We start from the raw sequence: 57,671 nt of genomic DNA, 5'->3' as shown, positions 1-57,671 counted from the left end.
GCGCAGCGACGCAGAAGCCCTCTCCAACCCCACTGCACGTTCAAGGGGTGCGACCGCGCTACCGCGCCGCACGTTTTTTAGTTTAGCATTTTTGGGGTACAGGTCTCGGCGAGCAAAATTTGACTTCAAATTTGAACATAAAAAGTTAAGGCGAAGTATCGTGAGGTGATTTTAAATGTTTTGAAGTAAATTTCGTCCCAAGACTAGACAATGTAGTCTGTCGCAGGGCGAAATTTACGAAATCATTTAAAAGCACTCGCGAGACAAGCCGCAAAAGGCTAAATTTTAACAGCTAAACTCACGCTAAATATCCCATCCCCATCTATCCACTCTCTTACTTTTTTAAATCCCGCATTTGCTACGAGCTGATCCATCTCGGCCTGGCTGCGGCGGCGCATGATCCACGCAGCGCCCTGCCTGTGGCTAGATAGAGCGCGCGCGATCATCTCAAGCTGCGGATGCCACGGCTGATTGGTATAGATGAGGTAGCCGCCGCTTCTTACGCTGCTTGAAAAGCCTTGTAGCGCGGTGCGCACGACCGAGTTATCCGGGAAGAGCTCAAACAGCCCTGACACGACGCCAAGCGTATATGCGTCCTGCAGACCCTCGTAGCTAGCGGCGTCAAAGGCGTTTGCCTGCGTGAAGCTCGCGACGTCCTGCAGCCCGCGCTCCTTTATCATTTCGCTACCGGCTTTTACGTTTATGTCGCTGTAGTCGCGCAGCGTTATGCGCTCAAATTTATGCCCCTGCGCGGCGTCCAGTATGTATCTGCCGTGTCCCGAGGCGATATCGAGCAGTCGTAGCGGCTCGCCTCGCTCCTGCAGATTTGCCACGGCTTGATCGATAGCTAGCTTGATATTTCGTTTGCGCTCTCTGATACCGCGCCAGCCGATGGCGTTTAGGTAAAATTTGTCGATAAATTTAAAAAATTTATTCGCCCCTTGCGGTTCGTTTCGGTAAACGTAATCAAGCGTACTGCCGCTATCGTAGCCGGTATTTTCGCCGATCTTTAGCCCGCCGACCCACGGCGAAACCGCCTGCATAAATATCCGCTGAAATTTAAATCGCAAATTTTTCAGGCTAAATCTCGGTAGCGGCGTAGCTAGCCTATCGGCCTCCTCGCGGCTAAAGCCGTATTCGTCCGCATGCGTGCAGTCTACTTCGCTAAAAGGCGCTCTAAAGCGCTCGCCGACAAACTCGCGCACTATCTCAAACGCCCTCTCCCGCTCGCTTTCGCCCAGCGTATCGTGGTAAAATCCCTCTAAAATCTCGCGCCTTTTTACGCGCGCGCCAAGAGCGTTGTAAAACTCGTGCTGCGGGGCATGCTCTACGACCCAATCATCGCCTGAAACCAGCAGTAGCGTAGGCGTCGTGATAGCGGCGGCGTCCGAAACCACGCGCTGCGCCGCCTCGTAAAGCCCAAGCAGTATGCGCACCGAGATCGCGCGAGTGATGAGCGCATCGGCGTCGTAGCTAGCCTGGCGCTGTTTGTCGTGCGTGAGATAGTGCGCCTTGACGTAGCTGTTTACGAAAAAATTTCCGCGGGCGCAGTAGAGCGCTTTTAGTCCCGCTCTAGCAAACGGCACGTAAAGCTTCACGCTAAACGCAGGACTAGCCAGCACCGCGCAGCGAACGCGCGGAGCGTAGTCGTGCAGCCACGCCGAGACCAGCACGGCGCCCACGCTCTGGGCTATCACGGCTAGATTTTGCGTCTCAAAGCCAAATCTCTGCTCGATGTGCGCCACAAACTCGTCCACGTCGGCGATGAGGCGGCCGATACTCGGCGCGTCGCCCCGCTCGCCCTCGCTCCTGCCGTGTCCGCGCTGATCCCAGGCAAAATAGCTCAAACTCTCGTCCGCTAGCCCGTCCGCTACGTGCGTCGTCCTGCCAGAGTGCTCGTGTCCGCGGTGAAATATCGCTACGGCTTTGGCGTTTGGCGCGGCTTTAAATTTGAGATTTTGCTCGGCGTTTTCAGCCAGCTCTTTCTCGCTCAAATTTGACGCGCCGCATTTGCTAGCTTCATTTAAATTTGAGTCCAAGTTTTCGCCGCCGTTTGGTAAATTTTGCTCCTCAAATTTACCCTCGCCGCCAAAATTTGGCTCCGCATTTTCATCCGCACCGCCTGCTTGCTCGATAGTCAAATTTGACGTTTCGTTTGCGGCCCCGGCGCTTAAATTTGACTCGTCAAATTTGCCGTCCTCGCTCAAATTTACTTCATTTGCGCCCTGGTTTTCGCACGCTACGTCCGCAGCCAGGCGGTATCTGTAAAATATCTTCGCGCCGTCGCTTGTTATAAAATAGCTCTCTTTAAACTCCATTTTTCGCCTTTCTCGCTTAAATTTATTGATTTTTCTACTTATTTTATCCTAAAGTGTCCCGTTATCTCGTAAACATTTAGCACATCCTCCTCCTGCGCGCCAAGCCCGATGTTGTGGATCACGAGCGGGGTTTTGCCGGCGACAAATTTATCCGAAACTATGCCGATATGCGGCCTGCCGTTATCCAGCCGCCACGTCACGATATCACCGGCTTTAAACTCGCCCTTCGCCTCGTAACCCTTGCGTTTTAGGTAGGTGGCGATGTTTGGTACGCGGCGATGATCGATATTTTTGTCGGTCTTTTTCGCGCCCCAGTTTTTTGGATAGGCGCTAAAATTTGCGCTCATATCCTCGTGAATGAGCCGCTGCAGATCGATATCCTGCCCGCGCAGCGCCCTAACTACGACGCCGGTGCAAACGCCTCTTATCATATCCACGTCGCCCATCGGATAGGCTAGCCTCTCGTACGAAGGATCGTAAAACAGCGTCTGTCCGACCTGCGCTCTAGCGTCTTGCACGAGCTTTTCGGCCGAAAATGCAAAGGCAAAATTCGCCGCGAGCGCTAAAAGTAAAATTTTGCTCCAAATTTTCATCAAAACCTCACGCGTAAAAATATCTAACTATGTGAAAAAATATCGGCGCCGCAAAGCACAGCGAGTCCATGCGGTCAAGCATCCCGCCGTGCCCGCTGATCATGTAGCCCCAGTCCTTGACGCCCAGATCGCGCTTGATCGCAGACATAACAAGCCCTCCTAAAAAGCCCATCATACAAACGGCAAGCCCGATAAAAAACGCCCCCGCAGCGCCAAAAGGCGTGAGATGATGTAGGCACGCGGCCAGCGCGCTAGCGCTAAGAACCCCTCCCGCAAAACCGACCACGGTCTTAGACGGACTGATGCTAGGCGCGATCTTGCGCTTACCAAAAAGCTTGCCCCAGACGTACTGCAGTACGTCGCTAGATTGCACGACTATGATCAAAAACAGCATCAGCTCCATGCCGTTACCGCGCTCAAGATCCAGCAAAAGAAGTGCGGGGATGTGCGAGATACAAAACACGCAGATCATCAGCGCCCACTGGATCTTCGTCGAGCGCTCTAAAAAGTATGCCGCATCGCCGCAAATAGCCGCCAAAATCGGCAAAAATAAAAATCCGTAAACCGGGATAAATATCATCGCCATCGCGTACCAATCGGCATAGATAAAAATATACTGCACGGGCAAAATCACGTAAAAACACGCCACTAGCGCGATGTGATCGCCCCTGCGGATGTAGATGAGCGACAAAAACTCGCGCAATGCGGCAAAAGACACGAGCAAAAACAAAAATATCACGGCGTTTTTGCCCATATACGTAAACGCAAAAATGACCAAAATCATCGCCCACCAGGCGTTTATGCGCGAGGTCAAATTTGAGATGGTTTTGTTTTCGGCGCCGAATTTCGCCTTTAGGATAAAGGCAATGGCGCTAGAGACGACTAGCACCGCGATGAGTCCTAAAAATAGATTTAATATATGATTTTGTGGGTTCATTTTAGTGCCTTTCGGTTAAATTTGAAGCTAAATTTGACATCTGTTTCGGAGCTCTCCGAGCGAGTCAAATTTGCGCGGCTTGTTTTTGCGTGCGTTTGGCGTTTGGGTAAATTTAGGACATTTGTTTTTGCATATTTGAGTAAATTTGCAAAGGCCGCTTTTGAGGGCCCGACGCTTGGAGTTTGGACTATTTTGAAGGCTTTATCCGTGCTTTGATTTGATTTGGCGTTTTGGTTTTCGTCCGCTTTGGCTGCGGTTAGACTAGGTTTGGCGCTCAAAAAAAGCCGAATTTGGCGCGCCGAGTTTTGCCGAAATTTGACAAGCGAGTGGGACGGAGCCGTAAAAGCTAAAAACAAAAAGCCGTTAGCGGCATTTTTCGTGAAAAAGCGCGCCGATTTTTTGTTTTGAAATTTGGGGCTCCGAAGGCTCGCTTTTTCGTCCGTGCATTTGGGTAAATTTGCAACATTCGCCCTTGCAAGTTTTTGATTTCGGCTCTTTTTGGCATTGCGAGCTTTGGCTCCGAGGTATAGCTTGCTACTTGGAAAAAGCCGAATTTGGCGCGCCGAGCTTTTTACAAATTTACAAAACTCTACGCAAATGTCGGTCGCCGATTTTTTAAAAATTTCGTCAAATTTTGACAAAATCAAACGCCGCGCTTGCCTGTTTTGTAATAAGTTTGCGTTAAATTTAGCAAGCATGCCGCTATTTTTTGCTGCGCGTGCCGCAATTTTAGAGCTCGCTGAGCCCGAAAATTTCACTTCTTGAAGCGCTTGTTTTGCGGTTCGGACGGCTTGCTTCGTTAATTTTTTTAGCAAGAAAGGCTCGCGCTTTAAACTTGCGATTAGGCTAAATTTAGCTTGCAATGCGCCAAGTATTTTAGCCGACGATTCGTTTTTAAATTTGATGTTTTTAGCCGCCGACTTAAAGAGCTCGCCGTCAAATTTACCGTAAAAATCGGTCGCAAATTCACCTCGCTCGTTTGACCGCTTTATCTCACGCCCGAATTCTTTGCGATGAGTGCTACAAATTTTATCTCCAAGCCCCAAGCTGTCGCAAAAAATATCGGCCGAATTTTCTCGCACGCTTGACGGGTTTGCCCGGCTCAAATTTACCCCCGCAGCCAAAGCCGCCGCGCTAGGCTTTCGTCTTGTCATTTTGCGTCTCGCTCATCGCTAGCAGCGCGTCTTGCGCCTTTTGTAAAAACTCGCCCTTGCCCTCGCCGCCGTAAAATATCTCCTCGCCCACGATCAGCTCACAAAGCAGCGGGATAGGCACGAAAAAGCCCTTAGGCAGGACGTTGCGCGCATTTTTGATCCATACGGGCACTAGCGGGACGTCAGGACACTGCTGCGCCAGACGAAATATCCCGCTTTTAAAAGGCTGCAGCGCGAGGTCGTCGTTCATCTTGCGCGTGCCTTCGGGAAAGATAATGAGAGAGTGCGTCCGTAGCGCCTCGCTCATTTGCGTCAGTGCCTCCAGCGGGTCTTTACGGCGGCTGATTAGCACCATGTTAAACACGTTTTTAGCAAGAAACCTACGCACGGGCCCGCCCTGCCAATACTCCGCCGCCGCGACGGGACGCACGCGCTTTCTCACGCGATATGGCAGCGAGACGAAAATCAGCAAAAAATCGCCGTGACTAGCGTGATTCGCGTAGTAAATTTTAGTTCCGTCGCCGATGTTTAAAAGCTCCTGCGGCGGCCGTACGCCCGTGATAAATATCGTGATACGGCAAAGGATAAAATCAAGCGCCGCGGCTAAAAACTCTTTCATATTTTTCCTTTTTGCTTTTATTAAATTTGTCTTGTTTGGAGCGTCAAATTTGACCTGCATTCGTTAAATTCGACGCTTTTACCTTTTAGTTTGCTCGGCCCTAGCAAGGCCGCTTTATATCTCTTGCGCTATCACTCTTACCAAAACATCTTGCCTCAATCGGAGCAAGAGCGCATTTGTTTGCCTTAAACTTGCCGCTTTCTAGCGCTTATTTGATTATTCGTCTGCCGGCTGCTTTCTAAATTTAAGACCGGGCAAATTTGATGCTTACGGTAAATTTAAAACTTGCGCGAGACTTAGGCTAAATTTCGTTCGCACTTGCCGTTTCTTTAAATTTATTTACTGAGGCTTGCCTAAATTTAACAACCTTGCAACGCCTTACGCTAAAGCAAACGCATGCCTTGAAATTATATCAAATTTAAACAGATTTAGCCCGTGTCGCTTAGTATCGGCCGCGGGATTATTTGCGTAGCTATGAGCAAATGCGCAAACCAACGCGTAAATTTCGTTTTATAGCGCAGGCATTGCGTGTTCTTTGCTCAATGAAAACGCAATATCAATCAACTCGCGCCATAATAAAAATGCTTAACGATAGATTTACAGATTTGACCCGTTCGTCAAATTTAGTTATTTTTTGTGTAGCTACCGCGAGTCGCGATTTTAAATTTGACTAGTTTTTACAGCCTATGAATTTGGCTATATTTATACCAAAATTTTGCCGCATCCGCCGCTTTTTCAGCTATTTTTATTAAAGATTTTATTTGTATATGGATTGAAATTTGTTGTTTATCGCCTAAATATAATTGGTGTTTTAAAAGCCGCTTAAACTCAAATTTGGACGCTGCAAACTACGCTAAATTTAATATCCTTGTAATCGTTTGATTATTTATTTTTGGCGCACCTATACATAAATTTACACTTGCGTGGCACAAATGCTTCGCTCTAAGTCTTGCACTATTTAATTCATTTCTAAAATTTATCTTTCGCGCATCGCGCACTTCACCAACCTACCCCCTTAAACCCATCCTTACTCGGTTTATGCAGGTAAGCGCAAGTAAAAACGCCACTATGTAAAGCGCCCAGCTAAACCATATAGGCAGCTGACCTAATACCGCATATATAGTAGCGATGAACCCGAATACGAATGCGCGGTCGCTCTTACCCATAGGCCCGTCATATCGCCTGCTACTACCGTGTACCTGACCTAGGACACCTAAAAACTCGCTCATAAAAGATAGAAAAATAACGAGCGCGATAATACCCCACCCAAATGGAGCTACAAAAGCAAACGGCAAATAAAGCGCAGTGTCCGAGATGACGTCGGTAGCTTCGTTCAGATAGCCTCCAAGCGGTGTTTTTTGATTAAACTCACGAGCCAGCATACCGTCGATAGCATTTAGCGCCATACGTAAAAACATCCAAATAGGCAGTAGAAAAAATAGAGTGGAAACTTCGGCGAATTTAGCAAGTAGCATACCTAATAAAATAGAGAGAATGCAAGCTATGAGCGTGACTTGATTTGCCGTAACGCCGGCGCTATAAAGACGTCTTGCTAGCGGACGAAGCAGGTTTTGGAATTTGGGTTTTAACTCGTAGATGCTCATAACACTCCAAACAGTTTTATTTTTAGCATTTTCCTCTAAAAATACTTGAATAAAGTTTAATAATAGCTTGAGCGCATCTTAAAAACACTAAAAACAAGTAAAAATAGTATTTTACGTTTCGAGACATCGTTATTTGCCGGATATCTGTATTTTTAAGTAAAATTTGCCATTTTACCCCATCCATACTTCTTAAATTTGACTAATATAAAGGCAAAAAATATTGCGCTTGCATCCGCATTTTCAAATTTGATTCTTAAATTTTACTTTTATCTTTTTTGCTCTATTTTTTGCCGACGATGAGATATGATATATCAAGCCGCACTACTTATATTTTGAGTTATTATGGTTGGACCCGGGTTTGTTTATTTCTTGCAGGTAGGACACTTATACCAGGCGCCCTTTGTCTCTTGTTTTTACCGCGCTAATACCACGAGCGGTAGTTCGGACTCTTTGCTGTAACATAGCCTTTTTTGCTTGTTTGATACGGCTTTTATCTGCATTTAACTTGATTCTTTCGGGATCAAATTTAGCGGCTCTGCGATCAAATTCTAATCCTTATCTTAGACTCGTTATTTAAATTTGGCTTTATTTTAAATATCTCCGGCGTTAAGATTTAACCCTAAAATTTCTTTCTCATAAAATTTGCTTCATTTAAAAGAATAGGCTCTCTTTAACTTAAGCTCGCACAAAGGAGCAGTAAGTTACTATGAGAACTATGTTTTTGAAAAGTAACGAGCGTGGCAAAGTTAAAAAACAAGCATATAGTCCGTTCCCGAATTTCAGAGAAGAAATTTAGGGAAATTCTCAAGTATTTTGCAGAAGATATAGAGGCTACTAAAATAGCAAATTTAACCGGAATTTCTAGAATTTCCATTAATAAGATTTTAAAAAGCATTAGAGTTTTAATGTCTAAAGAGTGTGAAAAGATAAGTAAATTTAGTGGTGAGATTTCCAAACCCGCCTAGAAGCTTCGCTTTGAAATTGATGAAAGTTACTTCAGATCTAAAAGAGTAAGAGAAAAAAGAGGTAGAGGCGCAGCAAATAAAACACCGGTGCTTAACTTCGCTTAGCGTCGCTTCGCTAGCTACCGTCGCCTAATGGCTAGGGACCGCTCGTTACTACGTCTTGAAAAGCTACGAGTGTAGCGAAGTAGAGTTTAGATATAATAACAGTAAAGATACAAAAACTTTCTATCATATTTTACTAAAGATGATAAGAGAAAATCCGCTTAAGTTCCGTTGAGCCAATAAAAAACAGATAAGCAAATAAACTAAGAGATGTAAAGCAAAGCATAGATAGAATAAAAGCGTAAATAAACAAAGCCCGCAACGACCTACTTTTCCTTTCATCCCAGTAAGGGAGAGTATCATCAGCCAGGACGAGCTTAGCTTCTTGGTTCGAGATGGAGCAAGGCGTTTCCTCGTCTGTATAGTCACGGGCAGTGTTAAAGAAACCAACTTTATATTTTTATATTTCAAATTTAAAGCTAAAGTTTTATTTGCTTACTTATAAGCTTGTTAGCTTCTTTAACACTGCTATTTAATTGTTAAAAGTCAAATCTTGTTTTAATTAAAAACAAGGTCTTGGTAAGGATCATAGTAAATTTTACTATTTTATTAAATTGAGAACTAGTTTTTCGCTAAGCAAGACAAACGAGCAAAGACGAGGGAGCATACATACAGTATGTGACCGAAGTCTGTAGCGAAGTTTAACGAAGCATAGTAGAAAAATAGGAATCAATTTTACCCTTAACAAGGAAGTGATGCTTATTAAAAGATAAGCAGACGAGCTATTAGTACCGGTCAGCTAAAGGACTTTCATCCATTACACACCCGGCCTATCAAACTTATAGTCTATAAGAGCTCTTAAAAGAAGATTCATCTTGGAGTTGGCTTCCTGCTTAGATGCTTTCAGCGGTTATCTCATCCCGACATAGCTACCCAGCGCTACCCTTGGCAGGATAACTGGTACACCAGTGGTCGGTTCAACCCGGTCCTCTCGTACTAGGGTCAACTCTCCTCAATCTTCTTGCGCCCACGGCAGATAGGGACCGAACTGTCTCACGACGTTCTGAACCCAGCTCGCGTACCGCTTTAAATGGCGAACAGCCATACCCTTGGGACCTGCTCCAGCCCCAGGATGCGATGAGCCGACATCGAGGTGCCAAACCTCCCCGTCGATGTGAGCTCTTGGGGGAGATCAGCCTGTTATCCCCGGGGTACCTTTTATCCTTTGAGCGATGGCCCTTCCACACAGAACCACCGGATCACTAAGACCGACTTTCGTCTCTGCTCGACGTGTATGTCTCGCAGTTAAGCTGGCTTTTGCCTTTATACTCTACAAGCGATTTCCAACCGCTTTGAGCCAACCTTTGTAAGCCTCCGTTACATTTTGGGAGGCGACCGCCCCAGTCAAACTACCCACCAGACATTGTCCTACCTAAGGATAACTTAGGCTAGTTAGCTACCCGAATAAAGAAGGGTGGTATCTCAACAATGGCTCATCGTAAACCGAGATCTACGAATCAAAGCCTCCCACCTATCCTGCGCATCTTTATCCAAGTAGCAGTGTCAAGCTGTAGTAAAGGTCCACGGGGTCTTTCCGTCTTGCCGCGGGTAGGAGGAATTTTCACCTCCACTACAATTTCACTGGATCCCTCTTCGAGACAGCTCCCATCTCGTTACGCCATTCATGCAGGTCGATATTTAATCGACAAGGAATTTCGCTACCTTAGGACCGTTATAGTTACGGCCGCCGTTTACTCGGGCTTCGATCAAACGCTTCGCAGAGCTAACGTCATCAATTAACCTTCGAGCACCGGGCAGGCGTCACACCCTATACATCCTCTTACGAGTTAGCAGAGTGCTGTGTTTTTGGTAAACAGTCGGGAGGGACTCTTTGTTGTAACCTTCTTCGCTTACGAAGTAAATTCTTAACGAAGCTAGGCACACCTTATACCGAAGATACGGTGCTATTTTGCAGAGTTCCTTGAAGAGAGTTCTTCCACGCGCCTTAGAATACTCATCCCACCCACCTGTGTCGGTTTACGGTACGGGCAACTATAACTAAACTTAGAAACTTTTCTTGGCTCGACAGTATCAAGGATTCACACGCTGTTCCGAAGAACTTTGTGTGCCTGTGGGGTCTGGGCTTAAAAAGATCCGGATTTGCCTGGATCTTAACCTACACCTTTCGACCAGCACTACCATCCGCTGGCTCCTCTAACTCTAAGCGTCCTTCCATCGCACATTATAGTTGGCATTGGAATATTAACCAATTTTCCATCGCATACCCCTTTCGGACTTTGCTTAGGACCCGGCTAACCCTACGATGACGAGCATCGCGTAGGAAACCTTGGGTTTACGGCGTTGGGGATTCTCACCCCAATTATCGCTACTCATGCCTGCATGCTCACTTGCATTCGCTCCAGCGCTCCTTATCGGTACACCTTCGACGCTGAATGCAACGCTCTCCTACCACAGTGTCTATGAGTATTTATACTTTACTTAGGCTTGTCTTTTTGCTTTTGTTGCTAAATTTTAAAATTCTAAGAAATTTGAAATTTCTAAATTTAGATTAAGACGTTGCATTCAAATTTGAATGCAAAAAGCGAAGTATCTTTGAGCAGATTTAAATGTTGTGAAGTATTTTTCGATTGAGACTAGCCATATAGGCTGTCGATTGAGAAAAATACAAACTCATTTAAAGATGCCAAAGAGACAAGCTAGTATAAATAATCATAGACACTATCTAAAGCTTCGGTACTCATTTTAGCCCCGTTATATTTTCCGCGCAAAATCACTAGACCAGTGAGCTATTACGCTTTCTTTAAAGGATGGCTGCTTCTAAGCCAACCTCCTGGTTGTTTAAGTAACTTCACATCGTTTTCCACTTAAATGAGATTTAGGGACCTTAGCTGTTAGTCTGGGTTGTTCCCCTCTCGACGACGGATTTTATCACTCGCCGCCTGACTGCCATGATTACGCACTAGGTATTCGGAGTTTGATAGGGTTTGGTACATTGGTGTATGCCCTAGCCCATTCAGTGCTCTACCCCCTAGTGTTACTACATGACGCTATACCTAAATATATTTCGGAGAGAACCAGCTATCACGATGTTTGATTGACCTTTCACCCCTATCCACAAGTCATCCCATGGCTTTTCAACGCCAGCGGGTTGGGTCCTCCACCGGCTCTTACACCGGCTTCAACCTGCTCATGGATAGATCACATCGTTTCGGGTCTGCAGCATCTGACTAAACGCCCTATTAAGACTCGCTTTCGCTACGGCTCCGGGTTTCCTTAACCTCGCCAGACACCACAACTCGCAGGCTCATTATGCAAAAGGCAGTCCATCACACTGTGGATCTGTTTCAATACTAATCTTGGATTGTCTTATCTTGTTCGTTTTAAATTTTAAATTTAATCTATTTATTAAATTTAATCTACGGTTTGAAATTTTAATTTTAGGAGTTTTATTTCTCTTTACTTTTAAAATTTTAAATTTAATTCGATAATTTATAAAAATTATAAAAACAAGATAGATACCGCCCTAAAGGCGCGGTATTTTGAGACGGATTTAAATGTTGTGAAGTATTTTTCGATTGAGACTAGCCATATAGGCTGTCGATTGAGAAAAATACGAACTCATTTAAAAACGCTCAAAAGACAAGCCGTCTTTAATATTCAAACAGACCCACATAGTGCTCTGAATGATTGTAAGTAAATGGTTTCAGGTTCTATTTCACTCTGATCACCTCAGTTCTTTTCACCTTTCCCTCACGGTACTTGTGCGCTATCGGTCTAGTAGTAGTATTTAGGGTTGGATCGTGGTCGACCCGGCTTCAGACAGAATATCACGTGTTCCGCCCTACTCAGGATACCGCTAAGTAAAACAAAGCTTTCATATACGGGAGTATCACCCTCTATGCTTAATCTTTCCAGATTATTCTATTAGCTAAGTTTAGTCTATATCGCAGTCCTACAACCCCGTTAGTAAACTAACGGTTTGCCCTCTTACGCGTTCGCTCGCCGCTACTGGCGTAATCTCTTTTGATTTCTTTTCCTGAGGGTACTAAGATGTTTCAATTCCCCTCGTTCGCTCCATATTAGGTAGTTAAGCTCGCGCTTAACTGGGTTGCCCCATTCAGAAATTCCCGGATCAAAGCCCCTTGACGGCTCCCCGAGACTTATCGCAGCCTGGCACGTCTTTCATCGCCTCTACTAGCCAAGGCATCCACCACTTACTCTTAGTAGCTTACCTTTTTTAGTACTTCTCGCAAGAGCAAAGCTCTTGCTCCGACGGGAAGCGCAAGCGCTCCCTCGACCCACCTAAAGCACAGCGCTTCTTTCGGAAGCGCCGTATAGCTTAAATATTAGATTGCTCTAAAATTTAAACTTAAGCGGTAATCGGATAGAGAAGTTATTAGATTAATATATTCTAATTCGCATCACTTCCTTGTTAAAGGTAACTATTAAATTTAAGATTTCATAACGAAGTCTCAAATTCAGATCTATTACGAAATTTAAATCTCTTACTTTTAAGACGGAAAGCATTGACTAATACCCAGGTAAGTTTTAAATCCTATGATATCTTGTGACGTCAAACTTCTGCATTAAGCAAATAAGCAAGATCTTTAAATCTTTAACAAGTCCTGTAAAATTGTTTTATTTATTAAAACTTGATTGTGACTTTTAACAATGATAAATTAAATAACGTTTAGACTTCTCAGCTTGGCAAAGCCAAGCTTGCGACAAGGAGCTTCGCTCCCTCTACTTCGCTACACTCGTAGCTGCAAGCAGAAGACCCACCTAAAGCACAAAATTGCTTACGCAATTTCGTAAATTTAGAAAGAATGGTCGTTTCCTAAAGTCTAATTAGAAAGCTTGAGTAAAAAGTTCTCTAATTAAACTTTATCTATTATGTTAAACTAATTATGGTGGAGAATAGCGGGATCGAACCGCTGACCTCCTGCGTGCAAAGCAGGCGCTCTCCCAGCTGAGCTAATTCCCCAATTACTCGCCTAGCAGGATAAAACCGATTTATCGCACACAGCGTATTTTTCGGTTCGCTTAAGCTCACAACGAAAAATCCTAAAAAGCAAAGCAGTTTGCTTTTTAATGTGCAAAGCAGGACTCCTGGCTGAGCTAATTCCCCAATTATGGCTCGTTCTTTTTATTTTATACTTCGTCTGTTTTTAATTCAGCTTCGGTCATTATCCATATGATAACTCCCTTGCTTCATTAAAAACTTCCTCGTCTAAAATAAAGACTACTTCGCCATATCTTGACAAGCCTAGTAAAAAAGCTTATAAAAGATTAACTCTGGTGGGCCTAACAAGACTTGAACTTGTGACCTCACCCTTATCAGGGGTGCACTCTAACCAGCTGAGCTATAGGCCCCTCTACTCGTTCTTTTTATTTTATACTTCGTCAAAGCTCGGTCGCGACTGCGTCACGTATTATAGTATTATATATACGCTCCTTATCGCTCGGTCGCTTTTCCTCGTCTAAAAATAAAAACAACTTCGCATCGGCTAAAAATTAACTTATCGATAGTTAAAAAACAGCCTACAATACTTTATCTCTTTATTTTTATCAAATTTAGATAATCGTAAAGATAATCTAAAATCCAATAACCTAAAAAATCAAAGATAAAATTTATAAGTTTTATCGTCAATCTTTCAAAACTAAACAAGGATCGATTGAGTAGATATACTTTTAATCTTCTTTAACGTAGCGACAAGTCGCTACTAAGAAGCAATACTAAGTTACAGCTAAAACGATTGCTTCGCAATCTTATTTAGCATCTGGTATTGTATATCCAAATTTTCCTTTGACGAATATCTTGTGAGAGAATATTCGTTGTACTCTAGAAAGGAGGTGATCCAACCGCAGGTTCTCCTACGGTTACCTTGTTACGACTTCACCCCAGTCGCTGATTCCACTGTGGACCATAACCGGTTTGGTATTTGGGCTTCGAGTGAAATCAACTCCCATGGTGTGACGGGCGGTGAGTACAAGACCCGGGAACGTATTCACCGTAGCATGGCTGATCTACGATTACTAGCGATTCCGGCTTCATGGAGTCGAGTTGCAGACTCCAATCCGAACTGGGACGTATTTTATAGATTTGCTCCATCTCGCGATATTGCGTCTTATTGTATACGCCATTGTAGCACGTGTGTCGCCCCGGACATAAGGGCCATGATGACTTGACGTCGTCCACACCTTCCTCCTCCTTACGAAGGCAGTCTCATTAGAGTGCTCGGCCGAACCGTTAGCAACTAATGACGTGGGTTGCGCTCGTTGCGGGACTTAACCCAACATCTCACGACACGAGCTGACGACAGCCGTGCAGCACCTGTCTTAACATTTCTGCAAGCAGACACTCTTCCATCTCTGGATGATTTGTTAGATATCAAGTCCGGGTAAGGTTCTTCGCGTATCTTCGAATTAAACCACATGCTCCACCGCTTGTGCGGGTCCCCGTCTATTCCTTTGAGTTTTAATCTTGCGACCGTACTCCCCAGGCGGTATACTTAATCCGTTAGGTGCATTACTGCCTCGACTAGCGAAGCAACAACTAGTATACATCGTTTAGGGCGTGGACTACCAGGGTATCTAATCCTGTTTGCTCCCCACGCTTTCACGCATTAGCGTCAGTTAAGTTCCAGCAGATCGCTTTCGCAATGGGTATTCTTCTTGATCTCTACGGATTTTACCCCTACACCAAGAATTCCATCTGCCTCTCCCTTACTCTAGATTATCAGTTTCCCAAGCAGTTTAACGGTTAAGCCGTTAGATTTCACAAGAGACTTGATAATCCGCCTACGCGTCCTTTACGCCCAGTGATTCCGAGTAACGCTTGCACCCTCCGTATTACCGCGGCTGCTGGCACGGAGTTAGCCGGTGCTTATTCCTTGGGTACCGTCATAATTCTTTCCCAAGAAAAGGAGTTTACGCTCCGAAAAGTGTCATCCTCCACGCGGCGTTGCTGCTTCAGGGTTTCCCCCATTGAGCAATATTCCCTACTGCTGCCTCCCGTAGGAGTCTGGACCGTGTCTCAGTTCCAGTGTGACTGATCATCCTCTCAGACCAGTTACGCGTCATAGCCTTGGTAGGCCGTTACCCTACCAACTAGCTGATACGATATAGCCTCATCCTACACCGAAAAACTTTCCCGACTTAACTTATGTAAAGAAGGAGTATAGAGTATTAGCAGTCGTTTCCAACTGTTGTCCTCTAGTGTAGGGCAGATTAGCTATATATTACTCACCCGTGCGCCACTAAGATTAAATAGCAAGCTACTTAATCTCCGTTCGACTTGCATGTATTAGGCACGCCGCCAGCGTTCACTCTGAGCCAGGATCAAACTCTCCATATTAATCTTCTTTAGCGCAAAGCAAAGCTTTGCTAAGAAGCAACACTAAAGACTAAGATTGCTGACGCAATCTAAATTAGTGTCGCATAACCCCTAAAGCACACCGCTTCTTTCGGAAGCGCCGTAAAGAAAGCTATTATACTTATCTTTTTAAATTTAGGTGATTGACATATGAAGTTTTAATCAAAAAACTTTAATTTTATAATTTACAATCTACTATCTTTTAAATTAGCAAGCTAAATAAAAGATGATTGTTTTTAGTTTTTCTACATTAATTACTTTCCAAGGAAAGCCTATTAAGTAGATGGCTCAATCGATCACTTGTTTAGATTTCAAAGATTGACTAATTAGTTTAACAGTGTGAATTTAAAAAACGTAATTTAAAAAGCTAAAACTCAAATTCCCAAAAAACGGAGAATACTTTATTTAGCTCAAAATTAAAACTTACGATATTAAAAGAAAAGGCTTTATTAACGTGAAAGTTAAAGGTGGTTTCTTAATTCGTGAGCTGGAATTATACAGATAGGATGCTTAAGAGGAGCTTAGAAAAAGATCAAAATTTATAAATTTATACTCTACGTTTATTTTTCTATAAATTTGCCTTGAAAAACGACTTTTTCACGCACCGTCCATCTATAAAATCATCCATATCCAGCGTAAATATACCGCTCTCGCCGACATCTTTTGCATGGATAAATTTTGTATTGTCGATTCTATTTACCGGCATTTTGTTTTAGACTCCTTGGTCTGCATTGGCGCGTTTGTCGGTTTTTGTCCGTGCCGGCAAAGAGACTAGTCGCCGTCAGGCTTATCACCGTTTTTGATATCACAGATTTTGTAGCCTCTACGGGACCGTTGATGCGCTGTTTTTTCATTAAATGCGTCGATGCCGCAATACCCGGTCTCATCCATAGAGCCCAAAAGCGGCACAGAGCGCTTGAGCGATGAGTTTAAATTGCGAGGTCAAATTTTATTTATCGCCTCGTATTTCTAACCAAAACCTAGCGCAACGTCAAATTCCTCAATATCGTCTATTTTCTTTAATTCATCACGCCGAAAGTTACCACGCCTGCATTTGATTTATTAAATTTAGCACGGTTTTTACGCTATTTTCATATTCGTTGTCTCCGCAGATACGCTTCAAATCCGGAAATTTTAGCTAAAGATTGCGCGTCGGCTTCTAGGATCGCAAGCGTTAAAAAAAGGGGCGGCTATCGCAAATCCTTTTGTTTTCCGATAACAGCTATCGGCTAAATTTAAAAATTTTTATACTACAAAGCTACCGTTTCATCGCCGCGATCGCTTCGATCTCGACTAGGCCGCCTTTTGGCAGGGTTTTTACCGCGACGGTGCTACGCGCCGGATACGGCTGCTTAAAGTAGTCGGCGTAGATTTTATTAACCGCAGCAAAATCGGCCATATCGGCCAGAAAAATCGTCGTTTTAACTACGCTTTCAAAGCCAAGGCCGGCTTCGGTCAAGATAGCTTCTAAATTTTGCAGCGAACGCTTGGCCTGCGAACCGACGTCCGTGCCCGCAAATTCACCTTGCGGAGTAACGCCAAGCTGGCCTGAAATAAACAAAAATCCATTTGCTTGAGTTGCTTGCGAATACGGTCCGATCGCCTGCGGAGCGTCGTTTGCGGAGATAATCTTTTTCATTTTTCGTCCTTTGTAAAAATTTCGCGCATATTAGCAGTTTAGCGCCGAATTTGCAAATTTAGCTATAATTCACCGCAAAAAAGGCAAATTTGATGAAACTCACTCTTGCGCCAAACGAGTTTTTAGACGGCTACGTTCTAGGCTGCGAATTTGCGCGAAACGCCGATATTTCAGGCAATGCCTATCTGTTTTGGAGCGGCGCGATATCGGCAAAATACGAAAATTCTCGCACGGTTTTTCTGCACAAAAAAAGTATTCCCGCGCGCTTTCAAGAGGCGGCCGAGCTTTGCAGCGACCTTAGCGGACTTACGCTCACGTCGGCCTTTTGCTCCTTTACGACGCTAGCACCCTCGCACCTCGTCGCCAAAAACGGCTCCAAACTCTACCCGCTTTTTGAGCTTCACGAGATTTGCGGTATAAAATTTATAAATTTGAAGAAATTTTATGATGATTTCGGGCTTGACTACCGCTACCGAATTTACATCGAAAAGTGCTCCTTTTTCTCGCCTGCGCCGCTTGAAAAGCGCATAAAGCTAACCGAGACGATGTGTTTGGGGTATTATTAAAACGTATTTAAATTTAACTTTTTCCGTGCCGAAATTTGCCGAATTTGAGCCTTTGGCTCGTAAAAACATCGCAAATTCGAACAAAATTCGACCGTTCCGCCGTAAATTTCCGCCCGCGAGCTCATTGCCGACTTTGTCTAGATAGGCTCCTTGCGTCCGCATCTGTCGCGAAACGATACCGTCTTTTAACGTCATACAAAACCTCGTCGCTATTTAGCAGCTCATTTGTGCCTTTTAGCGGTTGCGGCGCCGCCAAAAGGCGAGACAAAGAGCGCCTTACCGGCTTGGCTTCGGCGATCTACGCGTTTATCTACAAGATTGGGCTTTTACGATCCGGATTTGACCGTCGGCGAGCGAGAGCGTTTTAAGCCGATTTGTTCTCGCTGCCAAAGCCCTTTAAAGCAACTTTTACGCGGATTTATCGCCCCTTGTTATCCTTGCGTTTATGACGGCGGGGCGTTGTTCGCCATATTTTTGCGCTCAAAGATCGGATCGTTTACGGCGGATTTGCACAGGCAACCGCCCACGTAGCCGTCTTTTACGCTCTCGTTTATCGCGTCTTCTAAAAATCCGCCCTCGATATGCACGTCCTGTCCGATACCCACAAACACGACCGCCATACCCGTATCCCGGCGGATCGGCGCGATGCGCTTTTGGGCGAGATCGGCGTTTTAAAGCGCCTTATCTAGGATGTCTTTGCTTACCGGCGAGCTTTCATTTCTTCAGCCTTTTTAAAGACCGCCCCCCCATATCGGGCGTTACGACGTAACAGGCTCTTTGCAAAGCTCGCTGACGGTTTTGGAGACTGATTGGCTTAAACTACCCTCATCCGTCCTCCCGCGTTAAATTCGTTTTATAAATTTCAAAATGATCAAATTTGCGGATTTTAAGAAAAATTCGGTTTGCGGCAAAGTAAATTTTGTAAAAAAGATAAATTTAGCGGGCGGGAATTTGAGAAAATGAGTTAAATTCGGCCGACATCAAATTTAAAAAAGCAAAAATTTGAAATATTCACGTGATTTTTAGAGGCTTAAATTTAAAAAAGAGTAAAATTAGCGGCCGTCAAATTTGAAATTTGAAACAGGCGAGTAAATTCAAATAGAAAAAGATAAATTTTAAACCGTCATTAAATTTAAAAGCAAAATTTGATAAAAATGAGCCAAATTTAAAAAAGCTTAAAAAATAAAAAGCTAAATTTAGCGAGTTTTAAATCCGAAAGGCGCGCCGAATTTTAAAAAAGCTCGCCGACCCAGGCTCGCTCTTAAATTTTGTGCCGGCATAAAAGTCTCTAAATTTAGGTGAGAAAAACCGGCCCTAAAACTCACAAGATAACCTCGCCTCCAAATTTTCACAAGTCAAACAAGCTCTTGAAAACTTTAACGTCCCGCTTATCTCCAAATTTACGCCCCGCCCGCAAAGGCAAGGCGTAAATTTACTCAGTCCTCGTCCTCTTTTTCTTCGATTTTTCTGCGCACTTTGACACTAGAGATGCTAGCACCATCCATCTTGCGCACCTCGTAGTAGCAGTTTTCGTCCTCAATCTTGTCGCCTACGACCGGCAAGCGACCGATGAGATTAAAGACGTATCCGCCGATCGTTAGCTCCTCGGTCTCATCGTCAAAGCTTATCCCCATCAGCTCCTCTACGCTTTCCAGGTCAAAGCGCCCCTGAAACTCGTAGATATTTTCGTTGATCTTTTTGTAGTGCGGGCACGCATCGTCGTGCTCGTCGTTAAAGTCGCCCAGGATCTCTTCTACTATATCTTCCATCGTGAGCAGGCCCGCCGTGCCGCCGTATTCGTCCACGACGAGAGCGGCGGAGATTTGCTGTTTGTTCATCATCACGAGGATTTTAGATATCGAGAGGTTTTCGGGCACGATGACGAATTTACGCACGATACTGTCAAATTCGCGCTTTTTATTGCCCAGATCGATTTGCAAGATATCTCTGATATGGATCATGCCTAGGATTGCGTCCTTGCTGCCGTCGATGTAGGGATAGCGCGTGTATTTGGAGTCAAAGATCACTTTGATGTTTTCTTCGTAGCTTTTTTGCTTGTTTATGCAGACCATATCGCGGCGCGGCGTCATTATCTCTTTGGCGACCGTGTCGGAGAAATCAACCGCATTTTTGATGATCTCGGTCTCAAAGCTATCGAGAACGCCGCCTTTTAGGCTCTCGCCCACGATGATTTTTATCTCTTCTTCGGAGTGGGCCAGTTCGCTCTCTTTGACGGGCTTGATGCCCAAAATTTTAAGCGAAACGCCGGCTAGAAAATCAAAAGTCTTGATAAGCGGCGAGAAAACCACCCAAAATACATGTAACGGACGCGCGATGGCAAGGACTGCTTTTTCCGATTTTGCGATGGCGACGGACTTTGGCACCAGCTCGCCTAGCACCACGTGCATGAGCGTGATCAGCGTAAACGCGATCGCAAACGCGACGGTGTGGACTAAAATTTCGTTTAGATTAAAGTATGTTTTTAGCGGCTCCTCGATCAGTCTAGCGACCGCCGGCTCGCCGATCCAGCCAAGAGCCAATGAGCTTAGCGTGATGCCCAGCTGCGTGGCGGAGAGGTAGGTATCGAGGTTGTTTGACATATCAAGCGCGGTTTTTGCGTTTGGCACTTTGTCCTTAGCAAGCTCCTCTAGACGACTCTTGCGGACTTTGACGATGGAAAATTCTGATAATACGAAAAAAGCGTTTAAAAATACGAAGAAAACCGCGAGAGCGATCATAAAAATCGAGTCGGCGCTACTGGGGTGCAATTAAAAATCCTTAAAAATTAGAATGAAATGTGGCGATTATAACAAAAAATCGGGAATTTTAAACTGAAAGCGCATTTTTACTACCTTTGACGCGAGCGAGCGACGCGGAGGCTATTTTGCCGCGTTTTCGCGCTTTTAGCCTCGTGCGCACCCTGTCTGCGGCTTAAATTTGTGCGCAAATTTAAGCTCCGCGCTAAACTTGTAATACAAATATTGCTTATTTTATGCGACCTTTGGCTTAAAATTCGCGAAATTTATCTAAATTTGATTTGGTGCCGGCAAAAATTCAGCGAACAAATTTAAAAGCCGAATTTGACGCGCCAAGACCCGTGCCGCAAAAATGCAAAATAAGGCAAACTCGGCTAAATTCGCAATTTTGCCTCGTTTGCAAAATTTAGGCTCGTTTGCAAAATTTAGGCTCGAATTTAAAGCCAAAAAAGGGCAAAATAACAAATTTGACGAGTAGTTTATAGCTTTGACACTACCGAATTTAAGCTCTCGCGCAAATGCGAATTTTGCTTGCCGCGGCTTTTAAAATTTGAGTCCGAATTTGACTGGTTTTTATTTTTTAGCGCTTATGCCGTCAAATTCGCTCGCCGAAATTTCTAAAAATTTAATCCCGAATTTGGCTAAAAACTATGCGTTTGGGTAATGCGCGGATTAAATTAATGAAGCGATTTAGCGTGCAACTCACAGATAAGACCGCAAAAGCCCTAAAACTGCGGTTTGCCGCCGTTTGCTTTCGCGCCGTTTACGAAGTCGATCGCTATTTTTTGGCAGGCCTTTTTGTCCTTTTTCTCAAGGCACAAGGCCTCAAGCTCCTCGCGGCTCATACCTTTGTAATCGGCCACCGTTTTGGTCGTCCCGCCCATATAAAGCCACGTGAGAAAACCAAGCATAAACAGGATAAATATCAATCTCGCCACGCCCGCTCCTTTGCAAATTTATTTTAATGATACAGCGACGGGGGTTAAATTTAGCTTGATTTTGCGCCAAATTTGACGCGGTGCGGCGCTCAAATTAAAAAAAACAGTCTCGTGATAGATATCGCCGCAAAAACCAGCAAAACGATAGCCGTCCTTTTATCGCCCTCAAATAACGCCCCGGGATAGAACGCGAGCGTTATCGTAAAAGCTACGAGCGCTATTATCTGCCTTCCGTCCGAGTCGTGATCGGTGAATTTCAGCTCAAAAACGATAGAGCCCATAATCAAGATCCAAGCAAAAAAGCAGGCCAGTCGCCATTTCATCATCTTATCCACTTTCGTCCGAGTTAAATTTGAGCCGCGCGACCCGCCGCGATCATAAAAGCGAGCGAGATCGTGTGGGCTAAATTCGGAATTATACCGACATATCTGCCGTTTTGCAATTTTCACTTTTTTGCGAGCAAAATCCGCCGAACCCTCGCGCTAAATTTGCGGCTCGCAAGCAGGCCAAATTTCGGCAAAAGCGTTAAATTTGCACGGGTATCGGCGCCCGCATAAGTCAAATTTGGCAAAACAGACGCTGTGTTTAAAAAATCGCAAGGGTAAATTTTACACAAAAACAGCGATCTAACGCGCATAAATTTAGCAGGGCTTGATATGTTTGCGATCAAATCTCAAATTTAAAAACAAATAGATGTTTTCGTCGTTTTTTTGCGAGCAAAAAATGGGTGCAGTGGGCGTATTTCGAGCTCGCGGCACTGCCAATCGACCTACGCGCAAGCGCAGACGATCGAGTCTCCAAACAACCGACGCAAGGACTTTTACGATATCTTACAAAACGTCAAAGATCGCAAAATAGACGATTTTTGGACTCGCGTGCTTAAATTTCAAGATCGCCTTTTTCTACGTCTTGCTTACGACGATGACGAACTATTTTACGCGAGTTTGGACATTTAAGCGGCTAGAGGCGATAACCTTTGACTATATAAAACGTCAAAATCGATATCAAAAGCAGCTCACAACGTATCCAAGAGGATATCTACCGCTTTGTCGATGCGGCGAAAAATTTAGGCTCGCAGGTAGCCGACGCCGCGATGACGCTCATCGCCTCTATCCCGATACTTTGGGCGCTTAGCGGTCATTGACATCCCGGTGCTCGGCAAAAGCGGGGGCTCGCTCGAACGGATCGCGCTAACGGTTAGTATCGGTGGACTAGCGATCTCGTGGTTTGCGGGTATCAAGCTGCCGGTCTTGAATACAACAACCAAAAAGCCAAAGCCGCCTTTAGAAAAAGCTCGTCTATGCCGAGAATAACAAGGCAAACTACGGCGCACCCAAGAAGCTTAAAGGGTTATTTAAGGATCTAAAGCGAAATTATTACAGGCTATTTTTGTGCTACGGATACTTTGAGATCTAAAAATATATGTTCGGCCAAAGCACGGCTTATCGTCCCGCTCGTCGCGATGGCCCTAGCGGGCTCGATAACGCTTGGCGTGAGGTCAAAACGCCTTTAACCAAGCGCGGGTCGCTCGCGGCGCTTATGGGCAACCGGACGGTCATCACCGAGCTGCGCTCTATCTATAAAAGGCTTACCGAGTATAAGCACATTAAGCCGGATGAAAATTTACAAAGCGAGCCGGCGTAAATCCGGCTCTTTGAATTCGGCTTTTTGGTTGCGCGGCGACTCGGCCTTTGCGATATATTATTTAGCTCAGCCATGTCGTCGTCGGCTCAAATTTAGCTTTGATTCGGACGCAAATTTGAGGACTCGCCGGGCTGCAAATTTGGCAAATTCACAGCTTCTTTAAATTTGGCGCGCGCTAAATTTGAGGGCTCGCAAGCGGCGGTTAAATTTGAGCTTGCGCAGTCGCAGAAATGCGCAGTCGCGTCCGAGCCGTCTAAGCCGAGCCGCGAAAATTTGCCAAATTTGACTCAAATGCATTAAGCGCGAACCCGTTTAAACCAGCTAAACGACTCGCATCTAAATTTATAGCCGCCAAAACAGAGCTCAAATTTACGCCGTCAAATTTCCAAAACGCAAATTTACCCGCCGTTTCTTTGCAAATTTGCCGCCGTTAAGCCAAATTTAAACGCATATTTACGAATTTATAGCCGTTTTAGGGGTATAATTGCCCTAAATTTCACAAAACAAAGGTTAAAAATGACGATAAGAAAAATTATTTTGCTCGCCGTATTTACCGCGACGATGCTGACGGGCTGCTTTACGAGCTCCACTAGCGGCGGGGCGCTGGGCGAAAACAGGCGTCAGATGTTTCTAGTGGGCGAGCAGGAGATGAACGAGGCCGCGGCCAAAGCCTACGTAGAAACGCTAAGCGGCGCACGCCAAAAGGGCCTACTAAACATCGATCCCGTGATGACGAAAAAAGTGCAAGACGTCGCCAAGCGGCTCATCGCGCAGGTCGGAGCATTTAGAGAGGATGCGCTAAAATGGAAATGGGAGGTAAACGTCATCGACGAAAACACGATAAACGCGTGGTGTATGCCGGGCGGTCGCATCGTCGTTTATAGCGGCATCATCAAAAATCTATCGCTCACAAACGGCGAGCTGGCCGCAGTCATGGGGCATGAGATCGCGCACGCGCTGCGTGAACATAGCCGCGAGCAGGCCAGCACCGACAGGCTCAAAAACGTGGGCATTTTCGCCGTTTCGCAGGCTGCGGGACTGGGCGATCTGGCCGCCGGTGCGATAAATATCGCCGCGCAATACACCATCTCGCTGCCGTTTTCACGTTCGCACGAGCGCGAGGCCGACCACATAGGCACGGAGCTGATGGCGCGCGCGGGCTATGACCCAAAAGAAGCGGTGAACGTCTGGGTCAAAATGTCGCAAAAAAGCGGCGGTAACGTGCCCGAGATACTAAGCACTCACCCGTCAAACGAAAGCCGCATCGCCGATCTGCGCAAGGTTGCGGCAAAGCTCGAGCCGATATATTTGCAGGCTAAAAAGTAAATTTTTGCGTAATGCTCTTGCGGATAAAATCGGCCAAAATCGTTGGCGACTACTTGATAAGAGCCTCGAAACTAAAATTTAACCGCGATGATCGGTTCTAATCGAGGCTTGAGCGAGGATTTAAAGGCTTTGCTTTAGCAAATGCGGATAAAATTCGAGCTAATTTTCTAAATTTAATTGCAGAAAATATAAGCTTATTTTAATGCCGCGACTTTTAAGTCTAGCCGTGGCAAATCACGATAAAAACGCGGTTTTAGGCCGATAAAATTTGCATTTATCTGCGGCGCTTTGCTTGCGGGATAAATTTGTCCCCAAATCCGCTCAAAAATATTCCGATGCGAGCGTTTCGCGTTGATATCTTTTGCATTAACGTCACGAGCAAACCCGCAGATGTCGCAAAATTTGCGGTGGTTTGCACTAAAATCCGATAAAAATACGCGCGAATCGGCGATTATAAATTTAAACGCCTAAAATCTACAAATTTAGCCGAATTTATTCACCCGCCAAAGCTTAAATTTTACCGTCCACACCGCTTTTACGTACCGACTTTTCTAAAAACTACGGCTCAAATTTTAAGTCAAATTTGACGGTAGCAGGCTAAAAAGCGCGTTAAATTTATCTAAATTTAAGATCAAGCGGCGCTCCGATAGGCAAGATACAAAATTTAATCAATCTCCCGCATCTTTTCAAGCCGCGCCAAAAACAGCTCGATCCGCCCGAGCCGTGCCGCATCAAGAGCCCTGCCCGAGTAAAAATACTCCACGCTGTTGCCGTTTGGGTAGCAAATCTCGCTATTTTTGCATTTTCCGCTAACCGCTCGGCTGCCCGTATCACAGTCGTTTACGCCTCGTTTTGTCGCGATTTTAGAGTTTGTTCCGCCTTGCTCGCACAGTGCCTTGCTACCATCCGCCGTCAAATCAAAACCGTCTGAAATTTCGCCGGCATCGTCAAGACCAAGGTAAGCTGCGCCGCAAGATAAGCTCAAAGTCCGCCTTTCGCACAAAAGATCGCCGGCATCGCCGGGGCAAAGCGTCTGGCTCAAACCGCGCTCGCTTAAGCCCGTAGATTCGCTAATTTTCTTTAAACCGTCCCGCGCTCGAGCGATATTGCCGCCAAATTTACCCGGCAAATCGCGATCAAACTCACCGCCATTAAATTTCTCTCCGTCAAATTTGCCAATCTCATCGCTCGTATCGGCTTTAAATTTATCGTCTCGCTTGTTGCATACAGCGCCGTTTGCGACGCGGTTTTCATCGCAAAGCTCAAATTTGACCGTGCCATCTGGGTCGAAATTTAATGCAATATTTTCTCTAAATTTTATGCCGTCCTTTTGGCTAGAATTTAAAACCGTATTAGCGCCGTCAAGATTAGAGTTGATCAAACGACCAACAGTGTCACCCCCGCTTCCTTGGGCCGAATTTGCCGTGTTTTTGCCGTGTTTTTGCACAAAATTTACGTCCGAGCCGCCTCTAAAAGCGCCAAATCTTCCCGCTTCTGCGAGCAAATTTCTCTCCGCTGCCCGCAAATTTTTCCCTCTCGCCGCAAGCTCGCTAACAAGACGATTTAGCGTGCCGTCAATGCCGTCGATGATGCGCACATGCGGAGGCAAAATTTCGCGCAAAACGTCCTTAAAATAGTTAAAATGAGTGCAACCAAGCACCAGCGAGCCGAGGCGCGCGAGCTCAAATTTACCCAGCTCCCCCTGCAAATACGTCCGAACTGCGGGCGAATCAAACTCCAAATCCTGCGCAAACTCCACGAGGCGAGGCAGCGGCAGGCTCCATATCTCGCACTCCAGCCGTCCTACGAGCCGCGCTAGCTTTTCGCCGGCGATCGTTAGCGGCGTGGCGATGAGCAGCGTCGGGCGCGAGCCAAATCTGTCCGCAGCGAGCTTGACGGCGGGCTCCATACCGATGATAGGCACGCTAAATGCACTGCGAAGCTCCGAGATGGCCGCGCTGGTGGCGGTGTTGCACGCGATAACGACCGCCTCCGCTCCGTGCGAGACTAAAAACCCTACCGCATCAAGGCTAAGGCGCACGATCTCGGCCCTGCTTTTCGTGCCGTAAGGGACGTGATCCTCATCGGCAAAATACAAAAACTCCGCCCCGCTAAACCGCCCCAGAGCCTCGGCGAGCACGCTAAGTCCGCCGATACCGGAGTCAAAAAACGCTATTTTCAAATCTTTATCCAAGGTTAAATTTAAAAAGAGATTATAACTCAAATTTACGGCAATTTCGCCTTTGGGCGCGAATTCGGCTTTTAACGGCGGCTGGACCCGTGCCTTGACGGCGCTAAAATTTAGGACGAAATTTTATATTTTTTATGTATTTTTACTAAGCCGTAGATGAAATTTTAAAATTTAGCCTCTTTGTGCCCTCGTAAGACGACCCGATCGGGAGCGGCTTTGCGTTGATTTCATTCTCGCTTCTTTCGCTATGTCGCGTCCTTCGTCTTTACGAGCAAGTAGATAAAATAAGGAGCGCCGATAAGCGCGGTCAGTATGGATAGCGGGATTTCGGCCTTAAAAATACCGCGCGCCGCATCGTCTATGAGCAAGAGATAGGTCGCTCCTATCAGTGCGCTGCTAGGCAGCAGAGCGATGAAATTTGAGCCCACGAGCATCCTTGCTATATGCGGCACGATGAGCCCGACCCAGCCGATGATCCCCGCTACCGAGACGCAAGACGCGGTCAGCAGCGTGGAGCATCCTATCACGATCAGGCGTAAATTCCGCACGTCTATGCCCAGGCATTTTACGTCGTCGTCGCCAAGAGATAGGATATTAAGCCGCCATCTCATCAAAAACAGCGGCACGATGCCGAGTAAAAACGGAATAAGAATAATCAAAATGTCGTTTTTGCCTGCGGTAGATAGGCTCCCCATCAGCCAAAAGGTTATGGCGGGCAGCTTTTCGTAGGGATCGGCGGTGTATTTTACCAGCGATATTAAGGCCTGAAAAACGGTAGAGACCAAGATGCCCGTCAGAACAAAAACGAGGATCAAATTTCCTCTTCTGCCGATTTTAGCGCTGATAGCGTAGGTGATCGCTACGGCAAGCAGTCCGAAGGCGAAACTTATCATCTGCGTATAAATCGCTCCGAATGAAAAAATGATCGCCAAAGCCGTGCCTAAACCCGCACCCGAGGAGGTGCCTAGGATATTAGGAGATGCCATAGGGTTTTTAAAAACGCACTGATAAACCGCGCCTGATACCGAAAGAGAGCAGCCCACCATCATCGCTAGGATGACGCGCGGCAGCCTCACCTCAAAGACCACCGTCTGCATCATATCGCCGTAGCGCATCTCGCTTGCGGTCAGTTTTGAAAAAAGCATATCCAAGACCTCATACGCGCTTATTTCGTAGTGCCCGATACTCATAGAAAACAAAAAGCATACTACGGGCGATAGCGCGATGAGGATCGGTTTGAGCCTTGCGCTCTTTTTACCAAACATAGCCTTCCGACTAATCCAAATCGCCTAAAATTTCTTTACACTCCTCATCGCTTAAATCGTATGAGAAGAACTGCTTTGAGAATTTTTTCAGCTCGTCTTTGAGGCTGATCTCTTTTAAGGCTTGCGGATAAAATAACTTCGCCGCCCAAAGCACCGTCAGAGGCTGCTCCATAGTGCGGTTCGCCCACACGTGACCGAAAACGGGCGTAACGAAAACCCTTTTGTTTTTCACCGCTTTTAGCCCCTTAAATCTCGGATCCTCATAGGCAAATTTCTTATCCGCGCCGGTTTGAACCAGCAAAAAATCGGGATCCCAAGATAAGAGCTGCTCTAGCGAATAGGTCTGAGACTCACCCATACGAATTTCTTTTGACACGCTTATGCCGCTCGCTTTTTCTATCCACCACTCGCCTATCTCATGCCCGAGCGCCAATCTTTTTAGCGTCGTGTTTAAAACTTTTACTTTCTTATCCGCGTGGATATGCGCGACCGCGTCGCCGACCTTTTTTATCATATCGTCAAAGTATGCGTCATACTCCTGCGCGCGCGCCGATTTATGGAAAATTTCACCCAACAGATCCACGACCTTTTTAGCGTCATCCGCGTCCTTCCACGTCAAAACGACGGCGTTTAGCCCTTTTTTAGCGACCTCGTCGGCTTGTCTTTTATCCATCGTAAAAACAATATCGGGGCGAACCTTCAAAAGCTCCTCCATGATGATGGAGCTCTCGGCATCCTCGACTACAGGATAGTTTTTAAGCGCGGGATTAAATTTATAGTGATATTTCCACCTATCGGTTTTGGTAAATCTAGGTGGCAAAGCATTTGCTATCTTATCGCCCTCTCCCATAGCGAAAATGAAGCAGTTTAGAACACCCACGGAGCCTAGCGTCGCAACGCTTCGTATGTTTTCTGGGACCTGCACCTGCCTTTGGGCAAAATCCCGAATGCTTTTTGTTTGGGCGGCATACGCGCCGAGTGCGAATACCGCGGACAATAATAGGGCTTTTAAAAACCCGAGCCAAATTTTTTTCATAACTTCCTCCTTTCATCGCTTATTGCGAATTTATTAGCAAATTTCTTAAAAAAATGATACCCCGAACCGGCCTGGGCGATGATATCCAAAAGCTCGTCGGCATGCGTGGTATAAACTCCGCCGATATGCTTTACGCCGCATTCAAATAAAGCTTGCGGTAGCATAGAGACGGTCGGCCCTACGACAACCACATCGGCGCCGGCTTTTTTAAAGCTTAAAATTTCCTCCAGCGTATCGTTTATAAGCGTAGTTCCGGTTATGATGAGATTATCGGCTTTAGGTACTACGTTTTTTGCTTCGCTCGCGGGCAGATAATATACAAGCTCATTTTCTTTCAATACGCTTTTATCAAGCTCCAAAATTCGAAAATCCCTGCCGTTTTTCATCATATCTTTGATATAAGGCACCAGCGCACCTATGATCACGCTAAATGAACCGTCCTTAAATGTAAGCTCATCAAACGGATCGGCGTTTAATTTGATATTGTAAAGAGAAGGGTTTTTTTGAAAGCAGGTTTGAGACAGGGCGTTAATAACGGCTATGGCGATCGTTTTTTTAAGAGGACTGGGACTGTTGATATCTCTTGTAAAAAATTCTATCCCCTTACCGACCATACCGCCCGAATGCGGCATAACGGCAGCTTGAGAGGGGCAACAGACAGCTTGCGGAAAGGATTTGAGCGGAGTGTAACTGATGCCGCAAACTCCGTTATTAAGCTTCACGCCCGTAAAAAACAGTCCGACAACCACTCGCTCTACGCTTAAACGCGCCGCTTCATCGCCTAAAATTTTATGTATTTGTTTTAAGGTTTGAGTAAGGATCAGATTCATATGTTCTCCATTTAGACGCTTCTTTTATGAAGGCTTTATCTACTTTAAGCTCTACCGCCGCTTCATCGCCTTTAAAAAGCGTTTCGCCTTTGGGGATTTTCAGCACCGCGTTCGCGTAGCTGACGCAGCTTATGCGCGCGGAGTGATTTATGATGCTAGGCGGGTAGCACAGATAGCTTTCTTTTTGCTTTAAGATTATTACTTGTTGATAAAGATCGAGCATCGCAGGCGCGCTAAAATCGCTCATAAGAGTTACGTTTAGCACGGCGGGCTTGACGTTGGGTCTTTTTGAAAACCACTCGATCAGCGGCTTTAAATACCACTTCATCGTTAGCTCGGCGCCTATAGATGGTCCTACTATGCCGAGCACCGGCGTATCGCCTATCATCGCAAAACTAGTGGGTTTTGCGGGCGCGTGCGAGAGTGTGGAGACGACGAGCTCGCCGAGACTTTGAAAGACTTTGGAGGTAAAATCCATCGTCCCTTTTGAAGAGCCTGCGTTAAAGACGACGATATCGCTGTTTTGCACGGCGTCTTGCAGAGTTTGTTTTAAAAGCCAAAGATCGTCGGGGATGATGGGATAGATGTTTGCTTTCGCGCCCCACTCGCGCATCAGGGCTTTAAACAGTAGCGAATTCGCCTCTGCGTTTTTGCCCGTTTTTAGCGGCATTTTAAAATGACTCAGCTCATCCCCCGTCGGAATAAACGCCACTACGGGCTTAGCCAAAACCTCTACGCTTTTAACGCCCGCAGCCGCCATAAGGCAGATATGCTCGGCCCTTAAGACCTCGCCCGATTTTATCAAAAGCTCCTTTTCTTTGATGAACGAGCCGATTTGATTTACGTTGCAGCCCTCGTAAGCGGGCGCTTTTACGATGCGAAGTTTTTCGTTTTCGAACGAGACGTCCTCTATCCTCACGACGGTGTCGAATTCGTCGTCTATATAAACGCCCGTGTTGCCAAATGCGTAATCGTCGCCTAAAACCCATTCGCGCTCGTCTTTTTTCGATAAATTTTCAAATTTAAAAGCGATGCCGTCAAGCGCACTCGAGCGCACCGCAGGAATATCTCTGCGCGAAAAAACGTCGCAAACAAGCGTCCTGCCGAGACTCTTTTCTACCGGTATCGTTTTGATTTTGGGCTTAAATTTGCACCTTTGGCGTAAAATTTCTAAAAATTCTTCTCTTGAAGGGTGATTCATGGCAACTCTCGCTATACATAGTTTTAATTTATATAATTTTATATATTATAACGATTTTTAGGCTATTATGTCAATATAATATTTAAACTTAAAACCCATCTAAGCGTGAGATAACCGAGAGCTTGGCATCGGTGTAAATTTATCGCGCAAATTTTATAAAAGATGCGCAAAAAGTCGAACATGCGCTCTGATAAACCACTACAGAGCTCCGGAGTTGTTGATTGCAGGCACTATCTCAATATCCGCGTAACATTCAAATTTAAGGATTCCCGCTTTATTTTTCGGCCGTATTCGATGCAGACTTTGGCTAGGGTGAGCATGTGCCGTACGCGGTTGTAATTTTGTCTACGGCTTACATTAATTGTTTTATTCTATAATACATCAAAATGGTTGTTTTTACGTTTTTAACAGATAGAAAAATTTGACCATAGGAGAGAGGAAAGATACATACGATAAACGATGAAACCGATTGATGAAAACCGAAACAAAGCCGTACTGACCACTCGTTATGTCGTCAAAAATAATTCGCCTGTTGTTACTGTTATCTATGATGAAGATGGCGACTGGCAGTTTTTGGGTGCAGAAGAAATAGATGAAAGCGATGCCGTAGTACTCTCGATGAAAGAAATGATAAAACACGACGGTACATTATACAATGTTCCCGAATTAAAATGCGGTCAGTCTGCTGTGCGTGAAAACATACATTCGCCTTGGCAGATTGAATAATTTTTATGGAAATATTAATTGAAGGAGTTAAAAAATGAATGGAGAAGAATTTGTAAAACTTTGCTATAAAGAAAAAGAAACTATTTTGAATGAATATTTTAGCGAAAGTTCTTCCACGGCAGTTGCAAAAAAACTAAAGAATTTAATGCGAGACGGAGTTGGTAAAGATGATTTATATAAACTCATAGATTCGGTTATGACAGATACTTATTATACATTACTTCTCGGATTGGATGGAGCGGCTTCTTTGGGCGGTAAACAAATATCATATAAAATCTACGACGAAAAAGGAACCTTGTTAAATAAATGTGGCGAAATTGAAGGACATGCATTTACATATTTTATGGAAAGATAAAACTAAAGTTTGTCAAAAAGGATATATTATGCTTCATTTGGAAAAAGTAAACGGGAAAAACATTTGGGATATTTTGAAACTGCAGGTATCGGAAACACAGAAAAGCTTTGTTGCTGCCAATGATATAAGCATCATTGAAGCCTATATTACAATCACCGCAAATGGTTATGCATTTCCATTCGGGATATATGACAATGAAACACCGGTCGGATTTTTGATGATCGGTTTTGATGTTCATGACTATTGGATTGACGCACCTGAAATAGCAAAAGGAAATTATAATCTTTGGCGTCTGATGATTGATAAAGCGTATCAAAACAATGGATTTGGAAAAGAAGCGGTTAAATTGGCTCTAGATTTTGTTAAGACTTTTCCTTGCGGAAAAGCTGAATATTGTTGGTTGTCTTATGAACCTGAAAATCAAGTTGCACGTAAACTATATAGCTCATTCGGTTTTGTCGAAACAGGAGATATGGATGGAGAAGAACTTATCGCAGCGTTAAAGTTATAATATAAATTTTGCATTAAAGTCTGTGGCATTCAATAATAAAGTATCTCTAAAAAACTTAGGTTAGCTTTTTGCAAGATATCAAGCAACATAAGATATAATGAAAGTGAAGAAGAAAAAATTAAATGTAAAAAACTATAAAATTGCCGGTTATAATTCGATTAAAAAGCTTACCATTACATTGCTTGTTTTTTTGATAAAAGATGCCGCCCCTATTTAGTTCACGGATGCAGTAACTGGCGCTGGGCGATAGTGATAAATTTAACTCCGCTTTTGCCCTGACAGGATTAAATTTAGCTAAATTTTACTTCAAATTTTTACTCCATTTCGCTGTCTATTCGAATTTTAGAGTTATCTTAAATTTTACTTTTTTCGTACTTTGCAACGGATATTTTTCGCATTTTTATCTTTCTTAGCTATGAATTATTTTATAGTCTTGAGCCCGGTTCTAAAGCACACAAATTTTTCCGGAAGTGCTAAAATTTTACATCGTGGCTAGGACAAATTTTGATTTTATATAAAATGGCGTCAAATTTGAGCCGAAAAAATAATAAGTAAAATTTAATTAGCAAGGGTTAAATTTAAGCGGCGCCAAAAGCTCGGATCGCCGCTCAAATTTAACCTATTTTACGCTATTTTCAGCTTTAAATTTAGCCAAAAGCTCCTCGTCGCATTTCGGGCAGTATTCGTGCTCGCCGCTGATGTAGCCGTGCTTGGCGCAGACACTAAAGACCGGCGTTATCGTGATGTAGGGCAGCTTGTAGTTGTTTATCACGCCGCGCACGAGATCTTTGCAGGCCTGCGCCGAGCTGATGCGCTCCTTCATATACAGATGCAGCACCGTGCCGCCCGTGTAGGAGCTTTGCAGTTCGTCTTGCAGATCGAGCGCCTCGAACACGTCGTCGGTGAAATTTGCCGGCAGCTGCGTGGAGTTGGTGTAGTAGATATTTTCGCCAAAACCCGCCTGGATGATATCCGGATAGCGCTTTTTGTCCTCTTTGGCAAAGCGATACGTCGTGCCCTCGGCTGGCGTGGCTTCGAGGTTATAAAGGTTGCCGGTGCTCTCTTGAAATTCGCGAATTTTACCGCGCAAAAACTCGATCATCTCGATCGCAAACTCTCGCCCGAAATCAGTCGCGATATTTTCCTTGTCGTTCGTGAAATTACGCAAAAGTTCGTTCATACCGTTGATGCCGATGGTGCTAAAGTGGTTGTTAAAGTGCTTTAGATAGCGCGCGGTATACGGGTACAGGCCGCGTTCGTACATCTCCTGGATAAAGGCGCGCTTTTTTTCGAGCGTGGATTTGGCTAAATTTAGCAGATACTCAAGGCGCGTATAGAGTCCCTTTTTATCGCCTTTATATAGGTAGCCCAGGCGAGCTAAATTTAGCGTCACGACGCCGATACTGCCGGTCATCTCCGCGCTGCCGAACAGCCCTCCGCCGCGCTTTAGCAGCTCGCGCAAATCCAGCTGCAAGCGGCAGCACATTGAGCGTACGTGTCCTGGCTTATAGGCTTTGTCGTTTGCGACGCGGTTGCCGTTTTCATCGACCGTGTATTGAGAGCCGACGAAATTTTGAAAATAGCTCGATCCCATTTTCGCCGTGTTTTCAAAAAGCACCTTCGCCACCTCGCTGTCCCAGTCGAAGTCCTCGGTGATATTTACGGTAGGTATCGGGAAGGTAAATGGCTGCGAGCACTTGTCGCCCTCGGTCATAATCTCGTAAAAGGCCTTATCTATGCGGTTCATCTCGGGCTCAAAGGCGCGGTAGGTCATATCGGTTAGCTTGTTAAAGCCGCGTTTGGCGGCCTCCTGCGCCAGCTCCGCATCCTCTAAATCGCTAAATATATGCCTATCCTCGCGCGTAGGTATCTGATCGCGCAGATCGGACGGGCAGGTGATGTCGATCGTTACGTTGGTAAACGGACTCTGGCCCCAGCGAGCCGGCACGTTTAGGTTAAAGATAAAGCTCGTTATCGCCTTTTTGATCTCTTTATCGCTTAGCTTGTCGCGGAAAACATAAGGTGCTAGGTAGGTGTCAAAGCTGCTAAACGCCTGCGCGCCCGCCCACTCGCTTTGTAAAATTCCTAGGAAATTGGCCATCTGATACAGCGCCTCTCTAAAGTGCTTTGGCGCCTTGCTCTCGACCCTGCCGCGCACGCCGTTAAAGCCCTCGTTTAGTAGCGCCCTCAAACTCCAGCCCGCACAGTAGCCGGTAAGGCAGTCAAGATCGTGGATGTGATAGTCGCCGTTTCGGTGCGCTAGGCCCTCTTCTTTGCTATACACCTTATCCAGCCAGTAGTTGGCGATGACCTTGCCCGCGGTGTTGTTGATGAGGCCGGCGTTTGAGTAGCTGGTGTTTGAGTTGGCGAGAATTCGCCAGTCGGTGCCGTTGATATACTCGCTGATGGTTTGGGTGGAGTTGATGTAGGTCGTATCTTCGTTTAGTCCTAAAATTTGCTCGCGCTGAAGCTTGTGCGTGTGGCGGTAGAGCATAAAGCTCTTCATCACGTCGAAGTGTCCCGCGTTAAAAAGCGCCTTTTCGATGTAGTCTTGTATGTCCTCGACGCTCAAAACTTCGCTATCAAACACATGCCCCATCACGTCCAAAAAAACCTTGTCGTCGTACTCTTTAGACTCGCTTTCAAAGGCTTTTTTGATCGCGTCTTGGATTTTATACGGGAGGTATTCTTGCTTCGTGCCGTCGCGTTTTAGGATAAATTTCATTTCATTCCTTACGTTAAATTTTAGTGATAAATTTGACGAAAGTATAGGCAAAGTTGGCTTAAAATTCCGCGACCGGAATTTAGCCTCCGAGCATTTTAAAAATGTCATTTTTTAGTTTATAATAGCTTGTAAAACGCGTATTTATAGGAGTTTTACAGAAAGCTAATAAAATTTGAGCCGAAATCGTTTTTGTTAGGAGATATTAAATTTGAATAAATTTTAAAAGAAGCTCAAAAACAAGCGAAAGTTCAAATTTGACGGGATTTTGCGGGGGTAAAATTTGATAAATTTGAAAGAGAGAAAGCCCCGCCGTAAAATTCGGCGGGAAAGTTTTTATTCGTCGTATCTTAAGAAAATATCCTCGCCGCCTTTTTCAAGGTTTAAGATACCTTCGCCGCGTTTAAACGTTATCTCCGCGCCGTTGTCGTTCGCTAGCCTTACGCCGCTTGCGGTGACCGCGTTTTTAAGGTTGATTTTGCGTCCTTTGCTGTCTTCTAGCACGGCGGTGTTAAATTTGTCCGTAGAGCTTAGCGTAACTACGTATTTAGCGTCGTTTACGCCGGTAAATTTGATCACTTCGGCTTGCGATTTGGTGATCTGAGCTTTGTTCGCACTCTCGCTTTTGTGCGCGTGGCAACCGCTAAGCATCGCAACCGCGGCAAAAGCCGCCAAAGATGAAACTAAAAATTTCTTCATTTTCGTCCTTTTTTGTGAAATGAGACCAGGATATTACTTCAAAATAATTTATATAAAGTAAATTTAGCCAGGCTGGAGTCCTAACTCAAGGCTAAATTTACCCGCGGGCTTACGCTTATCTGGATAAATAAACCGCCGCAAATTTATCGCCGCTCTTAAAAACTCGAGAAATCGGCGAATTTTAGGCATCAGCTACAGCCGCAACCGCAGCAAGATTTCGCGCCGCCGTGAAGCTCGGAGATATAAAATTTGACCGAATTTAGCCCCTCTTTTAGAGCCCATTCGTAAGCCGCCGAAACGAAGCCCCAGTTGATATTTTCAAAAAATTTTTCCAGATACGCCGGGCGCGCATTCTTGTGATCGACGTAGTATGCGTGCTCCCAAACGTCCGCGACTAAAAGCGGCACTAGCCCGTCCGTCACCGGAGTTTGCGGGTTGCTCGTTTGCACGATTTGCAGTCTATCCTCCTTCGGATTATACACGAGCCACGCCCAGCCCGAACCAAAAAGCGTAGTCGCCGCTTTTAAAAATTCCTCTTTAAAATTCGGAATATCTTTTTCCAAGCGAGCTTTTAGTTCGCCGCTCATTTGGCTTTTTTTCGAGATGCAGTCCCAGTAAAAGTCGTGGTTATAGACCCGAGCGGCGTTATTAAAGAGCCCGCCCGAGCTGTTTAATAAGATGTCATAGAGATTTGCGCCCTCAAACTCCGTGTCTTTTATCAAATTATTTAGGTTATTGATATAAGTTTGATGGTGTTTGCCGTGATGATAGATACAGGTTTCTTCGCTGATGAGGGCATTTGCTTTCGGATCGAAAGGAAGTTTTCTAAGTTTAAACATAATTTTTACTTTATAATAAATTTTATCAACATTATAGCGACAAAAAAGTAATTAATTTATTAACATATAAATAAAATTTTCCCGTTTTTTTACTTTTTTGACAAATTTTACTCATTTTTGGCACAAAAAAGCTCAAATTTTACAAATTTATGTGTAATTTCGTAACGTTTAGTATTTTAAGCTTGTGATTCGTCTTAAAAATACACTAAAATTTGATTGTCAAATTTGAGATAATGTTACTTATCTACACATAAATTTAAATTTTGTCATAAAAATGCAAAAAATTTTCCCACATTCGGAGTTTTTGTAGATTATAATTGCACCTAGCTGATTTAGCTAATCTTTTAAAAAGGATCACAGATGAAAATTAAGTTACTTTCCGCACTGCTTCTTTCTTGCGCGCTTGCGGGCAGCGCGTTTGCCGCAGGCAAAACATATACGATCAAATTCGCCCACGTCGTGGCCGCTTCTACGCCAAAAGGCAAGGCTGCAGACTTTTTTGCCAAACGAGTCGGCGAGCTTAGCGGCGGAGCGATCAAGGTAGAGGTATATCCTGCCGCATCGCTGATGGACGACGATAGGGTTTTTGCGGCGCTAAAGCTTGGCAACGTACAGATGGCTGCGCCTAGTTTTTCTAAATTTACGCCGATAGTGCCGCAGTTTCAGCTATTTGACCTGCCGTTTATCTTTAGAGACAACGCTCACCTTTATGCTGTTCAAGACGGCGAAGTCGGACAAGCTCTAAAAGATCTAATCGCTAAAAAAGGCTTCATCGCGCTTGATTTTTGGGATGCTGGATTTAAGCACTTTAGCTCAAGCAAAAAGCCTATCGTAGAGCCTGCGGACGCTAAGGGACAAAAATTCCGCATCCAAAGCTCAAAAGTACTTGAAGAGCAGATCAAAGTAGTCGGCGGAAACCCGCAAGTATTGCCGTTTTCAGAGGTTTATCCGGCCCTTCAACAAGGCGTAGCCGATGCGACCGAAAACCCGCTTTCAAACTTCTATAACTCCAAATTTTACGAGGCTCAAAGCTCTTTAACGCTCTCTAGCCACGGATACTTGGGATACCTAGTAGTTTTTAGCGAGAAGTTCTGGAAAGGCCTGCCTGAGGATATGAAAGCGCACGTAAAACAAGCTCTAAGCGAAGCTACGACTTATGAGCGCGAAGAGACGGCTAAAGAAGAAGAGCACATTTTAAGCGAGCTTAAAAAATTCGCAAGCGAGAGCAAAAAGCTTGAGATCATCGAGCTAAACGCCGATCAAAAAGGCAAATGGGCGGAAGCTATGAAGCCGATTTATCCGAATTTCTACAAAACGATCGGTCAAGATTTGATAGAAAAAACGATAAATACGAAGTAGGCTTTTTATGGGTAAATTTTTTGAGATTTTAGATGTCGGCATCGCCTCGGTAAACAAAACCGTAGCGGTGCTAGGCATCGCCGCAGGCACGCTGCTGGCTTTCATCAACGTCGTGATGAGGTATTGCTTTAATACGGGCTGGTCGTGGGCGGGCGAGCTAACCAACTATCTTTTTATCTGGTCGGCGTTTTTCGCCGCCGCTTACGGCTTTAGAAAAGGCATACATATCTCGGTTACGATTTTGATCGAGAGATTTCCCGCTCCTATCGCCAAGGCCTATCTCATCTTCGCAAATGCCATAACGACGGTGTTTTTGATGTTCGTCGTGGTTTATAGCGTGCAGTATCTGCAGGTGATGATCGAGCTTGATTTTATGAGCGTGGATCTAGGCGTACCGCAGTGGGTGCCGATGCTAGTGCTACCGATAGCGTTTTTAGGTGCCAGCTACCGCGCCGGAGAGAAAATTTACCGGATCGCTACGACGCCCGCCGATAAAGTCATCATAAACAACGAAGCCGAGATGATACGCGACTCGGTCAAGAAAAGCTAAGGAGAGCCTATGACCATCGCATTTTTGTTTATCTCGCTGTTTAGCCTCATGCTCATAGGCGTTCCTGTCGCCGTTTCGCTAGGAGCCAGCACGGTTCTTACGATGCTTCTTTTTACGGATCTTGACGTCGCGACGATACCTCAGCTCATCTTTGACGGTATCAATAAATTTGCCCTTATGGCGATCCCGATGTTTATCCTAGCCGGAAATTTACTGAGCAAGGGCGGTTCAGCTAGACGCATTATAGATTTTGCCAAATCCATGGTCGGACACTTACCCGGCGGCCTACCGATGAGCGCGATATTTGCGTGCGTGATATTTGCCGCGGTTTCGGGCAGCTCGCCCGCTACGGTCGTAGCGATAGGGTCTATTATGTTCGTCGCTATCAAAGAAGCGGGTTATCCAAAAGAATACGCCGTGGGCGGCATCACAACCGCGGGCTCGCTAGGCATCCTCATCCCGCCTTCGGTCGTTATGATCGTTTACGGCGTGACGGCCGAGGTCAGTATCGCACAGCTCTTTATGGCGGGCGTAGTGCCGGGAGCGATGCTGGGAGGTATGATGATAGCGCAGACTTATATCGGAGCGAAAAAACTCGGCTTTAAAGCGACCAAGCCAGAACCTTGGAGCGAGCGAATAAAGAAATTCGGCAAGGCGTTTTGGGCGCTGCTAATCGTAGTGGTCGTTATCGGCGGTATCTACGGCGGCATTTTCACCCCAACCGAGGCTGCTGCGGCTAGCGCGATTTATGCGCTGATCATATCGCTGTTCGTCTATAAAGATATCAGATTTAAAGACCTGTGGGATATCTGCCTAGAGTCTGCTATCACGACGGCGATGATATTTTTCATCATCGCAAACGCGGTCGTGTTTGCCTACCTGCTAACTAGCGAAAACATCCCGCAAACGATAGCAGATAGCATCCTAGCCGCAAATATCGGCAAGATCGGCTTTTTAATCATCGTAAATATCCTGCTTTTTATCATGGGGCAGTTTATGGAGCCCTCATCGGTCGTGATGATTATGGTGCCGCTACTGCTACCGATCGCGACTGCGCTAGGCGTGGATCCGGTGCACTTTGGTATCCTGCTCATCGTAAATATGGAAATCGGTATGATCACGCCGCCGGTCGGGCTAAATTTATTCGTAGCAAGCGGCCTAACGGGTATGAATCTAAAAGACGTCATCGTCGCGTGCTTGCCGTGGACTTTGACGCTATTTGTCGGGTTAATGCTAGTCACATACGTGCCTGAAATCTCGCTTTGGCTACCGAGGCTGATGTACGGGGGCTGATTTAAATTTGCAAATTTACGGCGACTCGCCCTAGCTTATAAGCTCGGCGACCGACCGTAAATTTTGATATCTCTTCTTATCTTTTACACTAAATTTTATTCAAATTTCGCCGATATCGTTTAAAAGCTAAATTTTAAAAGGATTTTAGATGATAAGCGCTATAAACGGATTTAACGCAAATGCAAATTTCTATTTTAGCGGCGCTAGCGGGCAAAATTTAAAAGCGCGCAAGGAAAAAGAAGCTGCCGATTCGGCCTCAAATTTAAGCTCCGCACAGCCGAATTTAACGGCGCGGGTTGATTATGACGCTCTTGATCCGGATAAACTAGACCGAGATCAGCTCAAAATTTGGGCGGATAATGTTGATCCGGACAAGCTAAACGGCAAAATTTTAAGCAAATGGCTCGGCGTAAAAATGGGGTTTGAAAAGGTAGTGAATGACTGGCATAAGGAGCTCGGACTAAAGCCGGGCAAGCCCGTAGCCGCAAGGAGGATATTTTCGCTAAGCGGCTATACGAGAGACGATAAAATCAGCGTTTGGGGCAAGATAAACGGACTTGATCCGAGTATCGACAAAGAAAAAGCCGCCGAGCTAAAAAGCTTCATCGATAGCACACGGGCTTTGCGTGTGCACGCGGGCGATCCGTCCGATATATTTAGGCAGGACGTCTTTAGCGTGGATGAATTTTTGAGTAAATTTAACGTGGATTTGGGCGGGTTTGGCTCGGGGCTTGGCATGCGTAGCGGTAGCGGCCTGATAATGGACGCCAAGGCCTCAAAGCTACTGGATTCTGATATGAGCGAGGAGGAGTTTAAAGATAAATGGCTCGAGTACGCGGCAAATAAAATCCTAGGCGAATACGCAAACGTCAAAATTTCGCTCAAGGACGGCGCGCTAAATTTCGACCAAACGCCCGCGAAAGAGCGCATTACGCTTCTTGGGCAAGAGATAGAAGATCGCGTGAGCTACGCGGACGAAGCGAGCAAAAAAGATTTTTTTAAATTTCTAAAAGATGCGTTTAAAAACGGCGAGAGTATCGGAGACGCGCTACAAAAAATCGCGCTAAAAAAAGGTGATTTTGATGAAACGGCCAAAGAGGAAGCACAAGCAGACACCGCAAAAGAAAAGAAATTTAAACCCATCCAAGCCGCTAGCAAAAGCCAAACCTACGTTTATAAAGATATAAAGCGCGAGTTTTTCGAGAAATTTTTAAAGGCCGAGCGCGAAAAAGGAACGGACGTAACCAAGCTTTTAGAGGCTCTAAATAAAATCCGAAAGCTAGATATAAACGTATAAATTTAGCTATTTCGCAGATATCGTCAAGGCAGCCTAAACGCGGAGCAAATTTACGTGTTTACGCAAAGCTTGGATAGAGAATTTTACGTTTTGCTTTTTACACTCTTTTATTCATCAAATTTTGCCGCCGTTTTTATCAAATTTATTTAAATTTCTCGCTAAATTTGGGCGGTAGGGACGGCAAATTTGACTTTTAAAATTTTGCAAGACATTTATGGATTTTAAAATGATTTAAAAAGGTGTCAAATGCAAGCAGGTAGCACAAATTTAAGAAATACACGCATTTTACTTTGTTCCAAGGTCTTTGCCTAGTGGCGCATCTTTTCGGCTAGGCGCTTTTTGTAGGTGCGCTTGAAATGAAACGCCCAAATTAGCGGAAATATTATCTCCAGCCCTTTCCAAAATGCAAACCCGCCATATCCCCCAGGAATGGCAAAAAACATCTGCAAACCACATAGCAAGCAGCCACATAGCTTGCCCCAAAGACAGTGCCCAAATCTATTATTTTAGAGTCGGTCGCAACAATCCGGATCGCAATCAAATATATGAAAGCGCTTGCTAGCGCGGCCGGAAAAAACCAATTCAGAACGCCTAATTTTTGATGGTCTATATCCGCGCTAAGATAGCCTACTACGCACGCGATGATACATAGGGCGCATAAGATAATGCGCAGCACGGCCAAATAGCGTAGCTCACGGGGTTGTATCGCGCTTTCGTAGCCGCTGTTTTTGCAGCTACTACTTTGGCTGTTTTTGCCGCCGCGCCCCGCCACATAGACAAGATGTGCGCCCAGCGCTATGAAACACGCGCATGCTGCAAAGTCCCAAAATATGAAGTTACCGAAGATCATCCCGCCCGAGCCATCATCGCCCGTAGGTCCTATTAAATAAGGCCACGAAATTTTCACTATACAAAACGTCGCCGCGAGCAAAATCGGGTGCAGCGCAAGCCTGCCGTTTCGCAAATCAGAGAGTAAATTTTTAAAATATCCCATGCTTTCCCCTTAAAATTCCGCGGAATTCTGAAATTCTGAAAAAATCCGTTCAATAAATTTTGCGGTTTTGAAATAAAATAACCAAAAGTCGCGTATTTTTCATACTTAAATTTAGTCGCGACGTTTGGATTTACAATCAAGCGGCGGCATTTTCTAGAAGTTGCAAGCGCAGCGCGAACTAAAATTTAAAATATCGTCGTTTCGTAATTTAAACCTATCTTGTAAACGAAGCTTCAGGTTTAGTCCGCTCAAATTTAACCCGCCGACAAATTCACCACACAAAGCCGAATTTAAGCGCGTAAATTTACATCTCGTAGCTATCCTCTTCGTCTTCGTCGCCGTATTCGTAGTCGTTCTCGTCGTAGTTGTAGCCGTATCTATCGGATCTCTCGTCGTCAAATTCGGAGTATTCCTCCTCCAGATCTTCTTCTTCGTAGTCAAATTCTTCGTTCATTTTCTCTCCTTTAAAATTATTTTTTCACTTCTTCGACGTATAGGCTCTGGCTAGGGAAGGCAAATCCTAGCCCGTTAGCCTCCACGATGTCCATTATCTTCATCATCACGTCCTCTTTAACGGCCAAAAACTCGCCCCAAACTATCGTCTTTGAAAAGCAATACACGAGGATATTTATCGAGCTATCGGCAAACTCGTCCACGACGACGAATAAATTCGACTTATAGCCGGCCAGGTCGTCGATCGAGACGATACCGCGGTCGTATCGGCTAGCCTTTTTAGAGCCCATATCGTCGCCCTTTGCGATGCCTGGGTGCTCTAGTAGCATCTGCCTGATCTCCTCGATGCACTTTTTGATCTGCTCGGTCGTGGCGCTGTATTTTATGCCGATCAGCATCCTGATGCGTCGTCCCATCTTTCGCCTGCTCCAGTTTCGGATCGGATCGCTGGCTAGCTTTGAGTTTGGCACGAAGATAAGGGCGTTGTCAAAGGTTCGCACGGTCGTTTTTCTGAGTCCTATCTCCACGACCGTTCCCTCGATGTCGCCGCAGACGATCCAGTCGCCTTGCGAGAACGAGTTGTCAAAGAGCAACATCACGGAAGCAAAGAAATTCGCCAAGATATCCTTGGTCGCGAGAGCTACCGCAAGGCCGCCGATACCAAGAGACGCGATGATGGCACTGACGTTAAATCCGAGCTTGCTAAGCACGATGAGCAGCGCGATAACGAAAATGATGAAATAGATGATCTTTAGGATCAAATTTATCACCTCTTTGCGACCGCTTTTTTTGGTGAGTTCGTTTATGAGCACCATGCCGTAGCCGTTTAATACGCTGAGCACGAGCCAAGTGACGGCGACGACGAAGGTGATCGTGAGGAAATTTGCAAATTTTATCGGCATCGGAGCCGGGTAATACGCGATCGAGACGCAAATATCTATCGCGTAGGCGATGAGGGTGAGCAGCATCGGACGCTTGATGATCTCGACGATACGCCCTTTTGTCTGCCTATCGGAGTCATGCTTGACGAAAAATTTCATTAACGCCCACAGCGTGAGCTTACTAAGCAGCGTCGTAAACGAGACGAAAAACAAAAACACGACGAATATGATCGCGGCTTTGCCGACGTTAAATTTGCTCGTAAAGGAGGCCTTTTCGTTGATAAAATCTATCGCCGTTTTTAAATTTAGCTCCGAGATGATGTAGTTTGACGTGAGCAGCTCGGCGTTGTCGCGCAGATAGTGGAGTATCTCTTCAAACGTCTTTTTGTGCGCATCTAGCGCGTCTAGCTCGCCTTTGTGCGCCAAGGCTACTTCTTCGCTTAGCGAGTCCTTGAAAGCCTTAAACTGCGCGTAAAACTCGGTCTGAAAGCTAAGCAGCGTCTCCTCGACGGCAAGCTTGACGTTCACGGCTTTGCCGCCCTCTTTAAAGATATTTTCCAAATTTAAAAGCGAGGAGTAAAACAGCCCGTCAAGCCGCATACGCTCAAGCTCGAGCATATTTTTGACGTATAAATTTTGATTGCCCTGGTTTTTTAGCTTTTTGGTTTTTGCGCTCAGAGTTTGCATCTCTTGCTCAAATTTTCGCACCTGCTCCTCATCAATCTCGATTTGCATGATGAGATAAGGGATCTGCTCGATCAGCTTTTCTTTTTTATCCAAGACCGTCTTAAAAAGCACGCTTTTATCGGCGGTTTCGTTATTTTCGGCGGACTGTGCCTTGATGACGGCGATCTGGGCGTTTGCTTCGTTGATTTGATTTACGACGCTTAGGATATCGGTCGCGTTTAGATCGTCGCTTGCGGTGTTTGCGAGTAAATTTAAGCTAAAGCACAGCGCGAAAACGGCGGCTAAAATTTTTCTCATTTTTCGACTCCTAGCAGTTTAAAGCTCTTCGTTACGAAGTTGTAGTTGTAAATTTCGCCGGTTTCTATTATGTAGTGCCAGGCGTAAATTTTTAGCTCGTTATCTTTAAATTTGGCCTTGACGTCCGGATAGCTCAGTAAATTTTCAAGCGAATTTACAAGACTTAGGCGCTCCGTTAGCCACTCTCTTTTTGCGATATTATCGCCGAAAAGCTTTTGTACGCGTCTTTTTACGGGACCTAGCAGATCAAGCCAACGCTTAACGTTTGGCGTTTTGCTAAATTTATCCTCGTCCATCCATAGCGCAGCGCAGCCGCCGCAGTTACTATGTCCGCAGATGATGACGTTTTGCACGTTTAGCGTTTGCAAGGCGTACTCGATCGCCGAAGTCGTAGCTAAAAATTCCTCGCTTTTGCGATACGGCGGCACGATGTTTGCGATATTTCGCACGACTACCAGATCGCCCGGCATCGTATTTGTTATGAGGTTTGGCACTACGCGCGAGTCGATACAACCGACAAAAAGAGTGTGCGGCGTCTGCTTCTCGCCTAGGCTTTCAAAAAGCTCCTTGTGCTCCAAAAAATCCTCTTCCATAAATTTGACCGCACCGTCTAAAATCTCTCGCATCCGCTTCCCTGGTAAATTTTATAAAATATTATATCAAAAACATTTCAAAGTTCGTTAAAATTTTTTAAAATGCTTTTCGCACGTCAAATTCAGCGATCTTTTATATTTTATTTACCGATTTTTGGCTAAATTTGCCGTAAAATTTAAAAAAGGAGAAAAAATGAGTTTATACGATAGAAATTACGCAAACTCAAGGGAACGCGAGGTCGCGAGCGAATATTCGCAAAGCGCGCTTAGCACGTTTATCAAGCAAACTTACCAGCTTTTCGCGGCTTCGCTTTTAGCGGCCAGCGTCGGAGCTTACGTCGGGCTTTTTAGCTCGCTTGGAGTAGCGGTAGCGGGCAACTATTTGCTATTTGTGATATTAGAGCTCGGGCTTTTGGTGGGGCTGCATTTTGCCAAACGCAAAGCCGGTTTAAATTTGGCCTTGCTTTTTGCATTTACCTTTATCAGCGGCCTTACGCTTACGCCTATTTTGGCGCGTACTTTTGCGATGCCGGGAGGCGCGGCGATAGTGGCTCAGGCCTTTACGCTTACGACGGTGGCTTTTGGCGGACTTAGCGTATTTGCGATGAATACCAAACGCGACTTTACCGTATGGGGCAAGATGCTTTTCATCACGCTTATCGTTTTGCTCGTGGCTATGCTGATGAATTTATTTTTTCAGAGCCCGATTTTTCAGGTAGCGCTATCATGCGTAGCCGCGGTTTTGTTTAGCGCGTATATCCTTTACGATACGCAAAATATCATCCGCGGCAACTACGAAACTCCGATCGAAGGCGCGGTCGCTCTTTATCTTGATTTCGTAAATTTATTCGTTTCTTTACTTAGAATTTTAGGATTCATAAACAGTAATGACTAACAAAGAGCGGCTTTACCGCGTCATAGACGCAAATTTAAACCGCTTAAAAGAAGGGCTTAGAGTCGTCGAGGACGTCAGACGTTACGGCTTTGACGACTTAGCCCTCGCTAAAAAAATAAAAACTCTGCGCCACAAAGCAAAAATCCCGCAAAACGAATTCTTAAAATTTCGCGACGCCGCAAACGATGTGCTAAAACCGAGCCTAAAAGATGAGCAAGCTCGCCTAAATTTGGACGATTTACAAACCGCCAACATCAAACGCGCGCAAGAAAGCGCACGGGTGCTGGAGGAGTGCTTTAAGCTCATAGATGTTAAAATTTCGGAGATTTTTAAGGCCGTGCGCTACGAACTTTATGAGATAGAAAAAGAAATTTAACCCAAATTCAAAACTTTTTTAGTATAATCGCGACTAATTTTGAAATTTAAAAAGGATTTTTATGGATTCGCTTTTTTTAGTATTGCAGTTTATTTTCGCGGTAGTTTTGACGATCGCCGTTTTGCTCCAGAAAAGCTCCTCTATCGGACTAGGTGCATATAGCGGCAGCAACGAAAGCCTGTTTGGGGCAAAAGGACCGGCAGGATTTTTGGCTAAATTTACCTTTGTCGTAGGCGTTTTATTTATTTTAAATACCCTTGCTCTAAGCTACGCTTATAATACGCAAAGGAGCAAATCTTTGATCGACTCTATCGACGCATCCGCTTTGCCTAGTGCGCCTAGCGAAGTCCCCGCTGCGCCTGAGTCTAGCGCTCCGGCAGCTCCCAAAGCTCCCGCAAACGAGCAAAAGTAGGCAAATTTGTGAGAATTTTAGCCTCCGTCCTTACGGTTTTTGTATCCGTCCAGCTGGCTTTTGCCGACGCGCATATCTTTAACTATCACAGATTTGACGACGATAGGCACCCGAGCACCAACATTTCTAGCAAAAATTTACGCGAGCAGTTTGACTATTTTAAAGAAAAAGGCTACGAGATCGTGCCGCTCTCAAAGCTAGTGGATGCGATCAAAAACGGCGAGCCGGTATCGGATAACTGGGTCGTTTTAACCGTAGACGACGGCTATAAGAGCTTTTACGAAAAGGGTCTGCCGATATTTTTAGAGTACGGATATCCGTTTGCGCTGATGGTCTATGTCGAGGCTAGCGCGCGAAAATACGGCGACTTTATGACCTTTGAGCAGATCAAAGAGGTCGAAAAATACGGCGAGGTCGGCTATCATTCCTACGGACACCCGCATATGGTCGGTCTAAACGAGGAAAAGCTAAAAAACGACTTTGAGGACGGCATAAGCAAATTTGAAAAAAATATGGGCTACAAGCCGCGATATTTCGCCTATCCGTTCGGCGAATACAACGATAGGGTGCGCGATATGGCGATAGATTACGGCATCGAGGTGATACTTAGCCAAAACTCGGGTGCGGTTGCTGCAAACAGCGATCTGCACGAGCTGGACAGGATCCCTGCGATGAACGGCACCCACCTGCCCTCCGCGCTTGCAAGCAAATTTCTAAAAGCCGAATGGATACTGCCGCAAGACTATCCCAAAGATAATAAAATCAGCGAGATCGTTATAAAAACCGACGAGAACGCGACGCATGGCTACTTCTCGATGAGCGGGCAAAAAACGAAAAAAGTCAAGCTCGAAAACGGACGGATGACGCTTAAATTTAACAAGCCGATCGACCGCTATAAAGTGAGAATGAGCCTTAAGGTAAACGGAAAAACGACGACCAAAATTTTAGTAAAGGATATAAATGCTGAATGAAATTTACAAAAAACAAAAAGAGCATAGCGATAAGTGCATCGAGGGCCTAAAACGCGACTTTAGCACGCTTCGCACGGGCAAGGTAAATATAAGCATAGTCGATAATATTTACGTGGATTATTACGGTAGCCAAACTCCGCTAAACCAAGTCGCCACCATACTAACGAGCGATGCAAGTACCATAAGCATCACGCCATGGGAAAAACCGATGCTAAAAACCATCACTGCAGCCATCTCTGCGGCAAATATCGGAGTAAATCCGAACAACGACGGCGAGAGCGTGAAGCTGTTTTTCCCTCCGATGACGGTCGAGCAACGCCACGAAAACGCCAAACACGCTAAGGCATTCGGCGAAAAAGCTAAAGTCAGCATCAGAAACATCAGAAAAGACGCTAACGACGAGGTAAAAAAGCTCGAAAAAGATAAATCAATCACCGAAGACGAGAGCAAAAAAGGACAAGACGAAGTCCAAAAGATCACCGACAGCTACACGTCAAAGATCGACTCGCTCGTAAAAGAAAAAGAGAGCGAACTTTTAAAAGTTTAAATTTGCGGTAAAGGCTCGTTAAATTTAACGGGCCGCCGATTTATTAAAAATTTTCCCGCTATTTTGCATTTTTGGCACAATTTTTCCGCTATTATCTATTTTGAGTCAAATTTTATCGTTTGGTTAAATTTGTTTTTAAATGCTTAAATTTAAAACCGTTTATATTTAAAAAAGCCCGACAAATTTAGTGTTTGGCACGTCAAACCGCAAGGCTTTTTATGATTTGGTTTGCCGTTTTTAAAGCCGAATTTAGCCCGCCCACGCTATCGCCTCAAAATATGCTTACTTTTTTATCCAAATTTTATCTCTAGCCAGCATTTTGCCTGTCGCGCAAATTTTAAAATACGGCTTTTTGATATGCCAAATTTACTTTTTGCGAAAATTAGCCGACAAAACTAAAATTTTCACGCCCTTCTCGCTTTTTTGCCAAAATTTGCATTCAAATTTAAAATTACTCGCCGCTTATAGCCTGACGGCGATTTCGTTAAATTTAACGGTGATGCAAAAGTCGCAAACCGATATGTCGCCAAAAAGCTCAAGAAATAGTAGCTTAAGCGCGCTTAGGGTAAAATTCGCTCAAATTTTACAAAGGAAAACGATGGATTTAGAGAAGATTTACAAGGATGCGGGCGCGTTTTTGCAGGGGCATTTTTTGCTTAGCAGCGGCAACCACTCGCAGTTTTATCTCCAAAGCGCCAAAGTGCTCGAAGATCCGCAGTTAGCGGGCGCTCTAGCGGACGAGTTAGCCGCCGTCATCGAAAAATCGGGCGTAGAGTTTGACAGCGTCTGTTCGCCCGCTCTAGGCGGCATTTTGGCCGGCTACGAGCTAGCTCGCGCAGCGAAAAAGCGCTTTATCTTTACCGAGCGTATCGAGCGCATTATGAGCCTGCGACGCGGCTTTGAGGTAGGGGAAGGCGAGCGATTCGTCGTCTGCGAGGACATCATCACCACGGGCGGCTCGGCGCTGGAGGCCGCGCGCGTGATCGAGAGCCTAGGCGGCGAGGTCGTGGCGTTTGCCGCGCTTGCCAATCGCGGCTTTTGCAAGGTCGCAAATTTAGCGGGCAGCGTCGCTAAAGCTAGCGCCAAACTACCCGCCGACAAGCCGTTTTTCGCGCTTGGAAACTTTGAGTTTGAGATTTTTGGTCCCGCAAACTGCCCTCTCTGCGCCGACGGAAGCAAGGCGATAAAACCCGGCAGCAGAGGCAACTAAATTTGTTAAATTTCGCGGCTATGGTTGATTTAGCCCCGCAAATTTAGACTGATTTTGCAGGCGTCAATGAATGCAAACAGATCGCAAATCAAATTTGACTCGGCCATGCTGCGTTCCGCGATATTTTGGGCGATAAATTTGACGATAAAATGAGGCCCGCCGTTGCGTTTTTGTAAGTTGCGATCGGAGCGGAATTAAATTTGCGTTGCCGTCTTGTGCATTTGGCGGCGACCGTCAAATTTAGATTTAAGTAAATTTACACCCGCGAAAGCGCGTCCTAAAATTTATGAATTTAAAAACGGCGCATAGTTTCGGCATAAGATAAACGCCGTAAATTTGGAATTCGCGCTTAATGCCGATTTTTGCTTACGCCTTGATAACGATACGGAGCCGGCGATAAATCAAGCGCAAGCAGGCTTGATGAAAAAACATATGAGACGAAAATTATCGATCATCGCAAACGAGTGCGCAGCCAAAAACAAACAAAGACGGCGGAACCCTTAAAGATTGCGCCGAGAAAATAAATTAATTCGGCCGCAACCAAAGCTCCGTTTATGAGCGGAGCAAGGTCGGCCGGATAAGACGGCGCAAGCGGCGGGCGCGCGGAAACGAGGGCGCGGAAATCAGGCCGTAAATTTGCCGCAACAAAGTAAAAGTACTTAAATTTGGGCAATCGCGATCAAATTTGACGCTCAAAAATCCAAAACGAGCGCCCAAAAATAAAGCGAAAAGGAGTAAATTTGACGAAACAAAAAGCGCGGCTAGCCGGCATCGGCGCGCGAGTAAAGGCCTTTATCACCGATCTTTTCTTGATCGGGATGCCGATATACTACCTCACGACCTATGTTTTTTTGGAGGGCAAAGACGACTTTTTGCACAACCAAGCCGCGATATTTGCGGCAAATCTTGCGGTCGCTCTTATCTGCTGCGCCTTTTTTGCGATCAAAGCCCAGACGCCCGGCTACCGCTCGCAAAATATCTACCTCATCGACCTGCGTAGCGGCCGCAAGCTAGGTTTCGCGCGCGTTTTGCTCCGCTACGCGTGCTTTTTGCTCGCAGGAGTGAGTATAGTCGGGCTTTGCCTCTGTTTTTTTCGCAAGGACGCGCTAAATTTACACGATCTGCTCACGCACTCGGCCGCCGTCTGCAAAAAAACGGAATGATTTTTGTCCGTTTGAGTGCGCTTTTATCTAAATTTGATAGGTTTTTGCTCATTGGGCGGCGATTTTGTCCGAATTTAAGCCGAATTTAACCGCGATTTTATGATTTTAGCATAACCCGCATTCGTTTTATTGATACTTAAATCAAAGCGGCAACTTTCGCAAATTTAAGCTCAAATTTTACACGCATCCGCTAAATCCGACGATCTCTTGCAAAATCGCGCGCTAAAAAACCTCTAAATTTAACCCGAATCCGGCGTTTAATTTTAAAACCTCTCCGCGCTAAATTCGCCCGAGTTTTTGCGGTACAGGTTTGCAAAGGGCTAAATTTGACTGAGCTCTCTTGCTAAAATGAAATCCCCTAACCGCAAAATCCGTAAATTTACCCTAACTCGTAAAAGCGCAAAGATAATCGCTCATAGTTGCGAGTCTGCGGTCTTTGCGTTTTACCCGCACCGTGCCTTTTACGGCGAGCGATTTTAAAGTATCGCGCCAAATTTAACCCGCTCGCCGCCCCGTCAAATTTAAATCTTTAAACCAAATTTCGTTACAATCGCCCCCGATAAGGAAAAATATGCAAAAAATAATGGGATTTACGAGAACGCGGGAAAACGCGGAGAAAAAAGGCGCGCTGATACCTAGCGACTTCACGCACGCGGCCATCATCGGAGAGACGGGCAGCGGCAAGACGACGGCGATGATATATCCGAATTTGCTTGACCGCATGCAAAACGGCTACGCGGTGTTCGCCGTGGATTATAAAGGCGGCGAAAGCGCCAAGATCAAGGCTCTAGCGCGCAGAGCGGGCCGCCTAAAAGACGTCGTGAGCGTAGGTGCGAGGCTGGACGTGCCTATAAATCTCATCGCCTCGATGAAGCCGCGGGACTTTAAAAACTGCGTGAAAAAGCCGATGGAATCAAGAGAAAAGTTTTGGGAGGAGTTTGGCTCGAGCATCGCGACGGAGTTTTTTAAGGTTTTAAAGGCGCTTAAAATTTTCGCTAAAAAAATCACGCCGCTAAACGACTACTACACGGACGCATTCTACGCCGACGTGCGCACGCTCGCGCGGGATTTTACCTTTGACGTCGCTACGATACTGCGCCTCTCGCAAGACCTAGAAAAGATGCTCGAGTTTAAAGACGCGCTGAGCCTAATCTGCGACAATCTCGACTCCTCGACGCTAAATTTCACCCGCGAGACGATAATGATAAACCGAGCGTTTTTGGCCACCGCGGACGAGTTTTTGGACGCGACGAGCCGCTACAAGGACATCGGCGACGAGCGCACGAGGGATGATTTTCGCAACTACTCGATGATGATGTCGCCGTTTCTGGGCCTCATGAACGACGACTCGCTAAACGGCGACGGAGACGGCGCTGCGGGCGACGCGAGCATCGCAGGGCTGCTAAATAGCGGCAAGATCGTGATATTTAACGCCGCAAGCTGCGACAAAAGCGCGCTGAGCTTCCTGCTAAACAGCTTCCTGCCCGAGCTTTTAAAGCGCGTAACGATGAAGCAAAAAAGGCCCATTAGCCTATTTCTCGACGAGTCGGCGAAGCTGCTGAGCGAGAACACCGAGCTAAACGAAGAGATCCTGCGCGAGTGCGAGGTGGAGCTGGTGCTTGCGTTTCAAAACGAGTTTTTGCTCAAGCGCGCGATAGGCGGCACGGCGTACGAGGCGCTGATGGGCAACCTCACCAACCGCTACTTCATGCGCAACAAGGACGTCGTGAGGCTGGGCGGCAGCGAGGTAGACTGCTCGACGCTGGAGAAATTCGAGTGCGTGCTAGACGGCGACAAGATCGCACTGGAGCCTATTTTCATAGACGAGGCGGAGTGCCTGCAAGCGCAGCTAGAGTTTGAGCGCGAGAACCGCCTGCACGAGCGACTGCTGGGCAAAATTTACGAAAACCGCGTGATAGAATTTGACGAGGAGATCGTGGACGATGGCAAAATCTGGGTGCGCGACGTGGATACGGGCGAGCGCGAATGCGTGTTTTTTAGCGACGAGGTGCTGGATATCCGCCCGCAAGATATCTATAAACGCCCGCCAAATACCGGCGGCTACAACATCTCGCTCGAAGACGGCACGGACGACGCGCAGATAAGCTTTAGGTAAATTTGACGGCGACTAAGCGAGAGTGCGGGTTAAATTTGACGAATTTAAAGAAAATTTATGGCACCAAACCCTATAAACAGCGGTGATTTGAAGGCAATATAAATTTAAACGGTGACCATTGACGATTTTACAAACGCTAAAGCGCGCCGGTTTTGTGGCGCTGATTTTAGTTTTTTACGCGATAAATTTTTAAAATTTGAGCTAAAATAACAAAAAAAGGAGGCCGAATGCAAACGCAGGATAAAATCGCTGTCGATATCGGTCAAATTTCACAGGAAACTTTAAAAAGCTACGATAGATGGCGCTTTTTCAAGTATCTTTTTGCGGGGATTTTAGCGACCTTCATAGTTTTTCTCGTGTCGCTTTTGGAAGTAGACCACGATCATCCGTATTCGCTTTTTGCGTTCGGGGCGATGCTTTTCGTGTCGTTTTTGATCATACTTGCTTGTCTAGGCGCGCTTAGACGAAAACGATACAGCGTGTTTTTGTTTAGCGACGAGGGCAAAGCTTTTACGGCTTTAAGCACCGAGGTTATCGCTCTTTTTTGTCTTGTGGCAAGCGTGATAGCATTGTATTTTCAGATAAAATCAGGTACGGGGCCTAACGGAATGCTTATGATATTTTCCATCATAATAACGCCGGTCACGATAATAGCCCACAATGCCAATGACGAATTTGCTGCCGATGAGACCGTGTATCTGCCGCAAAGAGCGTTAAGGTCGAAAGAAAAAAGCGAAAAAGCGGCTGACGAAGCGACCGGCGAACAAAATTTAAGCCAAGCGGGCAACGAAACGCAAGCCGCCCAAAGCGAAGCGGCTGAATCCGAGCGCAAATTTGAGGGCGCGAACCGCGAAGTCGAGCCAAGTCAAAGCGATGAGGAAGCCGAAGCGCTGGAATACGGCAAAGCCTTAGCGCAAATCCCTGAAAATTTAAAGCGCAGATATCAGATTCATCGCTTAATCAGATTTGCCTTCGTGAGCTTTGCAGTGATGGCTTTTTTGATTTTATCTTCAAATTCCGATAAGGGATTGTACGGAGCATTTATAGTTAGCGCCGTTTGCGTGCTTGTATTTTTCTTTACAAATCGTAGATACAGCAAGCTTTTTATTGAAGATCCCGAAGGAAGCAATGCGATTTTTGGGTTAGAAAATTTTGCGATTATGACGCTGGTTTTGTATTATCCTGTCGGCTCGCTGTTTTTTATGGACAAGGCTGTGCATAGTAGTGATGCGGCAGCGACTTTTGTTTATTTGTATTTGCCGCTAATCCCGATACTGTCAATAATAACTATTGTTTGTCTGGTGCGAAATTTGAGCGTTTACGAGGAGATAAAAGAGTAAAATCGGGCTAAATTTGACTGCAAAATCTATGTTGCGAGATAAATTTAGTCAAATTCGCAATATCCGCGCCAAAACGCATTTGACTAAATTTGACCACGTCCGCTTCAGGCTCAAATTTAAGCTCTAGCGGGAAAATCCGAGTTTGGTCGCCGAAGCAGGCGCGGGTGTATGCGCGTTAGGTTTTAAATTCCAACGGAGCGAATTTATGCAACGCCGCAGAAATAAAATATACTCCCACCAACTTATTGCTTTAAATTCCGACGGATAAATTTAATCTCAGAATTTCGTCAGACATTCAAACCGCACAAATTTAAATCAAGACCGCCAAAATGCGCTATTTTCATCAAATTTAAGGGGTTTTGCGCGCACGCTTGGGCTAAATTTGGCCAAACTACCGCGCCCTTTTTCCGCTTAAATTTAACCCGAATTCGTCGCACGGTCTCAAGCTAAATTTAAAATTTAACCCCGTGATTTAGCAGTTTTCTCACGCCTAGATTCGTGTCGATGCCCGTGATTATGGCGTTGTAGATATATTCTTTGCCTTGTTGGATGGCGCTTTCTAGGCTCTCGCCGCGAGCGAGCAGGCAGGCTAGCGAGCTAGAAAACGTGCAGCCCGCGCCGATGATAACCAGCGGGTCGGCTAGCGGCGTCTCAAAGTTTTGCACGCTACCGTCCTTGCGGTAAAGCGTGTCGATGCTTTTGCCTACGACGATGTGTTTTTTCACGATCACGTCGCACGGCAAATTCGTAAAATCATCGCCGAAAAGCACGTCCGCTTCGCGCAGGTTCGGCGTCGTGACGGCGGCAAATTTCATCAGCTCTTTTAGTCGCTCGATGGCGCTATCTTTGATGAGTTTGTGCCCCATTTTCGAGACGCAGACGGGATCTAGCACCACGGGAGCGGAGTTTTTTTCTAAAAAGCTCTGCACGACGTCCATGATAGGCTCGTTAAAGAGCATGCCGATCTTAACGGCGTCGAAGCTAAACTCTGCCGCGAGCATCCCCAGCTGATCGGCGATGAATGAGGGATCTAGCGAGACGATATTTTTGATCTTGTCCGTATTTTCGGCCGTTAGCGCCGTGACCGCCGTCGCGCTATAGCAGCCAAAGTGCGCGCATGCCTTGATATCGGCTTGCAGTCCCGCGCCGCCGTTGCTGCATGAGCCCGCGATGATGAGGATTTTTTTCATTTTTTGCCTTTTTTCGTTTTTGAAAGCCGTATTATAAACGACATTGCATTAACGACGCGTTAAACATAGAAATTTATAAAATTTTAAATCTATTTGCACTACAATTTCTATAAAGATTATCAAAATAAAGGAGAAAAAGAGATGGAAAAGATCGCTTTTACCGATGCCGTTTCAGAGACTCTGCTCATAAATTTATACCTTAGAAGCCTCGAAAACAAGCACCCCGAGCCGATTTTAAAAGACGAGTTTTCAAAGGACGTCGTAAACCGCATCGAGTATGATTTCGCTAAATTTGACCGCTCAAAGCTAAGCAGGGTCGGCGTAGCCATACGGGCGAGGTTTTTCGACGATTGGATAGTAAAATTTACCCGCACGCACCCGAGCGCCGTCATCGTGCAGCTTGGCGCGGGGCTTGATACCAGACCCCTGCGGCTAGCTCCTCTTTGCCCCGAGGCGACCTTTTATGACCTTGATCTACCCGACGTCATAGCCCTTCGCGACAAGCTCGTACCCAAAGCGCCGCGAAACTACGGCCTACCCTGCTCGATGTTAGAGACTGCGTGGATGGATGAGCTGGCCGCAAAGCACGCGGGAGAGGAGTTTGTTTTCGTGCTAGAAGGCGTGTCGATGTTTTTTGAAAAGCCGATTTTTCGGGAGTTTTTCTTAAATTTGGCGGCGCGATTTAGCGGGCTGGTGCTGGTCGATCTACTCAACGACTTCGCGACAAAAATGAATACACGCAAACACGACACGCTAAAATTTATGAAAGAGGAGGTAAAAATCAAGATGGGTATCGCGGGCGCGGACGAGGTCGAGGCGTGGGATAAAGAGCGCATAAAGTGCCTGGAAATCGGCACGATGATGAATATGTACAAACACCGCTGGGGGTTAGTTGGACGCGTGATGAGCTGGATAAAACCGTTTCGCGAGGCGTGCAGGATGTTTGTTTTCGCTCTGGGTAAGCGCGGATAAATTTGCTCAAATTTAGGCTAAATTTGGCGGCAAATTTGACGGATTTGCGAGCTAACCTGCACCTTTATGACGCTAAAGTCCTTATGCACGCTCAAATTTGACGCTGCCGTAAAAACTTGACTAAATTTCAAACCTAAGTTTTAGCTTATTAAATTTTAGCTATAATCCAGGCTTCATAGATGGGTGTCCGAGCGGTTGAAGGAGCACGCCTGGAACGCGTGTAAGGTGAATAGCCTTCGAGGGTTCAAATCCCTTCCCATCTGCCACCACTTCAAGAAACACACAGACCCCCCCCCGCAAGTTACAGCAATAAAATCCCGTTTTTAACGATAATTTAAAGCATTTTTACATAAACTTACGACAATAAAAAGAAACCAAAAGAAACTCGCAGCGGCGATTTTTTGCTGACTATTTGGCCGACTATCTAAAAAAATCAGCCAAAATGATATATAGTACCCAAACTGCAAGCGAAGCAGAGCTAAAAAAATTAATAAAAAGTAGCAAAAGGGTATTTTGAGAAGAAAGCATAAGGGATTGCGCGTTTTTATGCTTTATGCATTCGTGCGCTAGAAAAAACGCGAAAATTTGCCGTATGAAACGAGATATATTTTAGAAAAAGCCCATTATATGTAAAATAAAAAATAGCAATGCCGACGAGATGTTTTTAAAAGTAGATTGCTCTTAAATTTGCCTTGTTGGCTATCATTAATCCCATTTTACTTTGTGAAAAAAATGAGTATATCGATATTATTGGGATCTTTTAAGGCTTCGTTTTTGGTTATGAAATCGTCATCCAAATTTAATCCTTTTAATGGTTCTATCTCTTGCGCAATACAATCTAGCCGTCTGATATCCGGCTTTTTATCTCGTACCTGATCTATCCAACCTTAATATATATTTTAGTTTTTGACTTCTGCAATTTTCCTTGTAATTAAATTGAAAGAAACCGCTTTGATTTTTTGCCGTAGAGTTGTTTCAACTCGAGCGCGTCGATACCGAATAATCTAATTTTGATTTGCTGTTTGCCTTGAAGTGCCGTGATCGTGTCGCCGTCGTGAATAGAGACGGCTTTGCCGGAGAAGGCGAAAAGAGGGGAGGCTATCACGAGGATAGCCGCAACAAATTTTAACACGAAAATTAAGCCACGCCTAATAGTTTTTCTAGGCTATCGTATATCTGATCTTTATCCGCAAACTGTATGGG

46 protein-coding genes, 3 tRNA genes, 3 rRNA genes and 3 pseudogenes (1 of these 55 only partly in view) are annotated in these 57,671 nt (G+C 45.4%); 23 read left to right on the top strand and 32 right to left on the bottom strand.

Features of this window, described 5'->3' with window-relative positions:
• Positions 1-278: 278 nt before the first annotated feature.
• From CRECT_RS00910 to CRECT_RS00885, 6 genes are all read right to left on the bottom strand, one after another.
• Positions 279-2,318 (bottom strand): bifunctional alpha/beta hydrolase/class I SAM-dependent methyltransferase, encoded by a 2,040-nt coding sequence (locus tag CRECT_RS00910; RefSeq protein ID WP_004319725.1) that lies wholly within the window; start codon positions 2,316-2,318, stop codon positions 279-281.
• 38 nt (positions 2,319-2,356) lie between these two features.
• Positions 2,357-2,911, bottom strand: coding sequence for a DUF1287 domain-containing protein (locus CRECT_RS00905; RefSeq protein ID WP_004319729.1), 555 nt, complete (start codon positions 2,909-2,911; stop codon positions 2,357-2,359).
• Between the two features lie 7 nt (positions 2,912-2,918).
• Positions 2,919-3,848 (bottom strand): phosphatidate cytidylyltransferase, encoded by a 930-nt coding sequence (locus tag CRECT_RS00900; protein WP_004319768.1) that lies wholly within the window; start codon positions 3,846-3,848, stop codon positions 2,919-2,921.
• The gene (locus CRECT_RS00895; protein WP_004319750.1) at positions 3,845-5,002 is read right to left on the bottom strand and encodes a hypothetical protein; all 1,158 of its coding nucleotides are present in this window, start codon (positions 5,000-5,002) and stop codon (positions 3,845-3,847) included. Before CRECT_RS00895 ends, CRECT_RS00900 begins: the two co-directional genes overlap by 4 nt.
• Entirely contained in the window at positions 4,983-5,621 is a 639-nt protein-coding gene (locus tag CRECT_RS00890) for a lysophospholipid acyltransferase family protein (protein WP_039888242.1), read from the bottom strand. The genes CRECT_RS00895 and CRECT_RS00890 overlap by 20 nt, the downstream gene beginning before the upstream one ends.
• A gap of 1,007 nt (positions 5,622-6,628) precedes the next feature.
• A complete protein-coding gene (locus tag CRECT_RS00885; RefSeq protein WP_039888898.1) occupies positions 6,629-7,225 on the bottom strand; it encodes a CDP-alcohol phosphatidyltransferase family protein in 597 nt (198 codons plus the stop codon).
• 737 nt (positions 7,226-7,962) lie between these two features.
• Here CRECT_RS00885 and CRECT_RS00880 point away from each other — a divergent pair.
• Positions 7,963-8,280, top strand: a pseudogene (locus CRECT_RS00880) (IS1595 family transposase); the annotation flags it as partial.
• Between the two features lie 265 nt (positions 8,281-8,545).
• Here CRECT_RS00880 and rrf read toward each other — a convergent pair.
• From rrf to CRECT_RS00845, 7 genes are all read right to left on the bottom strand, one after another.
• A 5S ribosomal RNA gene (rrf, locus tag CRECT_RS00875) occupies positions 8,546-8,665 on the bottom strand.
• A gap of 332 nt (positions 8,666-8,997) precedes the next feature.
• A 23S ribosomal RNA gene (locus CRECT_RS00870) occupies positions 8,998-12,487 on the bottom strand.
• Positions 12,488-13,161: 674 nt separating this feature from the next.
• Positions 13,162-13,237: transfer RNA gene (locus tag CRECT_RS00865), tRNA-Ala, on the bottom strand.
• A 312-nt stretch (positions 13,238-13,549) separates the two neighbouring features.
• A tRNA-Ile gene (locus tag CRECT_RS00860) sits at positions 13,550-13,626 on the bottom strand.
• Between the two features lie 473 nt (positions 13,627-14,099).
• Positions 14,100-15,610 (bottom strand): 16S ribosomal RNA (locus CRECT_RS00855).
• Together the 16S, 23S and 5S rRNA genes with 2 tRNA genes alongside form the textbook arrangement of a ribosomal RNA operon.
• Positions 15,611-16,196: 586 nt before the next feature.
• Positions 16,197-16,334, bottom strand: a complete 138-nt coding sequence (locus CRECT_RS00850; RefSeq protein ID WP_002943454.1) for a hypothetical protein — start codon at positions 16,332-16,334, stop codon at positions 16,197-16,199.
• Positions 16,335-16,886: 552 nt separating this feature from the next.
• Positions 16,887-17,267 carry a RidA family protein gene (locus CRECT_RS00845; protein ID WP_002943105.1) on the bottom strand — a complete coding sequence of 127 codons (381 nt, stop codon included), beginning with the start codon at positions 17,265-17,267 and terminating at the stop codon, positions 16,887-16,889.
• Positions 17,268-17,356: 89 nt separating this feature from the next.
• Here CRECT_RS00845 and CRECT_RS00840 point away from each other — a divergent pair, with 89 nt between their 5' ends.
• A complete protein-coding gene (locus CRECT_RS00840) occupies positions 17,357-17,833 on the top strand; it encodes a cheVAW transcriptional regulator CheQ (protein WP_198400763.1) in 477 nt (158 codons plus the stop codon).
• Here the strand turns inward: CRECT_RS00840 and CRECT_RS00835 are convergent.
• From CRECT_RS00835 to CRECT_RS00815, 5 genes are all read right to left on the bottom strand, one after another.
• Positions 17,801-18,028, bottom strand: a complete 228-nt coding sequence (locus CRECT_RS00835; protein WP_157752349.1) for a hypothetical protein — start codon at positions 18,026-18,028, stop codon at positions 17,801-17,803. The genes CRECT_RS00840 and CRECT_RS00835 overlap by 33 nt on opposite strands.
• 248 nt (positions 18,029-18,276) lie before the next feature.
• Positions 18,277-18,453, bottom strand: coding sequence for a fumarate hydratase (locus CRECT_RS12405; protein ID WP_232501087.1), 177 nt, complete (start codon positions 18,451-18,453; stop codon positions 18,277-18,279).
• Between the two features lie 816 nt (positions 18,454-19,269).
• Positions 19,270-20,601 carry a hemolysin family protein gene (locus CRECT_RS00825; protein WP_002943362.1) on the bottom strand — a complete coding sequence of 444 codons (1,332 nt, stop codon included), beginning with the start codon at positions 20,599-20,601 and terminating at the stop codon, positions 19,270-19,272.
• Positions 20,602-21,314: 713 nt separating this feature from the next.
• Complete coding sequence (locus CRECT_RS00820) at positions 21,315-21,527, bottom strand: hypothetical protein (RefSeq protein WP_002943270.1); 213 nt, start codon at positions 21,525-21,527, stop codon at positions 21,315-21,317.
• Positions 21,528-21,616: 89 nt separating this feature from the next.
• A complete protein-coding gene (locus tag CRECT_RS00815) occupies positions 21,617-21,862 on the bottom strand; it encodes a hypothetical protein (protein WP_124851384.1) in 246 nt (81 codons plus the stop codon).
• A 662-nt stretch (positions 21,863-22,524) separates the two neighbouring features.
• Between CRECT_RS00815 and CRECT_RS12400 the strand changes: the two genes are divergently transcribed.
• From CRECT_RS12400 to CRECT_RS00805, 3 genes and pseudogenes are all read left to right on the top strand, one after another.
• Positions 22,525-22,671, top strand: a complete 147-nt coding sequence (locus CRECT_RS12400; protein ID WP_227932322.1) for an SbmA/BacA-like family transporter — start codon at positions 22,525-22,527, stop codon at positions 22,669-22,671.
• Between the two features lie 200 nt (positions 22,672-22,871).
• Positions 22,872-22,943, top strand: a pseudogene (locus CRECT_RS12395) (hypothetical protein); the annotation flags it as partial.
• Positions 22,944-23,687: 744 nt separating this feature from the next.
• Positions 23,688-24,497 (top strand): M48 family metallopeptidase, encoded by an 810-nt coding sequence (locus tag CRECT_RS00805; protein WP_002943238.1) that lies wholly within the window; start codon positions 23,688-23,690, stop codon positions 24,495-24,497.
• 1,534 nt (positions 24,498-26,031) lie between these two features.
• On the opposite strand, the pseudogene murI reads toward CRECT_RS00805, so the two are convergent.
• From murI to CRECT_RS00775, 5 genes and pseudogenes are all read right to left on the bottom strand, one after another.
• Positions 26,032-26,679, bottom strand: a pseudogene (gene murI / locus CRECT_RS13130) (glutamate racemase); the annotation flags it as partial.
• A 254-nt stretch (positions 26,680-26,933) separates the two neighbouring features.
• Complete coding sequence (locus CRECT_RS00790; RefSeq protein ID WP_002943178.1) at positions 26,934-27,953, bottom strand: FecCD family ABC transporter permease; 1,020 nt, start codon at positions 27,951-27,953, stop codon at positions 26,934-26,936.
• A 10-nt stretch (positions 27,954-27,963) separates the two neighbouring features.
• Positions 27,964-28,989 (bottom strand): ABC transporter substrate-binding protein, encoded by a 1,026-nt coding sequence (locus CRECT_RS00785; RefSeq protein ID WP_002943450.1) that lies wholly within the window; start codon positions 28,987-28,989, stop codon positions 27,964-27,966.
• Complete coding sequence (locus tag CRECT_RS00780; protein WP_002943032.1) at positions 28,986-29,819, bottom strand: DUF364 domain-containing protein; 834 nt, start codon at positions 29,817-29,819, stop codon at positions 28,986-28,988. The genes CRECT_RS00785 and CRECT_RS00780 overlap by 4 nt, the downstream gene beginning before the upstream one ends.
• A complete protein-coding gene (locus CRECT_RS00775) occupies positions 29,779-31,020 on the bottom strand; it encodes a molybdopterin molybdotransferase MoeA (protein WP_002943395.1) in 1,242 nt (413 codons plus the stop codon). The genes CRECT_RS00780 and CRECT_RS00775 overlap by 41 nt, the downstream gene beginning before the upstream one ends.
• Before the next feature lie 459 nt (positions 31,021-31,479).
• Here CRECT_RS00775 and CRECT_RS00770 point away from each other — a divergent pair, with 459 nt between their 5' ends.
• The 3 genes from CRECT_RS00770 to CRECT_RS00760 are packed head-to-tail and all read left to right on the top strand — an operon-like array spanning position 31,480 to position 32,612.
• Positions 31,480-31,746, top strand: a complete 267-nt coding sequence (locus CRECT_RS00770) for a hypothetical protein (RefSeq protein WP_039887625.1) — start codon at positions 31,480-31,482, stop codon at positions 31,744-31,746.
• Positions 31,747-31,780: 34 nt separating this feature from the next.
• Positions 31,781-32,101 carry a hypothetical protein gene (locus tag CRECT_RS00765; protein ID WP_002943326.1) on the top strand — a complete coding sequence of 107 codons (321 nt, stop codon included), beginning with the start codon at positions 31,781-31,783 and terminating at the stop codon, positions 32,099-32,101.
• 28 nt (positions 32,102-32,129) lie between these two features.
• Positions 32,130-32,612: a GNAT family N-acetyltransferase gene (locus CRECT_RS00760; protein ID WP_039887628.1), complete on the top strand. Its 483-nt coding sequence runs from the start codon at positions 32,130-32,132 to the stop codon at positions 32,610-32,612.
• 619 nt (positions 32,613-33,231) lie between these two features.
• Here the strand turns inward: CRECT_RS00760 and CRECT_RS00755 are convergent.
• The 3 genes from CRECT_RS00755 to sodB all read right to left on the bottom strand — a co-directional run bounded on the left by CRECT_RS00755 (position 33,232) and on the right by sodB (position 36,872).
• Complete coding sequence (locus CRECT_RS00755) at positions 33,232-35,337, bottom strand: ribonucleoside triphosphate reductase (protein WP_039887629.1); 2,106 nt, start codon at positions 35,335-35,337, stop codon at positions 33,232-33,234.
• Between the two features lie 333 nt (positions 35,338-35,670).
• The gene (locus tag CRECT_RS00750; RefSeq protein ID WP_002943234.1) at positions 35,671-36,033 is read right to left on the bottom strand and encodes a hypothetical protein; all 363 of its coding nucleotides are present in this window, start codon (positions 36,031-36,033) and stop codon (positions 35,671-35,673) included.
• A gap of 188 nt (positions 36,034-36,221) precedes the next feature.
• Positions 36,222-36,872, bottom strand: coding sequence for a superoxide dismutase [Fe] (gene sodB / locus CRECT_RS00745; RefSeq protein WP_002943161.1), 651 nt, complete (start codon positions 36,870-36,872; stop codon positions 36,222-36,224).
• A 360-nt stretch (positions 36,873-37,232) separates the two neighbouring features.
• Between sodB and CRECT_RS00740 the strand changes: the two genes are divergently transcribed.
• The 4 genes from CRECT_RS00740 to CRECT_RS00725 all read left to right on the top strand — a co-directional run bounded on the left by CRECT_RS00740 (position 37,233) and on the right by CRECT_RS00725 (position 41,371).
• Positions 37,233-38,231: a DctP family TRAP transporter solute-binding subunit gene (locus CRECT_RS00740; protein ID WP_002943467.1), complete on the top strand. Its 999-nt coding sequence runs from the start codon at positions 37,233-37,235 to the stop codon at positions 38,229-38,231.
• A gap of 7 nt (positions 38,232-38,238) precedes the next feature.
• Positions 38,239-38,781 carry a TRAP transporter small permease gene (locus CRECT_RS00735; protein WP_002943216.1) on the top strand — a complete coding sequence of 181 codons (543 nt, stop codon included), beginning with the start codon at positions 38,239-38,241 and terminating at the stop codon, positions 38,779-38,781.
• A gap of 9 nt (positions 38,782-38,790) precedes the next feature.
• On the top strand, positions 38,791-40,074 hold the full coding sequence (locus CRECT_RS00730; RefSeq protein ID WP_002943580.1) for a TRAP transporter large permease: 1,284 nt from the start codon (positions 38,791-38,793) through the stop codon (positions 40,072-40,074).
• Between the two features lie 148 nt (positions 40,075-40,222).
• On the top strand, positions 40,223-41,371 hold the full coding sequence (locus CRECT_RS00725) for a Cj0814-related protein (protein WP_002943341.1): 1,149 nt from the start codon (positions 40,223-40,225) through the stop codon (positions 41,369-41,371).
• 382 nt (positions 41,372-41,753) lie between these two features.
• Here CRECT_RS00725 and CRECT_RS00720 read toward each other — a convergent pair whose 3' ends face one another.
• From CRECT_RS00720 to CRECT_RS00705, 4 genes are all read right to left on the bottom strand, one after another.
• Entirely contained in the window at positions 41,754-42,365 is a 612-nt protein-coding gene (locus CRECT_RS00720; protein ID WP_171992655.1) for a hypothetical protein, read from the bottom strand.
• Positions 42,366-42,669: 304 nt separating this feature from the next.
• Positions 42,670-42,819 (bottom strand): hypothetical protein, encoded by a 150-nt coding sequence (locus CRECT_RS00715; protein ID WP_002943039.1) that lies wholly within the window; start codon positions 42,817-42,819, stop codon positions 42,670-42,672.
• Positions 42,820-42,835: 16 nt separating this feature from the next.
• Positions 42,836-44,683: a mechanosensitive ion channel family protein gene (locus CRECT_RS00710; protein ID WP_002943574.1), complete on the bottom strand. Its 1,848-nt coding sequence runs from the start codon at positions 44,681-44,683 to the stop codon at positions 42,836-42,838.
• Positions 44,680-45,309, bottom strand: coding sequence for a carbonic anhydrase (locus CRECT_RS00705; RefSeq protein WP_002943437.1), 630 nt, complete (start codon positions 45,307-45,309; stop codon positions 44,680-44,682). Before CRECT_RS00705 ends, CRECT_RS00710 begins: the two co-directional genes overlap by 4 nt.
• A 160-nt stretch (positions 45,310-45,469) precedes the next feature.
• Between CRECT_RS00705 and CRECT_RS00700 the strand changes: the two genes are divergently transcribed.
• From CRECT_RS00700 to CRECT_RS00660, 9 genes are all read left to right on the top strand, one after another.
• Entirely contained in the window at positions 45,470-46,171 is a 702-nt protein-coding gene (locus CRECT_RS00700) for a Bax inhibitor-1/YccA family protein (RefSeq protein ID WP_039887632.1), read from the top strand.
• Entirely contained in the window at positions 46,164-46,547 is a 384-nt protein-coding gene (locus tag CRECT_RS00695) for a hypothetical protein (RefSeq protein ID WP_002943048.1), read from the top strand. The genes CRECT_RS00700 and CRECT_RS00695 overlap by 8 nt, the downstream gene beginning before the upstream one ends.
• Before the next feature lie 61 nt (positions 46,548-46,608).
• Positions 46,609-46,959 (top strand): preprotein translocase subunit SecG, encoded by a 351-nt coding sequence (secG, locus tag CRECT_RS00690; RefSeq protein WP_039887634.1) that lies wholly within the window; start codon positions 46,609-46,611, stop codon positions 46,957-46,959.
• Between the two features lie 14 nt (positions 46,960-46,973).
• Entirely contained in the window at positions 46,974-47,930 is a 957-nt protein-coding gene (locus CRECT_RS00685; protein WP_390885599.1) for a polysaccharide deacetylase family protein, read from the top strand.
• Positions 47,920-48,477, top strand: a complete 558-nt coding sequence (gene frr, locus CRECT_RS00680; RefSeq protein ID WP_002943142.1) for a ribosome recycling factor — start codon at positions 47,920-47,922, stop codon at positions 48,475-48,477. The genes CRECT_RS00685 and frr overlap by 11 nt, the downstream gene beginning before the upstream one ends.
• 598 nt (positions 48,478-49,075) lie before the next feature.
• Positions 49,076-49,687: an orotate phosphoribosyltransferase gene (pyrE, locus tag CRECT_RS00675; RefSeq protein ID WP_039887689.1), complete on the top strand. Its 612-nt coding sequence runs from the start codon at positions 49,076-49,078 to the stop codon at positions 49,685-49,687.
• Between the two features lie 740 nt (positions 49,688-50,427).
• On the top strand, positions 50,428-50,850 hold the full coding sequence (locus CRECT_RS00670; RefSeq protein ID WP_002943309.1) for an RDD family protein: 423 nt from the start codon (positions 50,428-50,430) through the stop codon (positions 50,848-50,850).
• A gap of 571 nt (positions 50,851-51,421) precedes the next feature.
• On the top strand, positions 51,422-52,966 hold the full coding sequence (locus CRECT_RS00665; protein WP_002943557.1) for a type IV secretory system conjugative DNA transfer family protein: 1,545 nt from the start codon (positions 51,422-51,424) through the stop codon (positions 52,964-52,966).
• 227 nt (positions 52,967-53,193) lie between these two features.
• Complete coding sequence (locus CRECT_RS00660) at positions 53,194-54,306, top strand: hypothetical protein (protein WP_002943590.1); 1,113 nt, start codon at positions 53,194-53,196, stop codon at positions 54,304-54,306.
• 452 nt (positions 54,307-54,758) lie between these two features.
• Here the strand turns inward: CRECT_RS00660 and CRECT_RS00655 are convergent, their stop codons facing one another.
• Complete coding sequence (locus CRECT_RS00655; protein ID WP_002943034.1) at positions 54,759-55,496, bottom strand: hydroxymethylpyrimidine/phosphomethylpyrimidine kinase; 738 nt, start codon at positions 55,494-55,496, stop codon at positions 54,759-54,761.
• A gap of 141 nt (positions 55,497-55,637) precedes the next feature.
• Here CRECT_RS00655 and CRECT_RS00650 point away from each other — a divergent pair, with 141 nt between their 5' ends.
• Entirely contained in the window at positions 55,638-56,468 is an 831-nt protein-coding gene (locus CRECT_RS00650; protein ID WP_002943299.1) for a class I SAM-dependent methyltransferase, read from the top strand.
• A 177-nt stretch (positions 56,469-56,645) separates the two neighbouring features.
• Positions 56,646-56,734 (top strand) — tRNA-Ser (locus CRECT_RS00645).
• A gap of 871 nt (positions 56,735-57,605) precedes the next feature.
• Here the strand turns inward: CRECT_RS00645 and CRECT_RS00640 are convergent.
• Positions 57,606-57,671: the 3' end of a hypothetical protein gene (locus CRECT_RS00640; protein WP_002943096.1), read on the bottom strand. Its footprint extends 675 nt past the window's final position; 66 of the gene's 741 nt are visible here — the last part of the coding sequence; the start codon falls outside the window, past its right edge; the stop codon is at positions 57,606-57,608.

This window comes from Campylobacter rectus, from assembly GCF_004803795.1.
Classification (GTDB): domain Bacteria; phylum Campylobacterota; class Campylobacteria; order Campylobacterales; family Campylobacteraceae; genus Campylobacter_A; species Campylobacter_A rectus.
The sequence above is the reverse complement of the archived record's forward strand: the minus strand, read 5'-3'. Positions and strand labels throughout refer to the sequence as shown.

Bases quoted from the DNA above. Each gene is read 5' to 3' on its own strand.
- CRECT_RS00910 (WP_004319725.1), bottom strand. From the start codon at position 2,318: ATGGAGTTTAAAGAGAGCTATTTTATAACAAGCGACGGCGCGAAGATA.
- CRECT_RS00905 (WP_004319729.1), bottom strand. From the start codon at position 2,911: ATGAAAATTTGGAGCAAAATTTTACTTTTAGCGCTCGCGGCGAATTTT.
- CRECT_RS00900 (WP_004319768.1), bottom strand. From the start codon at position 3,848: ATGAACCCACAAAATCATATATTAAATCTATTTTTAGGACTCATCGCG.
- CRECT_RS00895 (WP_004319750.1), bottom strand. From the start codon at position 5,002: ATGACAAGACGAAAGCCTAGCGCGGCGGCTTTGGCTGCGGGGGTAAAT.
- CRECT_RS00890 (WP_039888242.1), bottom strand. From the start codon at position 5,621: ATGAAAGAGTTTTTAGCCGCGGCGCTTGATTTTATCCTTTGCCGTATC.
- CRECT_RS00885 (WP_039888898.1), bottom strand. From the start codon at position 7,225: ATGAGCATCTACGAGTTAAAACCCAAATTCCAAAACCTGCTTCGTCCG.
- CRECT_RS00850 (WP_002943454.1), bottom strand. From the start codon at position 16,334: ATGCCGGTAAATAGAATCGACAATACAAAATTTATCCATGCAAAAGAT.
- CRECT_RS00845 (WP_002943105.1), bottom strand. From the start codon at position 17,267: ATGAAAAAGATTATCTCCGCAAACGACGCTCCGCAGGCGATCGGACCG.
- CRECT_RS00835 (WP_157752349.1), bottom strand. From the start codon at position 18,028: ATGACGTTAAAAGACGGTATCGTTTCGCGACAGATGCGGACGCAAGGA.
- CRECT_RS12405 (WP_232501087.1), bottom strand. From the start codon at position 18,453: ATGGCGGTCGTGTTTGTGGGTATCGGACAGGACGTGCATATCGAGGGC.
- CRECT_RS00805 (WP_002943238.1), top strand. From the start codon at position 23,688: ATGACGATAAGAAAAATTATTTTGCTCGCCGTATTTACCGCGACGATG.
- CRECT_RS00790 (WP_002943178.1), bottom strand. From the start codon at position 27,953: ATGTTTGGTAAAAAGAGCGCAAGGCTCAAACCGATCCTCATCGCGCTA.
- CRECT_RS00785 (WP_002943450.1), bottom strand. From the start codon at position 28,989: ATGAAAAAAATTTGGCTCGGGTTTTTAAAAGCCCTATTATTGTCCGCG.
- CRECT_RS00780 (WP_002943032.1), bottom strand. From the start codon at position 29,819: ATGAATCTGATCCTTACTCAAACCTTAAAACAAATACATAAAATTTTA.
- CRECT_RS00775 (WP_002943395.1), bottom strand. From the start codon at position 31,020: ATGAATCACCCTTCAAGAGAAGAATTTTTAGAAATTTTACGCCAAAGG.
- CRECT_RS00770 (WP_039887625.1), top strand. From the start codon at position 31,480: ATGAAACCGATTGATGAAAACCGAAACAAAGCCGTACTGACCACTCGT.
- CRECT_RS00765 (WP_002943326.1), top strand. From the start codon at position 31,781: ATGAATGGAGAAGAATTTGTAAAACTTTGCTATAAAGAAAAAGAAACT.
- CRECT_RS00760 (WP_039887628.1), top strand. From the start codon at position 32,130: ATGCTTCATTTGGAAAAAGTAAACGGGAAAAACATTTGGGATATTTTG.
- CRECT_RS00755 (WP_039887629.1), bottom strand. From the start codon at position 35,337: ATGAAATTTATCCTAAAACGCGACGGCACGAAGCAAGAATACCTCCCG.
- CRECT_RS00750 (WP_002943234.1), bottom strand. From the start codon at position 36,033: ATGAAGAAATTTTTAGTTTCATCTTTGGCGGCTTTTGCCGCGGTTGCG.
- sodB (WP_002943161.1), bottom strand. From the start codon at position 36,872: ATGTTTAAACTTAGAAAACTTCCTTTCGATCCGAAAGCAAATGCCCTC.
- CRECT_RS00740 (WP_002943467.1), top strand. From the start codon at position 37,233: ATGAAAATTAAGTTACTTTCCGCACTGCTTCTTTCTTGCGCGCTTGCG.
- CRECT_RS00735 (WP_002943216.1), top strand. From the start codon at position 38,239: ATGGGTAAATTTTTTGAGATTTTAGATGTCGGCATCGCCTCGGTAAAC.
- CRECT_RS00730 (WP_002943580.1), top strand. From the start codon at position 38,791: ATGACCATCGCATTTTTGTTTATCTCGCTGTTTAGCCTCATGCTCATA.
- CRECT_RS00725 (WP_002943341.1), top strand. From the start codon at position 40,223: ATGATAAGCGCTATAAACGGATTTAACGCAAATGCAAATTTCTATTTT.
- CRECT_RS00720 (WP_171992655.1), bottom strand. From the start codon at position 42,365: ATGGGATATTTTAAAAATTTACTCTCTGATTTGCGAAACGGCAGGCTT.
- CRECT_RS00715 (WP_002943039.1), bottom strand. From the start codon at position 42,819: ATGAACGAAGAATTTGACTACGAAGAAGAAGATCTGGAGGAGGAATAC.
- CRECT_RS00710 (WP_002943574.1), bottom strand. From the start codon at position 44,683: ATGAGAAAAATTTTAGCCGCCGTTTTCGCGCTGTGCTTTAGCTTAAAT.
- CRECT_RS00705 (WP_002943437.1), bottom strand. From the start codon at position 45,309: ATGCGAGAGATTTTAGACGGTGCGGTCAAATTTATGGAAGAGGATTTT.
- CRECT_RS00700 (WP_039887632.1), top strand. From the start codon at position 45,470: ATGAGTTTATACGATAGAAATTACGCAAACTCAAGGGAACGCGAGGTC.
- CRECT_RS00695 (WP_002943048.1), top strand. From the start codon at position 46,164: ATGACTAACAAAGAGCGGCTTTACCGCGTCATAGACGCAAATTTAAAC.
- secG (WP_039887634.1), top strand. From the start codon at position 46,609: ATGGATTCGCTTTTTTTAGTATTGCAGTTTATTTTCGCGGTAGTTTTG.
- frr (WP_002943142.1), top strand. From the start codon at position 47,920: ATGCTGAATGAAATTTACAAAAAACAAAAAGAGCATAGCGATAAGTGC.
- pyrE (WP_039887689.1), top strand. From the start codon at position 49,076: ATGGATTTAGAGAAGATTTACAAGGATGCGGGCGCGTTTTTGCAGGGG.
- CRECT_RS00665 (WP_002943557.1), top strand. From the start codon at position 51,422: ATGCAAAAAATAATGGGATTTACGAGAACGCGGGAAAACGCGGAGAAA.
- CRECT_RS00660 (WP_002943590.1), top strand. From the start codon at position 53,194: ATGCAAACGCAGGATAAAATCGCTGTCGATATCGGTCAAATTTCACAG.
- CRECT_RS00655 (WP_002943034.1), bottom strand. From the start codon at position 55,496: ATGAAAAAAATCCTCATCATCGCGGGCTCATGCAGCAACGGCGGCGCG.
- CRECT_RS00650 (WP_002943299.1), top strand. From the start codon at position 55,638: ATGGAAAAGATCGCTTTTACCGATGCCGTTTCAGAGACTCTGCTCATA.